Below are 57,671 nucleotides of genomic sequence, written 5' to 3'. Positions count from 1 at the left end.
CGACCGCGTTTTGGCGCTGGACGGCCGGCCCGTCGCTAACTGGCGCGACCTTGGCGCGGCGGCGGGCGAATTGCCCTCGCGTCCCAGCCACGACTGGACCGTGCTGCGCGACGGCACCGAAATCACCGTGCCGGGCCCCGACCCGATGCCGCCGCTGGTCACCGGCATCGCGCCGCGCAGCCCGGCGGCCACGGCGGGGCTGAAGCCGGGCGACGTGATCCTGGCCATCGACGGCGAGCCTGTCTCGCGCTTCGACGAATTGCGTCGGCATGTGGCCGAGGCCGAGGGCCGGCCGGTGCTGCTGAAGGTTTGGCGCGAGGGCGAGGGCGAAGCCGACTACACCCTGGCTGCGCGCGAACAGGACCTGCCCACCGGCGACGGCTATGCAAGGCGCTGGCTGATCGGCGTGACCGGCGGCGGCACCTATTTCGAGCCTGCGACCCGCCCGGCTGCCATGGGCGAGGCGCTGGGGATCGGCGCCGCGCGCACCTGGGACATCATCGCCTCGTCTGTCTCGGGGCTCTGGGCGATGATCACCGGCCAGATCGGCAGCTGCAACCTGGGCGGCGCGATCTCGATCGCCGAGACCACGGGGCAGGCGGCCTCGGCGGGGGGCGGAAACTTCATCTGGTGGATCGCCGTGCTGTCCGCGGCCATCGGTTTTCTGAACCTGCTGCCGGTGCCGGTGCTCGATGGCGGGCACCTGATGTTCTATCTCTACGAGGCCGTGGCGGGCCGGCGGCCGTCGGACCGGGTGATGGATATCCTGTCGGCGCTGGGGCTGGCGGCGGTGCTGTCGCTGATGGTTCTGGGCCTCACCAACGATCTTTTCTGCCCCTGAGCGGCGCTAGGCTTTTGACAGTGTAGGCCGCTTCGCTGTATCCATCGGGGCAAATATGGCGGGACCAACCCGCCGGGCAACGCATTATTCGCGAGGGGCGGCGATGACGGACAGGAAACTCGGCAAGGGCGCGCTGGCGCTGATCTCGGCGCTGGCAGTGGCCGCGCCGGTCGCGATGGTGGCGACCCCCGCCTCGGCCTATGTCTTCAGCAACGTGCGGATCGAGGGTAACCAGCGCATCGAACCCGCGACGATCCTGTCCTATCTGGATCTGCCGCGCGGCCAGGACGTCTCGGCCGGGGCGCTGAACGACGCCATGCAGCGGCTTCAGAACTCGGGCCTGTTCGAGACGGTCGAACTGGTGCCCTCGGGCGGGACGCTGGTGGTTCGGGTGGCGGAATATCCCACCATCAACACCGTCGCATTCGAGGGCAACAGGCGGCTCAAGAACGAGAACCTGGCCGAGATCGTCAAGTCGCAGTCGCGCCGGGTCTATTCCCCCGCCCAGGCCGAGGCCGATGCCGCCGCGATCAGCCAGGTCTATGCCTCGCAGGGGCGCCTGGCCGCCCGCGTCGATCCGCGCATCATCCGCCGCGGCAGCAACCAGGTCGATCTGGTCTTCGAGATCCGCGAAGGCGACGTGACCGAGATCGAGCGCATCGGTTTCGTCGGCAACCGCGCCTTTTCCGACCGCCGGTTGCGCAACGTGCTGCAAACCAAGCAGGCCGGCATCCTGCGCACCTTCATCCGCCGCGACACCTTCGCCCCCGAGCGGGTGCCGCTGGACGAGAAGCTGCTGACCGATTTCTACCGCTCGCGCGGCTATGCCGATTTCCGCGTGCAGGCGGTGGCGCCGGAACTGGCTCGGGAACGCGACGCCTTCTACATCACCTTCCAGATCCATGAAGGCCCGCGCTATACCTTCGGCACCATCAACACCGTCAGCGAAATCCCGGGCGTCGATGCGACGGAATTCGCCGCCCAGAACCGGGTCAAGCGCGGCGCGGTCTACAACCCGACCGACATCGACACCACCATCCGCCGGATGGAGGCGCTGGCGCTGCGCAAGGGGCTGAACTTCGTCAATATCGAGCCGCGCGTCACCCGCAACGAGCGCAGCCAGACCCTGGACCTGACCTTTGCCCTGACGCGCGGGCCGCGCGTCTTCGTCGAACGCATCGACATCGAGGGCAACACCACCACGCTGGACGAGGTGATCCGCCGCCAGTTCGCCACGGTCGAGGGCGACCCCTTCAACCCGCGCGAGATCCGCAATTCGGCCGAACGGCTGCGCGCGCTTGGCTTTTTCTCGGATGTGCAGGCGGAAAGCCGTCCGGGCTCGTCGCCCGAGCAGGTCATCGTCGACGTGAACGTCGAGGAGCAGCCGACCGGCAGCCTGAACTTCGGCGTCAGCTACGGCGCCGCGACCGGCGTCGGCTTCAACATCTCGCTGTCGGAAAAGAACTTCCTGGGCCGCGGGCAGCAGGTGGACCTGGCCTTTTCGACCGGCACGGATACGCAAAGCTCGGGCCTGACCTTCGTCGAGCCCTATTTCCTGGGACGCAACCTGCGCGCCCGGGCCCAGGCTTGGTACAACACCACCGACCGGCTGAATTCGGACTACAACACCCGCACCGTCGGCTTCCTGACCGGGATCGAGTTCCCGGTCTCGGAAAACGGCCGGGTGGAACTGCGCTACAAGCTCAGCAAGGACACGCTGTTCGACGTCGAAGAGATCCACATGGATTCGGAAAGCAGCCGGCTGGTCGGCTCGTCGCCGATCCTCTTCGACGAGCAGGGCGGCTTCTTCACCTCGGCGGTCGGCTATACCTACAGCTATGACAGCCGCATCGCCGGGCTGGACCCGGTGACCAGCTACCGGCTGCGCGCCGGCCAGGATTTCGCCGGGCTGGGCGGTGACGTGAAGTCTGTCACCAGCACGCTTTACGCCGGCGTCGAAAGCCGCGCATGGCGCGAAAACGTGACCATGCTGGCCGAGCTGGAGTTTGGCGCGGTGCATATGCTGGACGACCAGAACAGCCGCTTCCTGAACCGCTTTACCGGCAACGGCAAGATTCGCGGCTTTGAGCCGAACGGGCTGGGACCGCGCGACCTGAACGCGCCGAACCAGGACGCGCTTGGCGGCAACTACTTCTGGGCGCTGCGCACCGAGTTGCAGTTCCCGCTGGGCCTGCCCGAGGAATATGGCATCACCGGCGGGCTTTTCGCCGATGCCGGTTCTGTCTGGGGGCTGGACAACACCACCGGCGCGACGCCCGGCGACTATCCGCAAGAGGTCGACGACGGCATGAAGGTCCGTGCCGCGGTCGGCGCCTCGATCTTCTGGACCACGCCGATCGGCCCGTTGCGCTTCAACTTCGCCAAGGCCCTCAAGAAAGAGGACTATGACGAGGAGCAGACCTTCGACCTGACCATCTCGACCCGGTTCTGATGGGCCGGGGGCGCGGCATCGCGGCGCTGGCGCTGGCGACCCTGCTGGCGCTGCCTTCGGGCGCGCTGGCCCAGCAGGCCGCCCCCGTGCCGGTGCCCTCGGAACCGGATGCCGGGCCGGCTAATGATGTGCCGCCCATCGTGGTCGAGACGCCGCCGTCCAATGGCGAGGCGGTGCTGCCGGTGCTGACCCTGGATCAGGAGATGCTTTACCTGCACTCGAAATGGGGACAGCGGGTGCAGGCGGACCTGGAGCAGCGCGGGCGCGAGATCGCGGCCGAGAACGACCGGCTCGCCGACCAGTTCGCCACCGAGGAGCAGGAGCTGACCGCATTGCGCCAGACCCTGCCGCCCGACGAGTTCCGCAAGCGCGCCGACGAGTTCGACAAGCGCGTGGTCGAGGTGCGCCGCGCCCGCGACGCGGCCGCCCGCAGCCTGCAGACCGAGGCCGACGAGGAGCGCCAGGCCTTCTTTCGCGCCGTGCTGCCCGTGCTGGCGGCGCTGATGCGCGAACGGGGCGCGGTGGTGGTGCTGGATCAGCGCGCGATCTTCGTCGCCTCGCAATCCATCGACGTCACCGATGTGCTGATCGAACGCATAGACCGCGAGGTCGGCACCGGCCCGTTGGCCGAACAGCCCGGGACGGATGCGCCGGGACAGGACGCCTCTGACGCTGCGACAGGGGACGAGCCGGAGCAGGGGGGGGACGAGCCACCCGTGTCGCCGGCCGACGCCGCGCCGGAGGCGCCGGCCACCGTGCCCGGACCTGTCGACGAATAGCACCGTAACCGCGATCCGGCGTCAGCCGACCCGGCGGTCCAGATCGCCGATCCGTTCCGTGAGCAGCGCGAAGAAGGCATCTGCCTTAACATCGCGGATGAAGGTGGCGTTGGGCGTCCGCCCGCTGACCCGCCACCAGTCGGCGACGGTCATGCCCAGCGTATATTCGCCCCGGGTCTCGATCTCGACATTGATGTAGCGGCCGGTGAACAGTTCGGGCCGAAGCAGCCAGGCGATGGTGCAGGGATCGTGCAGGGGGGCGCCGTGGCTGCCGTATTTCTCGCGGTCGTAGCGTTCGAAGAAATCGGTCCAGCTGGCCACCGCCTGTCCGACCCGGCCCATGGCGCGCATGCCCTCGACCCAGGCGCGGCTGGTCAGCGCGCGATGCGTCACGTCCAGCGGCATCACGGTCAGCGGCGCGCCGCTGGCAAAGACCAGTTCCGCCGCCTCGGGATCGACATAGATGTTGAACTCGGCGGTGGGGGTGATGTTGCCGACCTCGAAATAGGCGCCGCCCATCAGCACGATCTCCTGCACGCGCGGGATGATGTCCGGGGCGCGCTGGAAGGCGGTGGCGATATTGGTCAGCGGGCCGATGGGCACCAGCGTGACGCTGCCCGGTTTCTCGCGGCGCAAGGTCTCGATCAGGAAATCCACGGCATGGCCGGGGGCGAGCGCCATGGCCGGCTCGGGCAGGGTGACGCCGTCGAGCCCGGTCTTGCCATGCACATGCTCGGCCGTGACCAGCTTGCGTTGCAGCGGCGCCTCGCAGCCAGCATGGACCGGCAGGTCCGGGCGGCCGGCCAGTTCACAGATCATCCGGGCATTGCGCTGGGTGTGGTGCAGCGGCACGTTGCCGGCGACCACGCTGAGGCCCAGCACCTCGATCTCGGGACTGGCCAGCGCCAGCAGGATGGCGACGGCGTCGTCCTGGCCGGGGTCGGTGTCGATGATGATCTTGCGCGCCATGGGCTTCCCTTTGCTGCGTTTCGGGGCAGGGAAGCCCGGCCGGGCGCCGGATGCAAGCTTCTAGTCGCCGGCCGGCCTCAGATGGGTGATACCCGCCGCCGCGGCGCGGGCCAGCGCCGGGTCCAGCGACATCACCACATATTCCCCGCGCCGCCACAGCCCGGCCATGTCGTCGTAATGGCGCGAGAACGGATGGCCCGACTGGCCGGTCGAGATGATGAAGACCGAGCTGTCGGGATCGGCAAGGTCGTAGACCCCGCGATAGGCGGCGCCGGTCACGTTCAGCCAGGGATTGCGGCCATGGCCCAGGAAACCGGCATGGGCGACGGTCATTTCGCCGCCCGAGGTCGGCTGGATCAGGTTCACGATATACGAGATGCCGCGCATGTCCCCCAGCGCCGGGTGGACATGGCGGGCGCGATGCAGATCGCCCCAGCGCCAGCTGGCAAGGTCCGGTCCGAAACGCGCGCCCAGGTCCAGCAGCGCCGCGTCCAGCGCCTGCCGGGCGATCTGGGTGCAGGTCTCGGCCGGCGCGGATTGCCGGATGTCGCACCAGGCCGAGGCCCCCCCCGTGTCGCGAAAGACGCGGTCGATGAAATCGGGGAAAAGCTCGGTCAACTCGTCGGCGAGCGGGCCGAGGTCGTCGCGCACCAGCCGGTCCTGCAAGGCGCGCATCCAGGCGGCATAGATCAGCGGCTCGGGCAGGTGCTCGCTCATCGAGCCGTCCCAGTTGGCCAGAAGCGCCAGCGCGTCCTGGCGCTGCCGCTCGGGCGTGCCCCGGGCGGCGGGCTCGCCGGTGAACCACAGCTCGGCGCCAACCAGCGGCAGCAGCGCGCGGGCGACCGGGCTGACGATGTCGTTCTGCGCGGCGATGAAACTGTCGCGCGAATGCACCTCGCGCGAGTCGACCAGGTGGCGCAGCCGGTTCTGGCGATAGGCGTCGCCCCAGTCATGGCCAAGCCCGCCCGAACCCGGCAGCGCCGCGCCGGTCGCGGCCACGATGCCGCTTTCGGGGTCCAGCTCGGCCAGTTCGGCGGGGGCGGGGCTGAGCCCCTGCCAGCGGTTCTGCGCCAGCCAGCCCGGCGCAGGCATGCGGCCCGCCGTCTGGTGGCCCGAGGGGCGGTGCGGCACGGCGCCGGCCAGGACCTGGCCCACGCCTTGCGCATCGGCCAGCGTCACCACCATGGCCGGGGCGATCATCTCGCGCAGCGTCCCGGCCGCCGCCTGCCGGTCCTGCGCGCGCATCAGCCCGATCAGCGCCGTCATGCTGCGGTCGTTGCCGTAGCCGCCGGTCCAGGACAGCGCCGCGACATGGCCGGCGGGCAGGATGGTCGCAAGGTCCAGATGTGCGGCCGGGACGACCGGGCCGTTCTCGGTCTCGCGCAGGGTGATGGTCTGCGGATCGGCGCCGCGGATGCGCAGGGTCTCGCGCCGGGTGGTGAACTCGGTCCAGCCGTTCGCGCCGCGATAGCGGTTGGGATCGCCGGGCTGGACCTCTTCGATGTAAAGGTCCTGGTCGTCGATCCGGGCCGGGGTGATGCCCCAGGCCAGGCCGGTGTTGCGGCCCGACAGCACGGCCGGAATGCCGGGGATGGTGCCGCCGATCACCCCGCCCGAGCCAAGCTCGATCCGGGCCAGATACCACAGGCCCGGCGCGGTCAGGGCGAATTGCGGGTCGTTGGCCAGCAGCGCGCCGCCCGCCGCCGTGCGCCCGGCCGCGGCAGCGAAACCGTTGGCCGAGGCCCCCGCCGCCGGTGCCAGATAGCCGGCCAGCGTCGCCGTCCAGTCCCGCGGCCCGGCGCCGCGTTCCGGCGCGGCGAAACGGGCGCCCGGAAACAGGCCGGCATAGGCGGGCAAGGGCGGCTCGCCGCGCATGGCGACCAGGTCCTGCCCGCGTTCGGGGGCGGCCAGCGACAGCCGGGCCCGCAGCACCTCGCGGCGCAGTTGCACGGTGGTCGATGCCGCCAGCAGCTTCAGGATCGCCAGCGAATCCGCCGGCTCCCAATAGGCGATATCCTCGGGGTAGAGAAAGAATTCCGGCGCCCCGCGCCCGCGCGCGCCCAGATTGATCTGCTCGATCCAGGCGTTCACGCCCTCGGCATAGGCTTGCAGCGCCTCGATCACCTCGGGGTCCTGGGCCTGCAGCGAGGCGCGGGCATTGCGGTAAAGCCCCAGCCGGCGCGCCAGATCGTCGGCGGGCAGGGCACCGATGCCATAGATCTCGGCCAGCCGGCCCTGGGCTGCGCGGCGCAGCACGGTCATCTGGAACAGCCGGTCCTGGGCATGGGCAAGGCCCAGCGCAAAGAACACGTCGCGGTCGCTTTCGCCGAAGATATGCGGCACGTCCTCGGTCGTGCGCACGATCTCGACCGGGGCCGAGATGCCGCGCACCGCATAGCTGCCGTCGTAGTCGGGCAGCGAGCGGATGGCGAAATACCAGGCCAGCGTCACCAGCGCCACGGTCAGCAGGATCAGCCCGACCGTCAGGCGCACAAGCCAGCGGAATAGTGTCACCATGAAACGCCACGGTCCCGAGCTTGGGCACGAGAGGTTGACCCCCGCGCCGGGTGATGAAATTCATCGGGGTGAATAGGGCAGGGCGCGGGCCGGATCAACGCGCCTTTACGACATGAGGGAGAGAATCTGATGGCGCGCGTGGCATTTCTGGGACTTGGGGTGATGGGCTTTCCCATGGCGGGGCACCTGGCCGCGGCCGGGCATGAGGTGACGGTCTGGAACCGCAGCCCCGCCAAGGCCGAGGCCTGGGCCGCCCGTCACAAGGGCCGCGTGGCCGCCACCGCGCGCGAAGCGGCCGAGGGTGCCGAGTTCGTCATGGCCTGCGTCGGCAATGACGACGACCTGTGCCAGGTCTGCCTGGGCGAGGCGGGTGCCTTTGCCGGCATGGGCAAGGGCGCGGTCTTCGTCGACCACACCACCGTTTCGGCGGCAGTGACGCGCGAGCTTTCTGCGCTGGCGGCCGAGGCCGGGCTGGGCTTTGTCGATGCCCCGGTCTCGGGCGGGCAGGCGGGGGCCGAGAGCGGCCAGCTTTCCGTGATGTGCGGCGGCACGCAGGACGATTACGCCCGGGCCGAGCCGGTGATCGCCGCCTATGCCAAGATCTGCAAGCTCATGGGGCCCTCGGGTGCCGGGCAACTGGCCAAGATGTGCAACCAGATCGCCATCGCCGGGCTGGTGCAGGGCCTGTCGGAATCGCTGCATTTCGCCGAAAAGGCCGGGCTGTCGATCCCCGAGGTGGTCGAGGTGATCAGCCAGGGCGCCGCCGGCAGCTGGCAGATGCAGAACCGTCACCAGACCATGGCCGAGAACCGCTTCGACTTCGGCTTTGCGGTGGACTGGATGCGCAAGGACCTGGGCATCTGCCTGGCCACCGCCGACGAAACCGGCGCCAGCCTGCCGGTGACGGCGCTGGTCGACCAGTTCTACAAGGAAGTGCAGGCCATGGGCGGCGGGCGCTGGGACACCTCCTCGCTGATCGCAAGGCTGCGCCGGTGACGCCCATGCTTGCCAAGGGTGCGGCGATCGCGCTATCAGCCGGCATGGGGGCGGTAGCTCAGCGGTAGAGCGACACGTTTACACCGTGTTGGTCGGGGGTTCGATCCCCTCCCGCCCCACCAGGCTTCACGCTCCATTCGAATCGACGATCCGGGGCAGCGCCCTGGCGCATGGTGTTTGCCAAAAATGCCACGCCCTGCGGTCAGGGGGCGGCGACGCCGCGCGCGCCGGAACCACGTCCAACATTCCGCCAACAGGCAACCGATGCCCCCCCAGCCGGGCAAGGTCGATTGTCCGATGCCGTCTCATGGCTCGGCACCGGGCAGGCCGGGATAGACGACGGTTCTGTCGGGCCGGATGACGGCACCGGCGGTCAAGCGGGCGGGTTCGACGCGGCCCGGACCCATGATGTGAAAAACCGCGTGCCCATTCGCAATGAGGTAATCCGCGACGATGCGGCGGTGGCATCGCCACCAGACCGCCTCCGAGCACATGATCGCCGAGCGCCGCTCGCGCCCCATCTCGATCAGGCGGCCAAGGCCCTCGCGGAACCGTTCCGTAAGCGCATAATCCGCGTAGTTGCGAAAGCTCCGGTTCTTCCACAGCCCGTTAACCCCGGGGGCCGATGCCGCGACCTTGCCCCGAAGGCCGCCAAGCGCGGCGATATGCTCGTAGCCGATCCTAAGATTGGACAAGACGGTGGGCAGCACATCCTTGTTGAACTGCGGGTTGGCCCTCGACATCGGGATTTTCCGGATATCGACGACGAGTTCCACCTGCGCCTCATGCAGAAGCCCGGCGAAGGTCGCGATACTCCGGTTGGAATGGCCTATGGTGAAAAACGGCAGTTCCACGCGTCACCTTTGTCAGGCAAGGTCGAGGGCGCTACCCTTATGTGCGGCGATATGGTCGGTCTTGTCGCTCTTGATCTCATATTGAGGGTCGTCTTCGGTCGCGCGATGGGTGTGGCCCTTGTAATCGAAATCGCTGGTATGGACCGCGATGATGGTGCCCGAGACCCGGCCAGCTTCGGAATTCCATCTGACGTGATCTCCGACCTTGAACCGCGTTGCCATCTTGGGACTCCTCTCCCGGGAAGGATCGCACAACGCCATCGCCCGGCTTTCCGCCGTCGGTTGCGACCGGCACGCGGATCGGGTCGCGCCCCCGGTTCGGCATGGGGCCTGAACCGGCCGCAACGAAATGAAGGCATCCGGCTTACCTTCACCGCATGAAGTCTGGTTTTGGCGAAGACGGTTTGCAACGGTCTTTTTTGCCGGTGCCGGCAAGGACGGCCCGATGCCCGCCGCAGCAATCGAAAAGCCCGGCCGGTCCGTCCGCGGCGGGATGGGCAAGTCGCCCTGTCGATGGCCCCAATGGACAAGCTGTCCCGCCAGAAAGACAGATTGTCCATTGAAATCAATATCCTGAATTCTACAGACTGCCGCCACGACCCGAGAGGACGGGTCGTCCGACAAGCGTCCATGTCCGGCAAAGGGCAGGGCGGCGCGGATTTCGCGACCAGCTTTGCAGGTCGCGTGCGCATCCATTTCAGGGGAGGGGAATGATGACGGCCATAGAAGACGTTCCAGAATTTCGGACACCGTTGCTGTCTCGCGAACGCACGATAGCCCGGCCGGGCTTCAACCGATGGCTGGTGCCGCCTGCCGCCCTGGCGATTCACCTGTGCATCGGCATGGCCTATGGCTTCTCGGTGTTCTGGCTGCCGCTGTCGCGCGCCATCGGCATCGCCGATCCGGTCGCCTGCGAGGGGATGAGCCTGCTTTCGGCCCTGTTCACGACCAGCTGCGACTGGCGCATCGCCGATCTGGGCTGGATCTATACGCTGTTCTTCGTGCTGCTGGGATCCTCGGCCGCGATGTGGGGAGGCTGGCTGGAGGTCGCAGGACCACGCAAGGCAGGCGTCGTCGCCGCCTTGTGCTGGTGCGGTGGCATGGTCGTCTCGGGGATCGGGGTGATGACCCATCAGCTGTGGCTGATGTGGATCGGCTCCGGGTTCATCGGGGGCGTCGGCCTGGGCCTTGGCTACATCTCGCCCGTCTCGACCCTGATCAAGTGGTTCCCCGACCGGCGCGGCCTGGCGACGGGCATGGCGATCATGGGCTTTGGCGGCGGCGCGATGATCGGAGCCCCGCTGGCGGATCGGCTGATGAACCACTTCCAGTCGATGAGCGGCGTCGGCGTCTGGCAGACCTTCTTCGTCATGGCCGCGATCTATTTCGTCTTCATGATGGCCGGCGCCTTCGGCTATCGCGTTCCGCCGGCAGGCTGGAAGCCCGGAGGCTGGCAGCCCAAGGTTTCCGCCAGGCAGGCCGCGATGATCACCCAGCATCACGTCCATCTGCGGGACGCGCACAAGACCCGGCAGTTCTGGCTGATCTGGCTGGTGCTTTGCCTGAACGTCTCGGCCGGGATCGGGGTGATCGGTATGGCGTCGCCCATGCTGCAGGAGATCTTTGCCGGCCGGCTGGTCGGGCGGCCGGAGTTGAGCTTTACCGAGCTGGACCCCAGCCAGAAGGCAGCCATCGCGGCCATTGCAGCCGGCTTCGCGGGGCTTTTGTCGCTGTTCAACATCGCGGGACGGCTGTGCTGGGCGTCGGCCTCGGACCGGCTGGGGCGCAAGACCACCTATTTCATCTTTTTCGGCCTGGGAATCGTGCTTTACACCCTGGCGCCCAGTGCGGCGCATACGGGCAACCAGGTCCTGTTCGTGGCGATGATCTGCGTCATCATCTCGATGTATGGCGGCGGATTCTCGACCGTGCCGGCCTATCTGGCGGATGTCTTCGGCACGCAGTTCGTGGGCGCGATCCATGGCAGGCTGCTGACCGCATGGGCGACGGCGGGGATCGTCGGCCCGGTCGTGGTCAACTATCTGCGCGAGGCGCAGATCGCGGCGGGCGTGCCACGGGCGCAGGCATACGACTACACGATGTACATCCTTGCGGGCTTTCTTGCCGTCGGCCTGATCTGCAATGCCCTGGTGCGGCCGCTGGATGAGAAATGGTTCATGAAACCCGAGCAGGTCGCGGCCTTGCAGGCCAGCGATGCGACGGCGGGGCAGGTCCAGAGCGGTTCGTTCGGCATCGACCGCGGCCGGTTCGACTTGCCGGCGATGCTGGCCTGGGCTGCGGTCGGCATCCCGCTGGCATGGGGCGTGTGGACGACCGTGATGAAGACGGCGGCATTGTTCGGGTAAGGTGGCGATCCCCCATCGGCGGCCATGTCGGATGCGTGGCCGCACGAGCTTCTGCCCGTCATGCGGCCGGAAGCCAGATGCGGAAGGTGCTGCCCCCGTTGTCGCTGCTGACGGCGATGGTGCCGCCTTGCCGCTCGATCAGCCTGCGGCAGATCGACAGGCCCAGGCCGGTGCCGCCGCTGCCGGCGCGGCTGGTGACGAAGGGTTCGAACAGGTTCTTCAGGATCGCGGCGGGTATCCCTTCGCCATCGTCGGCGACCTCCAGCAGCACGCCTGCCGCGCCGGCGCGATCCTCGTCCTGCCCGGCAATGCGGATCTCGCCGCCTTTCGGCATGGCGTGGACCGCGTTGACGATCAGGTTGACCAGCACCTGCTGCACGGCGATGCGACTGATGCGGACCGGACGATCCGAGCGGATGTCCTGGCGCAGCGAGACCGAGGAGCGCGCCAGCATATGCCCCACCATCGGCACGCATTCGGCCACCGCCTGCGCAAGATCGGTGGCGGGATGGTCCTCGCCCGCCTGATCCGCCCGCGCAAAGTCCAGCAGTTGCGTCACGATCAGCGAGATGCGCCGGATCTGATCGTCGATCAGCCGCAATTCGGTATCGGCGGGCGTGGCGGCATCGCCCAGCACTTCGCGCAGCACGTCCAGATTGCCCTGGATCACGGCCAGCGGGTTGTTGATCTCATGCGCGATGCCGGCCGATATTTCGCCAAGAGCGGCCAGTTTTTCGGACTGGACCAGCTGATAGGTCGCGGCCTCAAGCTCTTGCGCGGCCCGCCGCAGCGCCGCGGTGCGGTCTTCCACCTTCTGGTTCAGCTCTTCGTTCCAGGCCCGCATCTGCCGGTCGTGGTCCTGGAGCTGCGCCAGCACGCCATCAAGGGCCAGGGCCAGTCCGGCGATTTCGTCGTCGCCGCGGCTGATGCCGGTGCGGGCCGCAAGATCGCCCGCGCCGACCTTTTCGAAGGTCGCCCCGATACGCTCCAGCGGACGAAAGATGCTGCGTGCCCAACGCAGGAACAACGGCACTGTCACCAGCGTCACCGACAGGAAGCCGATCAACACCCATCCCACCGTGCGGCGCTTCACAGCGGCGAACGGATGTTCGAGGATACCGACGTAAATCATCCCGACCGGCCTGCCGGCGCCGTCGCGAAGCGGGGCATAGGCCGAGACATACCAGTCGTCCAGAACCTGCGCGCGGTCCAGCCAGACCTGGCCCTGTCCGATCACGCGGTCGCGCACCGCGGTCGAGGCACGGGTGCCCAGGGCGCGGGCACCGCCGGGCACGGTCACGTTGGTGGCGATGCGAAGGTCGTCGAGAAACAGCGAGGTGGTTCCGTGACTGCCTTCGGGCAGGCTGTCGGAGCGATAGATCAGGGCGTTGATGCTGTCGACGACCGACAGGTTGCGGTTCAGCAGGATGCCTCCGACCATGGATGCGGCGGCATCCTCGCCGGGCAGTTTCGCCGCGACGATCGATTGCGCCACGATGCCCCGGGTCTCGATCGAGGACCGGCTTGCCGCCGCGCTGCCCGGCCGCTCCATTTCGGCGCGGACGGCAAGGGCCGGAGCGATGGCGTAAAGCTGGTCGCGGTCGAAAACCTCCAGCGTGTTCCACGCGCCTTGTGCGGGCGCCGGGTTCCGGGGCGGGACGGGATGGGCATCTTCCGGGCTCGATGCCACGATCCGGCCATCCGGGGCGGCCAGATACAGGTAGTCCAGCCCCAGCCTGTCGCGATATGTTTCCAGCAGCGCGCCCGGATCGGTCGTGCGGGCGAATTCCTCGGAGCGGGCCAGCATCTCTATCCGCTCGCCGGTCGTATCGAGGATGCGGCCCAGATATTGCCGGGCCACGGTCAGGTCGCTGTTGACCTTGACCAGCAGCAGCCGGTCCAGCTTGTGCGACCATTGATACAGGGTGACGCCAAGGAACAGGGGCAGGATCACCAGGACGGGTATCAGGGCGATTGCCAGCAGCTTGTGGCGCACCGAGCGGCGAAGCAGGGGCGCCGCTTCAGGCATTCCAGTCCGCCAGCCTGCGGTCGATGGTCTTGCGCGAGATGCCCAGCCGGGCGGCCGCCGCCTCGCGGTCGCCGTCGAAGGCCGCCACGGCGCCAAGGATTGCGCGGCGTTCGATCTCGGCAAGGGTCTGCCCGTCATTGTTGCCCACGGTGGCCGTCAGCGGGGTGAAGCGGCCCAGAATCAACGCGCGCTCGATGGCGTTGCGCAACTCGCGCACATTGCCCGGCCAGTCATAGGTCGCCATGGTTGCGCGCACCTCGGGGGTGATCGGGATCTTGGGCATGGCCAGGTTCCGGGACAGGCTGTCCATGAACATCGCCGCCAGGTCGAACATGTCGGCGCCGCGCTCTTTCAGCGCCGGCATGTGGATATGCAGCACGTTGATGCGATAAAGCAGGTCCGCGCGCAGCCGGCCCTCGGCCACGGCCCGGTCCAGATCGGTATTTGCGGCAAAGATCAGGCGCAGGTCGACCGTCGTTTCGCGTTCCGATCCCAAGGGCCGGATGCGGCGATCGTCGATCGCGCGCAAGAGCTTGGCTTGCAGGGCGACGGGCAATCCGGCGATCTCGTCCAGAAACAGCGTCCCGCCGCGCGCAGAGGTGAACAGCCCCTCGCGATTCCTGTCGGCGCCGGGAAACGCGCCCTTGATATGGCCGAAAAGTTCGTCCTCCAGCATATCGTGCGGGATGGCGGCGCAGTTCACCGCGACAAACGGCATCTGCGCGCGCTCGGACAGCGTGTGGATCATCCGCGCCGCCACCTCCTTGCCCGAACCCGAAGCGCCGGTGATCAGCACCGAGGACGGCGCCGGAGCCACGCGGGCGATCACCTGCCTCACGCGCTCGATGGCGGGCGACGTGCCGATCAACTCGTTCCGCAGCCGGCCCAGATCGACGTTGTTGCGCAACTCCTGTTGCAGGATCAGGTTCTCGCGCCGCAGCCTTTCGCCCTCCAGGCAGCGGTTGATGGTGTTCAGCAACTGATTGGCGCGAAAGGGCTTCAGCAGGAAATCCGAGGCGCCGGCCTGCAACGCCTGGATGGCGGTTTCCAGATCGGCATAGGCGGTCATCAGGATCGCGGGCGGGAAAAAGCCCTGCGGGCGCTGTTCGCGCAGCCAGTCCACGCCGCGCTGGCCCTCCATCAGGTTGTCGAGGATGACGAGGTCGAAAGCCGTCTCGGCGATCAGGGCGCTGGCTTCCGCCGTATTCGCGGCCAGCCGGATGCCGCGGCATTTCGAGGCCAGCATCCGTTCCAGAAAGTTCCGCATCCCCGGCTCGTCCTCGATCACGAGGATGGTGGCTTGCGCAAGTGCGTCATCGGGGGCGCCCTGGGGTGCGGACGCCGAGTCGGCTTCGGTTCGCATCGATGCTCTCCCTTGGCGGAAACAGTGGCACTCTCCCGTCTTGCTTTGCAAGCTTGGGATGGCATCGGATGCCGGGGAAGGGCCATCGGTCAATGGACAGATTGTCCAAATCGGGCGGACAAACTGTCCATTGAAATCAATGGCCTTGTCTGTTGCGATCCAGTGGCAAGGCCAATCTGACCCCTCAGGAGAAACGCGCCGATGTCCGATCGCAAACCCGTCTACAAGGCCTATCACCATCCGGCCGGCGGCTGGGGGGCGGCGGCGGCGACGGCCAAGGTTCTGATGGAGCAAAGCGTGCTGACCAAGGGGTCGCGCGCACTGCTGTCGATGAACCAGCCGGGCGGGTTCAAATGCCCCAGCTGCGCCTTTCCCGATGCCGATTGCCGCAAGAAGCTGGAGTTCTGCGAGAACGGCGCCAAGGCGCTGGCGCATGAGGCGACGAAATTCCGCGTCACCCGCGATTTCTTCGCCCAGCACAGCGTCACCGAGCTGATGCAGCAATCGGATTACTGGCTGGAGATGCAGGGCCGGCTGACCGAGCCGATGCGCTATGACCCCCGGACCGACCATTACGTCCCGATCGGTTGGGGCGATGCCTTCGCGCTGATCGGGCAGCACCTGCGCGCGCTGGAAAGCCCCCACGAGGCCGAATTCTATACCTCTGGCCGCACGCCGAACGAGGCGGCATTCCTGTATTCCGTCTTCGTGCGCGAATTCGGCACCAACAATTTCCCCGACTGCTCGAACATGTGCCACGAACCGACCAGCCGCGGCCTGCCGCCCGCCATCGGCGTCGGCAAGGGCACCGTGGTCATGGCCGATTTCGAACATGCCGAGGCGATCTTCATCATCGGCCAGAACACCGGCACCAACAGCCCGCGCATGATGACCAACCTGGTCGAGGCGCGCAAACGCGGCGTACCCATCGTCACCATCAACCCGATGCCGGAACGCGCGCTGATCCAGTTCACCGAACCGCAGGACGTGATCCAGATGGCGACCTTCGGGTCCACGAAGATCTCCAGCGAATTCGTGCATGTGAAGATCGGCGGCGACCTGGCGATCCTGAAGGGCATGATGAAGGTGATCTTCGAGCGCGACGCGGCGGGCGAAGCGGCCATCGACTGGCCCTTCGTCGAGGCCCATACCAAGGGCCTGGACGCGGTGCGGGCCGAGATCGTGGCGCTGGACTGGGCGGCGCTGGAGCAGCATTCCGGCATCGAAGAGGCGCAGATCCGGCGCCTGGCGGAAATCTACATCCGCTCGAACGCGACGATGATCTGCTACGGCATGGGGGTGACGCAACACCAGCAGGGGTCGCAACTGGTGCAGCAGATCGTCAACCTTTTGCTGCTGCGCGGCAATTTCGGCAAGCCGGGGGCGGGGATCTCGCCCATTCGGGGGCACTCGAACGTGCAGGGCGACCGCACCGTGGGCATCGACGAAAGGCCGTCGCAGGACTACCTGGACCGGCTCGCCGCCGTCTTCGGCTTCGAGCCTCCGCGCGAGTTTGGCCATCATGCCGTCGAATCCGTCGAGGCCATGCTGCGCGGCGAGGCCAAGGTCTTTATCGGCCTGGGCGGAAACTTTGCCCGGGCCATGTCGGATACCGAGCGGACCTATGCCGCGATGCGCAAGCTGAACCTGAGCGTCGGCATCGCCACCAAGCTGAACCGGGGCCACCTTGTCCACGGCAGGGACGCGCTGATCCTGCCGGTGGTGGCGCGCTCCGAGATCATCCGCACCCTGGCCGGCGAACAGTTCGTCACCATCGAGGACGCCATGTCCAACGTCACCGCCTCGCGTGGGGTGCTGGAGCCCGCCGGCCCCGACTGCCTGCCCGAGGTCGAGATCGTTTGCCGCATGGCCCAGGCGACGCTGCCGGACAGCCGCACGCCCTGGGGTGAATATATCAACGACTACGGGGCGATACGCGACAGGATCGCCGATGTCTATCCGGCGATCTACGCGGATTTCAACAGCCGCATCAAGAATCCCCACGGCTTCCATCTCGAGGTGCTGCCGCGCCGGCGCATCTGGGCGACGTCGAACGGAAAGGCGAATTTCCTGTTGCTGCCGGGACTGACGGTCAACGATCCGGTGGACGATCCGCAGATGCTCCGGCTGTCCACCATCCGCTCGCACGATCAGTTCAATACCACGATCTACAGCTACAACGATCGCTATCGCGGCATCTACAACGACCGGATGGTGCTGTTCATGAACGCGGGCGACATCGCCGCGCGCGGGTTGCGCGACGGCCAGCAGGTCGCGCTGGACACGATCAGCCCGGATGGGTTGCCGCGGCGCGTCGCGGGGTTGACGGTGGTGGAATATCCGATGCCGCGCGGGTCGGTCGCGGGATATTATCCGGAACTCAATCCGCTCCTGCCGCTTGACTACTACGACCGGATCAGCGGCACGCACGCCGCGAAATCCATTCCCGTTCGCATCGCCACCTGATCCCCCGGAGGGGCAGCCATGTTCGAACATCTGGATGCCGTCATTCTGGCCCGCGTGCAATTCGCGTTCACGGTCTCGTTCCACTTCGTCTTTCCGGCCTTCTCGATCGGGCTGGCCAGCTATCTCATGGTGCTCGAGGCGCTGTGGCTGCGCACGGGCAGGGGGGTCTATGCCAACCTGTTCCGCTACTGGCTGAAGATCTTCGCGGTGGTCTTCGGCATGGGCGTCGTCTCGGGCGTGGTGATGTCCTATCAGTTCGGCACAAACTGGTCGGTCTTCTCGGAAAAGGCGGGGCCGGTGATAGGGCCGCTGATGGCCTATGAGGTGATGACCGCCTTCTTTCTCGAGGCGGGCTTCCTGGGCGTGATGCTGTTCGGGATGAACAAGGTCGGCAAGGGGCTGCATTTCCTTGCCACCTGCATGGTGGCCCTGGGCACCATGATCTCGGCCACATGGATCCTTGCGGTGAACAGCTGGATGCAGACGCCGGCGGGGCACCTGATCAACGAACAGGGACAGTTCGTGCCGGGACCGTCCTGGTGGGCGATCGTCTTTACCGCAAGCTTTCCCTACCGGCTGGTGCATACGGTCATCGCGGCCTACCTGACCACGGCGCTGGCGGTGGGCGGGGTCGGCGCATGGCACCTGCTGCGCGACCGCGCCAATCCCGGCGCGCGCAAGATGTTCTCGATGGCGATGTGGATGGCGGCCGTCGTCGCGCCGATCCAGATCTTCGTCGGCGATGCGCATGGGCTGAACACGCTGGAACACCAGCCCGCCAAGATCCTGGCCGTCGAGGGCCATTACGAGCCCAGTCCCGACGGCGCCTCGCTGTTCCTGTTCGGCATCCCCGACAGCGAAGCGCGGCGCGTGGACTATGCCATCGAGGTGCCGAAGCTCGGCTCGCTGATCCTGAAGCACGATCCGAACGCCCCCCTGCCGGGGCTGAACGATTTCCCGCGCGAGGACTGGCCGCCCGTCGGCATCGTGTTCTGGTCCTTCCGCATCATGGTCGGGCTGGGCTTCGCCATGCTGGGGCTGGGGCTCTGGAGCCTTTGGGCGCGCTGGCGCGGCACCCTCTACGACTGGCGCTGGCTGCATCGGGCGGCGCTTGTCATGGGGCCTTCGGGCTTCGTCGCCGTGATCGCGGGCTGGATCACCACCGAGGTGGGACGCCAGCCCTTTACCGTCTACGGCCTGATGCGCACCGCGGAATCGCATTCGCCGCTGGCCGCGCCCGCCGTGGCGGCCTCGCTGATCGCCTTTGTCGTGGTCTATTTCTTCGCCTTCGGGGCGGGGATCTATTACCTGCTGCGGCTGATGGCAAAGCCGCCGCAGCCCGGCGAAACCCAGCCGCCCAGCCGACCGCAGCGCGCCGCCGGCATCACGCCCGCCGCGTCCGGCGCCGGCACGGAGCATTGACATGGAAAGCATCGATCTGACCGTCGTCTGGGCGCTGATCATCGGCTTCGCGGTCTTTGCCTATGTCGTGATGGACGGGTTCGACCTGGGTATCGGCATCCTGTTCCCGACGCTGAAGGTCGGCGAGGAACGCGACCAGGCGATGAACTCGATCGCACCTGTCTGGGACGGCAACGAGACATGGCTGGTGCTGGGCGGCGGCGGGCTGTTCGCGGCCTTTCCGCTGGCCTATGCGATCATCCTGCCGGCCACCTATCCGCTGATGATCGCCATGCTGCTGGGCCTGATCTTTCGCGGCGTCGCCTTCGAGTTCCGCTGGCGCGACCCGCGCCACCGCGCCTTCTGGGACCTGGCCTTCACGGGTGGTTCGGTCGTGGCGGCGCTGTCGCAGGGCATCGCGCTCGGCGCCATCCTCCAGGGCATCCGGGTCGAGCACGGGACCTATGCCGGGGGCTGGCTGGACTGGCTCAGCCCGTTCAGCCTGCTGACCGGGATCGCGCTGCTGACGGGCTATGCGGCGCTTGGCGCGGCCTGGCTCAACTGGAAGACCGAAGGCGGCGCGCAGAGCAACGCCCGCCGCATGGTGCATCTGCTTGCGCCCGCCATGATCGCCATGCTGATCGCGGTCAGCGTCGCGACGCCCTTTCTCAACTACGATTATTGGCGGCGCTGGTTCGACTTTCCAGGGGTGCTGCTGACGGCGCAGGTGCCGCTTCTGGTTGCGATCTGCGCCTTGGTGCTGTTCCGCAGCCTGATCGCCGGCGCCGAGCGGCTGCCCTTCCTGATGCTTCTCGCCCTGTTCCTGTTGTGCTTCATCGGGCTGGGCATCAGCATCTTTCCCTATGTCGTGCCCCGCTCGGTGACGATCTGGGATGCGGCGGCACCGCTGCGCAGCCAGTCCTTCATGCTGGCAGGCGCGATGTTCATCATCCCGATCATCCTGATCTACACGGGATGGGCCTATTGGGTGTTCCGCGGCAAGGTCGGAACACACGGCTATCATTGATGGCGGGCGAGGCACCCCTGTGGAAGCGGCTGGCCTGGATGGCCGCGATCTGGACCGCCAGCGTTCTGGCCCTCGGCCTTGTGGCCATGGCCATCCGATGGGCGCTCGCGCCGTAAGCTCCCGCACCGACACCCGGCAAGAAACCGACACGACTCGCTGAACCAACGAGGAGGAACCAATGGCGACCGAAATGTGCCAGATCTGCGGCATCCGCCCCGCAGCCTATCATGTAACCGTCATGCAGGACGGCGAACGCAAGCAGATGGATATCTGCGAATACGACTATGCCCGGCTGACCCGGCAGCAAAGGCGCGCCTCGCCGCTGGAATCGCTGTTCGGCGGCGATCCCTTCGACGGCTTCTTCGGTCGCGCCCGCGGCCTGATGGGCGACGCCAATGCCCCCGCCGGCCGGGCCGCCATGACCGATGCGCCCAGCGAGCGGCAATATGTGGACAGCTTCAGCGAGCAGACCAAGGCCATGCTGCAAAAGGCCGCCGAGCGCACGCAGGAAAGCGGCCGCCGCGACATCGATACCGAGCAGTTGCTCTATGTCCTGCCCGACAGCGAGGCGGTGCAGGCGATCCTGAAGCAGTTCAAGGTCAGCCCCGCCGACCTGCGGGCCGAGATCGACAAGCGTGCCCCCGAACTGCCCGGCGCGGGACCCGAGGGCAGGGACAAGGATGAGGTCGGCGTCTCGCCTCGCGTGAAAAGCGCGCTGAACCGCGCCTATACGGCCGCGCGCGAACTGGGGCACAGCTATGTCGGTCCCGAGCATCTGCTGATCGGGCTGTCCGAGGTGCCGGACAGCCATGCCGGCACGCTGCTCAGGAAATACGGCATGACCCCGCAGGCGATCCGCCAACAGGTGGTCAAGGTGGTCGGCAAGGGTGCCGAGGACGGCCGGGTCGAAACGCCCACGAACACGCCGAACCTGGACAAGTTCAGCCGCGACCTGACCAAGCTCGCGCGCGAGGGCAAGCTGGACCCGGTGATCGGCCGCGCGCAGGAGATCGAGACCACGATCGAGATCCTCGCCCGGCGCAAGAAGAACAACCCGGTGCTGATCGGCGAGCCCGGCGTCGGCAAGACCGCCATCATCGAGGGCCTTGCGCAGCGCATCGTCAACGGTGAGGTGCCCGAGGTCCTGCGCGACAAGCGGCTGATCGAGCTGAACATCAACTCGATGGTCGCGGGCTCCAAGTATCGGGGAGAGTTCGAGGAACGCGTCAAGCAGCTGATGGACGAGATCACCGCCCGGAAGGACGAGCTGGTGCTGTTCATCGACGAGGTCCACACCATCGTCGGCGCGGGGCAGGGCGGGGGCGAGGGCGGCCTCGACATCGCCAACACCTTCAAGCCTGCCATGGCGCGCGGCGAAATGAATCTGATCGGCGCCACCACCTTGGCCGAATACCAGAAATACATCGAAAAGGACGCCGCGCTGGAGCGCCGCTTCCAGCCGGTGCTGGTGCCCGAGCCGAGCGTCGATCAGACCATCAACATCCTGCGCGGCCTGCGCGACAGCATGGAGGCGCATCACAAGGTCACCATCCTTGACGAGGCGCTGGTGGCGGCGGCGGAACTGTCGGATCGCTACATCTCGGGGCGGTTCCTGCCCGACAAGGCCATCGACCTGATCGACCAGGCGGCGGCGCGGGTGCATCTGTCCACCACCTCGCGCCCCGCCGACCTGCAAGAGGCCGAGGCCGAGATCGCGGGCTTGAGACGCGAACAGGCCTATGCCACCTCGCGCAAGAATTTCGACAAGGCCAAGGAATTCGAGGCCCGGATCGGCGAGCGCGAGAAGGACCTGGAGGAAAGGACCGATGCCTGGAAGGCCAGGGTCGGCTCGTCCAGCGCCGAGGTGCAGGTGGGCGACATCGCCGACATCGTCTCGAAGCTGACCGGCATTCCGGTGAACGAGCTGACGCAGGAGGAAAAGGAAAAGCTGTTGCAGATGGAGGAGCGGCTGCATCAGCGCGTCATCGGCCAGGACCGCGCCATCGAGGCGGTCTCGGACGCCGTGCGCCTGGCAAGGGCCGGGCTGCGGCAAGGCAGCCGCCCCATCGCCACCTTCCTGTTCCTGGGGCCGACCGGCGTCGGCAAGACCGAGCTTGCCAAGGCGCTGGCCGAGGTGATCTTCGGCGACGAGGATGCCGTGATCCGCATCGACATGTCCGAATACATGGAGCGCCACGCCGTCGCCCGGCTGATCGGCGCGCCGCCCGGCTATGTCGGCTATGACGAGGGCGGGCAGCTGACCGAGCGGGTGCGGCGCAAGCCCTATTCGGTGATCCTGCTCGATGAGATCGAAAAGGCCCATGCCGATGTCTACAACGTGCTGTTGCAGGTCTTCGACGACGGCCGGCTGACCGACGGCAAGGGCCGGGTGGTCGACTTCAAGAACACGCTGATCATCGCCACCTCGAACCTTGGCTCGCAGGTGATCATGTCGGGCGGGGGCGAGATCACGGCGGCGGTCAGGGAGGGTGTCCAGGAGGTGCTGCGCCAGCATTTCCGGCCCGAATTCCTGAACAGGATCGACGAGATCATCATCTTCGACAGCCTCAAGAAGAACGAGATCGGCAATATCGTGCAACTGCAGCTCGACGGCATCCGGCAGACGGCGCTGGGGCAGGACATCGCCCTGCGTTTCGACGACAGCGTGGTGAACCATCTGGCCGAAGAGGGCTACCAGCCCGAATTCGGCGCGCGGGAATTGCGCAGGCTGATCCGGCGCGAGATCGAGGCGCCGCTGGCCAAGGAGATGCTGGCCGGGAAGGTGGGCGAGGGGGATACGGTGACCGCCAACTGGAGCGACGGGGACGGCATCGGATTTGCGGTCGGGAAAGCGGCGGAGGACAGGCCCGACGCGGACGCAACCACCGCCTCCGCCGGCCCGACGACGCTGGACGCCGCCACGGCGACCGATGTGGTCGAGGACGAGGAGCGCAAGTTGCAGGGCGGCGCCGGGCAGGCTGCCGAGGCGACGAAGCTGATCGAGGACAAAGAGGCGGCAGGCGACAAACCCGCCTCCTGATCCGCTTGTCACGGAAATACCCCGGCGCCCCGGTGCCCCGGTGCCGGGCCAAGGCAACAGGAGCATGCATGGCCGACGACATCCGGTTCGCCGTCAAGGTCTTCGCGGCCTTGTTCGCGATCATGAACCCGATTGCGAATGTCCCGATCTTCCTGTCCCTGACCGAAGGCGGCAGCGACGCCCAACGGCATCGCACCGCCGTCGTGGCGATCATCGCGGTCGGCATCGGCTGCGTGGTCTCGGCGCTGGCCGGGGGTGCGGTGCTGTCGGCCTTCGGCCTGACGGTGGATGATTTCCGCCTTGCGGGCGGGCTGATGGTGCTGCTGATCGCGCTGTCGATGCTGAACGGGTCCGCCAGCGCGCAGCACAAGCCCGCGGATCACGAGATCGACGGGACCGCTCCTTCGGTCGCGATCTATCCGCTTGCGGTCCCGCTGCTGGTCGGACCCGGCACCATCGCCACGCTGATCGTCTTCGGCCATGCCGCGATCTCGCAGGGGCGCGAGATCGGGCTGGCGCTTGGCCTTGGCGGTTTCCTGGCGGTTCTGGCGGCGGCGCTTCTGGCGGCGCCGTGGCTCGGCCATCATCTTTCCGCACAGGCGACGGCCGTCACCCGCCGGCTGATGGGCATGCTTCTGGCCGCCATCGCCGTCGAGATGATGACGACCAGTATCAGGGCCTTGTTCCTGTCGGGGCGATAGCGGATGCTTTCGCAAGCCGCCCGGACAGGCTTTACCGGACCCGTGCCAGCAAGGGAATGCCAATGACTCCGATCGCCAGCCAGCCCGCCGACGGGTCCCTGACCGCCAACGCCATCTTCCTGACCCTGTCGCTGCATGGGGACGATGCCGCGCTGGACGGCTTTCGGGACCTCTGCGCCGACCTGCCCTCGCTGGTCAGGGCGGTGGGGTTTCGCAGCGCCTCCGCCGGCCTGTCCTGCGTCATCGGCATCGGTTCCGCCCTGTGGGAGCGTCTGGACATGGGCGCTCGGCCGCAGGGCCTGCATCCGTTCCGCGAGTTGGCGGGCGTCCACCACGCCCCCGCCACGCCCGGCGACATCCTCTTTCACATCCGTGCCGAGCGGCCGGATTTCTGCTTCGAACTGGCCAGCCAGATCCTGCGCCGCCTGGGCCCGGTCTCTACCGTCGAGGACGAGACGCAGGGTTTCAAGTTCTTCGACAACCGCGACCTGCTGGGCTTTGTCGACGGCACCGAGAACCCGAACGGCGCCGACCGGACGGCGGCGGTGCTGATCGGTCCCGAGGATGCGGCCTTCGCCGGGGGCAGCTACGTGATCGTGCAGAAATACCTGCACGACCTTGCCAGATGGGAGGCGATGACGGTCGAGGCGCAGGAGCGGGTGATCGGTCGCCGCAAGCTGTCGGATATCGAGTTCCCGGAGGCCGAGAAGGCCAGTTTCGCCCATAACGTGCTGACCAACATCAACGACGACCGGGGCAACCAGTTGCAGATCCTGCGCGACAACATGCCCTTCGGCAGCCCGGCACGAGGGGAGTTCGGCACCTATTTCATCGGCTACGCCCGCGAGCCGGGGCGGATCGAAACGATGCTGGAGAACATGTTCGTCGGTCTGCCGCCCGGAAACTACGACCGCCTCCTCGATGTCTCGACCGCGGTGACGGGCGGCCTGTTCTTCGTGCCCGGTGCCGATGTGCTGGATGCGATCGGCGCGGGCCGGCCCGTGCAGCAACCGGCAGCGAAACCGGAACCCGCCGTGCGGACGGATGGCTCGCTCGGCCTTGGATCCTTGAAGCAGGGGAACTGACATGGACAATCTTCATCGCAAACTGGCGCCGATCAGCGATGCGGCCTGGGCCCAGATCGAGGACGAGGCGGCGCGGACGCTGAAACGCTATCTCGGCGCGCGGCGGGTGGTGGATGTGCACAGCCCGGAAGGGTTCGGCCTGTCGGCGGTGGGCACCGGCCATCTGCGTCCCGCCACGGCGCTGGCCGAGGGCGTCGAGAGCCACCGGCGCGAGGTGAACCCGCTGCTGGAATTGCGCGTGCCCTTTACCCTGACCCGCGCCGCCATCGACGACGTGGCGCGCGGCTCGAACGACAGCGACTGGCAGCCGCTGAAGGACGCAGCGCGCAAGATCGCGCTGGCCGAGGACCGGCTGGTCTTTCTGGGCCATGGCGATGCGGGCATCAGGGGCATCCTGCCGGAAACCAGCAACCCCATCGTCGCGCTGCCCGCAAATGTCGCCGATTATCCCGAGGCGGTGGCCTCGGCGGTCAGCGAACTGCGGCTGGCAGGGGTCAACGGACCCTATGCGCTGATCCTGGGAACGGCGGCCTTCACCGCCGCCAATGGCGGCGCCGAGGACGGCTATCCGGTGCTGAAGCATCTGGAGCGGCTGGTCGATGTGCCGGTGGTCTGGAGCCAGGCGCTGGAGGGCGGGGCCGTCGTCACCACCCGCGGCGGCGATTTCGACCTGTGGCTGGGGCAGGACATCTCGATCGGCTATCTGTCGCACGACGCTGCATCCGTCACGCTTTACCTGCAGGAATCCCTGACCTTCCAGATGCAGACATCCGAAGCCGTGGTGGCGCTGAAGGCCTGACCACCGATGACGCCGCGCTCGCAGCCCAACCTGCGCGATATCCTGCTTACCCTCAACGGTTCGATCATTCCGGTGATCCTGGGCCGCCTGACGGTGATCGGGGTGGTCTGCATCGTGGCCATCCTGGCGGCGCGGATGCATCCCGGCATCTTTGCCCGGATCAGCGCCATCCCCTTTACCCTGATCGGCATCGCGCTTTCGGTGTTCATGAGCTTTCGCAACAGCACCTGCTATGCGCGCTGGTGGGAGGGGCGCCAGCTTTGGGGGCAGGTGATCGTCGCTTGCCGTGGCATCGCGCGGGCCAGCGCCGGACTGGAATCCCAGACCCGCATGCGGCTGTTGCGGTCGCTTTGCGCCTTTGCGGGCGGGCTCTCCGCACGGTTGCGCCATCAGGACGAGATCGCTGCGATCGCCCGCTGGATACCGGCCGACGATATTCGCGGATGCCGCAATCCCTCGGATCGCGTCTTGCGGATTGCCGGCGAAGAACTCATCGCGGCGGTCGAGCGCGGTCGGCTGGGCGACATCCGCTGGTCGGTGCTGGAGGGCTATCTGGACCAGCTCTCGGCGGCGCAGGCGGCCTGCGAGCGGATCGCCTCGACCCCGGTGCCCTTCGCCTATTCCCTGCTTTTGCACCGCACCGCGCTGGTTTTCTGCCTGCTGCTGCCCTTTGCATTGGCCGGAGCACTGGGCTGGTGGACGCTCCTCCCCGTGCTTCTGGTGGCCTATACCTTCTTTGGCCTCGATGCCCTGAGCCATCAGCTGGAGGATCCCTTCGGCGGTTCGCCGAACGCCCTCCCGCTGGATGTCATGCGCCAGAACATCGAACGCGAGATGATGGATGCATTGTCCGGCCCAACGCCGCCCGCCGTGCCGGAAGCCGTCGACGGCCGGTAGATCCGCCGCGGCCGCATGATGCCGACCTGCCATGCCGGGAACGGGGCGGGGGGCGGACCAAGCCTTGCCGTGTTCCATCGCCGCCCGGTTCCTTGGCCCGGAAAAATTATCCGACGCGCCCCACCCACGGCGCTGCAAGTTGGTCGGGGTCTGCCTGATTTGCGGGAAATTGTCGAACGAACTGCCTGAAGTTTCGCCAGTTCATGCCGCCCGGTGATGGTCGGGGGCGCAGGAATTGGCGGCGTGCCGCCGATGTCCTCTAGTTCCCCTGAACCCGACGGCAACGACACAAGGGAAGACAGGGATGAACAGGATTATCAGCGCAGCCGCCGCTCTGGCGATTTCGACCGGGCTTGCGGGCATCGCTTGGGCGCAGGAAGGCGAGCCGATCAAGATCGGCGTGCTGCACTCGCTCTCGGGCACCATGGCGATTTCGGAAACCACGCTGAAGGACACCGTCCTGATGATGGTCGAGCGCCAGAACGCCAAGGGCGGGCTGCTGGGCCGCCCGCTGGAGGCCGTGGTGGTCGATCCGGCCTCGGACTGGCCGCTCTTCGCCGAAAAGGCGCGCGAACTGCTGACCGTCAGCGATGTGGACGTGATCTTCGGCGCGTGGACCTCGGTTTCCCGCAAGTCCGTGCTGCCGGTCCTGGAGGAGCTGAACGGGCTGATGTTCTATCCCGTTCAATACGAAGGCGAGGAAAGCTCGAAGAACGTCATCTATACCGGCGCCGCCCCGAACCAGCAGGCGATCCCGGCGGTCGATTACATGACGGAGGAACTGGGCGTCGAGAAATGGGCGCTTCTGGGCACCGATTACGTCTATCCGCGCACCACGAACAACATCCTCGACGCCTATCTGAAGGACAAGGGCGTCGCCGCAGGGGACATCTTCGTCAACTACACCCCCTTCGGGCATTCGGACTGGTCCAAGATCGTCGCGGACGTGGTGGCCCTTGGCGCGGACGGCAAGAAGGTCGGCGTCGTCTCGACCATCAACGGCGATGCCAATGTCGGCTTCTACAAGGAACTGGCGGCGGCGGGCGTCTCGGCCGAGGACATTCCGGTCATCGCCTTCTCGGTCGGCGAGGAAGAGCTTTCCGGGCTGGATACCGCGAACCTTGTCGGACATCTGGCCGCCTGGAACTATTTCCAATCCGCCGACACGCCCGAGAACGCCGCCTTCATCGAGGAATGGCACAAGTTCATCGGCGACGACAAGCGCGTGACCAACGACCCGATGGAGGCAACGATGATCGGCTTCAGCGCCTGGGTCGCGGCGGTCGAAAAGGCGGGCACCACCGATGTCGACCCGGTGCTTGACGCCATCGTGGGGATCGAGGTGCCGAACCTGACCGGCGGCACCGCGACGGTTCTGCCGAACCACCACCTGACCAAGCCGGTGCTGATCGGCGAGATCCGCGCCGACGGCCAGTTCGACATCGTCAGCCAGACCGAGCCGGTGCCGGGCGACGCCTGGACCGACTATCTGCCCGAATCCGCGGTGCTGGATGCCGACTGGCCGGGCAAGCAATGCGGCATGTTCAACACGCAGACCAACAGCTGCGTGCAGGTCCAGTCGAACTACTGACCGGCCTTTGGGGGGCGGTGCAGCCGCCCTCTTTCGCCTCAAGACGGAAATGCCCATGACCTGCCGCCTGATCGCCTTGCTGCTGAGCCTGTTCCTGGCCTTGCCCGCCGCCGCCAATCCGGCGCTGGAAGCGGTCATCGCCGACAACCTGGACCAGATCGAGCGCCCCTCGCGCCGCACGGTCGAGCCGGTGGTGGCCCGGATCGCCGCCACCGGACCCGAGGGGCTGGCGCTGCTGTCGGCATGGGCGGGCCGCTCGCTGGGCCTGGCCGACGGGCGGCTGGTGATCGTCACGGGCGACGGCGCCACGGACGCGGTGACCGGGCAGGCCGTCACGGGCGCGGACCCGAAGATGCTGCGCCCCAATGCCGGGGTGCGCGGCGTGATCGAATCGGCGCTGGTCGCGGGCGAGATTGCCAGCCCCGACCGGGCGCGCCGCGCCGCCGCGCTGGCCAGCATCGCCCGCGACGGCACTGCCGAGCATCTGGCCGCCCTGCGCGCCGCCGCGCCCGAGCCGGACCCCGCTCTGGCCGCCCGCCGCGCCCGGATCGAAAAGCTGCTGACCATCCGCTTCGACGCCGACCCCGCCGCGCGGGTGGCCGCCATCCAGGACATGGCGGGCGATGTCGGCCTTGATTTCCGCGCCGCGCTGAACCCTTTGCTCGCGACCCGGCGCGTGGCCTCGGCCGATGAGCCGCAGGGCGCCAACATCGCCCGTGAGTTGCGCGTGGGGTCGGACGATTTCCCGCGCGAGGCCGCCGTCGCCCTGCTGACGGCGCAGGGGCTGGTCCAGCCGCGCCTGACTGCTGCCGACCAGCGCAATGCGCTGGCCGCGCATATCGTCGATGGCAGGGTAGGCGGCGTTTCCGTCGCCGAACTGTCCGACCCGCAAGCCCACGACCGCGCCTATGAGGCGCTGGAGGGGGCGGGAACCGTCCCGCCCGCCGCCACCGAGGCCGAGACCGAGGCGGCGCTGGCAGGCATCCGCTTCTTCGATGTCTATGCAGAGCCTGAGGCGGCCGTGACCGACGCCGCCCGCGCCGCGCAAAGGGGCGCGGAATGGCGGCTGGGGGCGATGAAGGGGATCGACCTTGGGCTGGACGCGCTGTCTCTTGCCTCGATCTACTTCCTGGCCGCAATCGGGCTGGCGATCACCTTCGGGGTGATGCGCGTCATCAACATGGCGCATGGCGAATTCATCATGATGGGCGCCTATACCGGCTATGTCGCGCAGACCTTGATCGCGGATCGCACCCTGTCGCTGGTGGCGGCGCTGCCGCTGGCCTTCGCGGTGACCTTTGCCGCAGGCGTGGTGCTTTACCGGCTGGTGATCCGGCATCTGGCGCATCGGCCGCTGGAGACGCTGCTTGCGACCTTCGGCGTCTCGATCGCGCTGCAGCAGCTTGCCAAGAACATCTTCGGCACGCAGGCCCGGCCGCTGACCGCACCCGCATGGCTGGAAGGCGCGATCACGATGAACGACGTGGTCTCGATCTCGACCATCCGGGTGGCGATCTTCGTGCTGGCGCTGCTGTTCCTGGGCCTGTTCCTGTTCATCATGAAGCGCACGAGGCTGGGACTGGAGGTCCGCGCGGTGACGCAGAACCCCGGCATGGCCGCCAGCATGGGGATCAACCCGGACCGCATCGCCATGATGACCTTTGGCCTCGGCTCGGGCATCGCGGGGATCGCGGGCGTCGCCATCGGCCTTTTCGCCCAGGTCACCTCGGAACTGGGCCAGCAATACATCGTGCAAAGCTTCATGACGGTTGTGGTCGGCGGCGTCGGCAACATCTGGGGCACGCTGGCGGGCGCCGGGCTGATCGGGGTGCTGTCCAAGGTGATCGAATCCTTCAATCCCTCGAACACGCTGGCGGCGCAGACCTTCATGATCCTGTTCATCGTGATCTTCATCCAATTCCGGCCGCGCGGCATCATCCCGCAACGCGGCCGTGCGGCGGAGGCGTGACATGACCCGGCAACCCTTCATCCTGCGCAATCCCTCGTTCCTGGTCGTCCTGGCGCTGCTGGCCGCCTTCACCCTTGCCGTCACGCTGATGAGCACGGCCTACGGGTCGGGCGCCCTTCCGACCTCGACCGTCAAGGTGCTGGGCAAGACGCTGTGCCTGGCGCTGGCCGCCGTGGCAATGGATCTGGTCTGGGGCTATCTGGGCATCCTGTCCCTGGGGCAGATGGCCTTCTTCGCCCTGGGCGGCTACATGATCGGGCAGTGGCTGATGTATGCCCGGACCGAGGCCATCGTCGCCGCCTCGCTTTCCGGCAACCCGATCCCGCCCACCGCGCAGGAGTTGCGCGAGGCCGTGGCCAACCAGATCTTCGGCGTCGTCGGCTCGGCGGACCTGCCGCTGGTCTGGACCCTGGCCCATTCGCTGACGGCGCAATTGGTCCTGGTGGTCGCGGTGCCGGGGCTGCTGGCGCTGGTCTTCGGCTGGCTCGCGTTCCGGTCGCGGGTCAACGGCGTCTACCTGTCGATCCTGACGCAGGCGATGACGCTGGCGCTGGCGCTGTGGCTGTTCCAGAACGACAGCGGCTTTCGCGGCAATAACGGGCTGTCGGGATTGCAGAACATCCCCGGCCTGGACGGGGTGGGGCAGGCGCGGCTGTCGGTCTGGTTCCTTTGGGCCTCGGCCGCCGCCCTGGCGCTGTTCTACGTCCTGGCCGCATGGGTGGTCGGCGGCAAGTTCGGCAGCGTCATCCGCGCCATCCGCGACGACGAGACCCGCGTGCGCTTCCTGGGCTATCCGGTCGAGGGCTTCAAGCTGGCGGTCTTTACCCTGGCCGCGATGATTACCGCGATTGCGGGCGCGCTCTATTACCCGCAGGCGGGCATCATCAACCCGGCGGAACTGATGCCCATCGCCTCGATCTACCTGGCGGTCTGGGTCGCCATCGGCGGGCGCGGGCGGCTTTACGGCGCGATGATCGGCGCCATCGTGGTCTCGCTGCTGTCCAGCTGGTTCACCGGCGGGCGGGCGCCCGACCTGAACCTGCCGGGCTATGCGGTCAAATGGGTGGACTGGTGGCAGGTGGCGCTTGGCCTGTCCTTCGTGCTGGTGACGCTGTTCGCCCCCAAGGGCATCGCGGGCATCTTCGACCGGCTGGCGGGCATCCTGCCGCCGCGCCGCCATGGCCGCGACCTTGGCCCCGACCAGGGCGCATTGCAGGAACAGGAGGCCAAGGCATGACCGCGCTTCTTGAAGTGGACGGGATCTCGGTCAGCTTCGACGGGTTCCGGGCGATCAACAACCTGTCCTTCAGCATCGGCGCGGCGGAACTGCGTGCGGTGATCGGCCCCAACGGCGCGGGCAAGACCACCTTCATGGACATCGTGACCGGCAAGACCCGGCCCGATTCCGGCGATGTGAAGTTCGGCGAAAGTTCGAAATCGCTGCTGAGGATGAACGAGGCGCAGATCGCCCGCGCCGGCATCGGCCGCAAGTTCCAGCGTCCCACCGTCTTCGAGGACCAAAGCGTCGCCGCCAACCTGACCATGGCGCTGAAGGCCAGCCGCGGCCCCTTTGCGGTGCTGTTCTGGAAACCCACGGCGGCGTCGGCCGCGCGGGTGGCGGAACTGGCGGCCGAGGTCGGTCTGGCCGACCACACCCACCGCAAGGCGGGCGAGTTGAGCCACGGCCAGAAACAATGGCTGGAGATCGGCATGCTGCTGGCCTCGGCCCCGCGCCTGCTGCTGGTCGACGAACCCGCGGCCGGCATGACGCTGGCGGAACGCGAGCAGACCACGGCGCTGCTGGTCCGGCTGGCGCAGACGCGCGCCGTGGTGGTGGTCGAACACGACATGGACTTCGTGCGCCGGCTGGATTGCAAGGTGACGGTGCTGCATCAGGGATCGGTGCTGGCCGAGGGCAGCCTGGACCATGTGACCCGCAATCCCGACGTGATCGAAGTCTATCTGGGGCGCTGAGACATGCTGGAAGCCAGGAACCTGACCCTTCACCATGGCGGCAGCCAGATCCTTCACGGCATCGACATCGACGCCCGGCCCGGTCGCGTGACCTGCGTGATGGGCAACAACGGCGTGGGCAAGACCTCGCTGCTGAGCCTGCTGGCCGGGCGGCATCCCCGCTCGGGCGGCACGATCCGCCTTGACGGGCGCGAACTGGGCCGGGTGACGGCCCAGCAGATGGCGCGGATGGGCGTGGGCTATGTGCCGCAGGGCAGGGCGATCTTTCCCATGCTGACCGTGCGCGAGAACATGGAAACCGGATTCGCCTGCCTGCCCCGCAACCAGCGCAGCATCCCGGACGAGATCTTCGACAGCTTTCCCGTGCTGGCCGAGATGGCGCATCGGCGGGGCGGCGACCTTTCGGGTGGCCAGCAGCAACAGCTTGCCATCGCCCGCGCCCTGATCACCAGGCCGCGCGTCCTGCTGCTGGACGAACCGACCGAGGGCATCCAGCCCAACATCATCGCCCAGATCGGCCGGGTCATCGCCACGCTTCGCGAGCGGGGCGACATGGCCATCGTGCTGGTCGAGCAATATTTCGACTTCGCCTGGGATCTGGGCGACGACTTCCTGGTGCTGGAGCGGGGCAGGGCGGTGGCGCATGGATCGAAAGCCGATCTGCGACGCGAGGACCTGCACGCGCGCCTTGCGGGCCACGCTGCGGCATGAGGGATTTCCTTGCTCTTGGCCGGGAAAGAGAAACAGCCGGTCACAAGGGCTTTCGCTGCGGCACGCCCTGACGGCGCGTCCGCACCAACAGATCGCGGACGGAAGCACTGCCGGGTTGGATCTTCTGTTTCAGGTGGGAGCAACGATGCCCGGGGCCCGGGGTCCGGGATCCGGCCGAATGGGTGCGGATCGGCAGGTGTTGCGAGGCTGCGGTCCAGAGCGAGGCCGGCCAACAGATCCGCCCATTGCTGGACTGGTCGCGCAACCCGGCACGATGGCGATCCGCTGAAATCTTCAGAATCCGCGGTTATCCTGGCGGCCGGGGCATCTTACAGTTGGATAATACCGATAACCGGGATTATGTAATATACTGAACATCAACCGCCAACCAATCATCCCACCCGGGCGCAAGCACTTCCTTTCCTCTGTCCCACAGCATAGTCTGCGAAACGAATCCACCGCAATTTCCGCAGCCACCACCCGCAAGACCAAGCGGCAATCACGAGCAAGGAGATTTCATGGCCGTTCGTCCTCCGGTTTGCGATTTCGGCGCCAAGGCGCCGGACTTCACATTGCCAGATCCCGATGGGCGCATGTTCTCGTTCAGCGACATCGCCGGGCCGAGCGGCACGCTGGTCATGTTCATCTGCAACCATTGCCCCTATGTGCAGGCCGTCATCGACCGCATCCGGCGCGACGCCGCCGAATTGCAGGGGCTGGGCGTAGGCGTCGTGGCGATCTCGGCCAACGACGTCGCCGAATATCCGCAGGACGCGCCCGAACAGATGAAGCTCGAGGCCGAAAGGCACGGCTTCACCTTTCCCTATCTCTACGACGAAAGCCAGGATGTCGCGCGCGCCTATGGCGCCGAATGCACGCCGGATTTCTTCGGCTACAATGCCGCGGGCGAATTGCAGTATCGCGGCCGGCTGGACGCCTCGGGCCGCAATCCGGCGCCGCCGGACGCCCGGCGCGAACTGTTCGAGGCCATGGCGCAGATCGCCCAGACCGGGCAGGGCCCGCGCGAACAGGTGGCCTCGATGGGCTGCTCGATCAAATGGAAGGCGTGAATGAACATCTGCTTTGCCCCCTGCCCCGTGGTTTTCGATCTTGACGGCACGCTGATCGACAGCGTGCCCGACATCCATGCCTGCGTGAACGCGGTCTTGCGCCTGCACGGCGTGGCTCCGCTGACGCTCGATCAGGTGCGCGGCTTCGTCGGCGGCGGCGTCGATCTGCTGTGGCGGCGAGTCATCGGCACGACCGGGCTGCCGGCCGAGGCGCATCGCGACCTGGTCGCCTCGTTCATGACCCGCTATCACGACGCCACCGGCCTGACCCGGCTTTATCCCAATGTCGCCGAGGCGTTGGGGATACTGGCCGACCGCGGCTATCCGCTGGGGCTCTGCACCAACAAGCCGCTGGGGCCGACGCGGGCGATCCTGGACCATTTCGGCATCGCGCGGCTGTTCGGCGCGGTGGTGGGCGGCGATTCCCTGCCCCAGCGCAAGCCCGATCCGGCGCCGCTGCGCGCGGCCTTCGCCGGGCTGGGCGCCGATCCCCTGAAGCCGCGCGGGGTCTATGTCGGCGACAGCGAATTCGACGAGGAATGCGCCAGCAATACCGGCGTGCCCTTCCTGCTGTTCACCCACGGCTATCGCAAGACTCCGGTCGAGCAGATGGCGCATCATGGCACGTTCGACGATTTCGCCCACCTGCCCCTGCTGGTCGAGGAGACTTCGGCCGTCGGCTAGCTCCGTCCGGGCGCGGCAACGCTTGACAGCCGGGCGAAACGGAACGATCCGTCGCCCCATGCCGCCATCCCGGCGCGACCCGAAGTCCAAGGAGTTCCGCATGGACCTGCGACAACTGACCCCCGATCTGGCCGTTGCGGCCCAGATCCGTCCCGAGGATCTGCCGGCACTGGCCGAGGCCGGCTTTCGCGTGCTGATCAACAACCGCCCCGACGAGGAGGTCGGCCCGGACGAGGATCACGAGGCCATGCGCGCGGCGGCCGAGGCGGCGGGACTGGAATACCACTTCAACCCCTTCACCCCGGGCCAGATCACGCCGCAGATGATCACCGCCCAGGCCGAGGCGCTGGCCTCGCCCGGCCCCAAGCTGGCCTATTGCCGTTCGGGCAATCGCTCGACCGTGCTTTGGGCGCTGGCGCGCGCCGGGCAAGAGCCGATCGAGGAGTTGCTCCAGACCGCGGCGCGGGCCGGCTACGACCTTGCGGGGGTGCGGCCGCTGCTCGAATCGCTGGCCCGGCAGGACGGCTGACCGGCGCCGGGCCGGAACCTTGGCGGCCCTGGCGGGTTTTCCATGCGCCAGACCGCGACCGGACGGATTTCCCGCTTCGGCAGGCCCAGGGGAGGAATTGCCATGAACTCGATCATCTATCTTGTCGGCCTTGTCGTCGTGGTGCTGTTCATCCTGGGCCTTCTGGGCCTGCGCTGACGTCATTTGCGATTGACGCTGGCCTTTCGCGCCCCTCTGCGTTACCGGAGGCGCAAATTCTGAAAAAGGCCCCATATGGACATCCGCAATATCGCGATCATCGCCCACGTCGACCATGGCAAGACCACGCTGGTCGACCAGCTATTGAAGCAGTCGGGCAGTTTCCGCGAAAACCAGGCCGTGGCCGAGCGCGTGATGGACAGCAACGACATCGAGCGCGAGCGCGGCATCACCATCCTGGCCAAGGCGACCTCGGTCGAGTGGAAGGGCACCCGCATCAACATCGTGGACACCCCCGGCCACGCCGATTTCGGCGGCGAGGTCGAGCGCATCCTGAGCATGGTGGACGGAGTCTGCCTGCTGGTCGATGCGGCGGAAGGTCCCATGCCGCAGACCAAGTTCGTGACCTCCAAGGCGCTGGCCCTGGGGCTGCGGCCCATCGTGGTCCTGAACAAGGTCGACAAGCCCGCCGCCGACCCGGACAAGGCGCTGGACGAGGTGTTCGACCTGTTCGCGAACCTGGGGGCCAGCGACGAACAGCTTGATTTCCCGCATCTTTACGCCTCGGGCATCGGCGGCTGGGCCGACGAGACGCTGGAGGGACCGCGCAAGGACATGTCGGCGCTTTTCGACCTGGTGCTGCGCCATGTCGAGGCGCCCCGGCAGATCTCGCGCCAGGACGAACCCTTCCGGATGCTGGCGACCACGCTGGGCGCCGACCCCTTCATCGGCCGCATCCTGACCGGCCGGGTCGAGGCCGGCCGCGCCAAGGCCGGCGACACGATCAAGGCGCTGTCGCGCGACGGCGAGCGCATCGAGCAGTTCCGCGTCTCGAAGGTTCTGGCCTTCCGCGGCCTGACCCAGCAGCCGATCGACGAAGCGGTGGCGGGTGATATCGTCACCATCGCCGGCATGTCCAAGGCCACGGTGGCCGATACGCTCTGCGCGCTCGAGGTCGAGACCGCCCTGCCCGCCCAGCCCATCGACCCGCCGACGATCAGCGTCACCTTTGGCATCAACGACAGCCCGCTGGCCGGCCGCGACGGCAACAAGGTGCAGTCGCGGGTGATTCGCGAGCGGTTGATGAAAGAGGCCGAGACCAATGTCGCGATCAAGGTCGAGGACACGCCGGGCGGCGACGCCTTCGTCGTCTCGGGCCGCGGCGAATTGCAGATGGGCGTGCTGATCGAGAACATGCGTCGCGAGGGATTCGAGCTGTCGATCTCGCGCCCGCGGGTAATCTTCCGCGATATCGACGGCGTGCGCCACGAGCCGATCGAGGAAGCCATCATCGATGTCGACGACGAATATACCGGCGCGGTGATCGACAAGCTGACCGGGGCCCGCAAGGGCGACCTGGTCGAGATGAAGCCCGCCGGCCACGGCAAGACCCGCATCGTCGCGCATGTGCCCTCGCGCGGGTTGATCGGCTACCAGGGCGAGTTCATGACCGACACCCGCGGCAACGGCGTGCTGAACCGCATCTTCCACAGCTGGGCGCCCTACAAGGGCGCGATCCAGGGTCGGCGCCAGGGCGTGCTGATCTCGATGGAGGACGGGGTTTCCGTAGCCTATGCGCTGTGGAACCTGGAAGAGCGCGGCAAGATGTTCATCGGCGCGCAGGAGCAGGTCTACCAGGGCATGATCATCGGCGAGCATTCGCGCGACAACGACCTGGAGGTGAACCCGCTCAAGGGCAAGAAGCTGACCAACGTGCGTGCCTCGGGCACGGACGAGGCGGTGCGCCTGACGCCCCCGGTGCGCATGTCGCTGGAAGAGGCCATCGCCTATATCGACGATGACGAACTGGTCGAGGTGACGCCCAAAAGCATCCGCCTGCGCAAGCGCTATCTGGACCCGCACGAGCGCAAGCGCCAGTCCCGCAGCGAAGGCTGAACTAATTTCAACGCCGATGGATTGCAGACTTTCGCATTGGCGAAACTCTGCTAGGCTTGGGACGAATTGGCTTTGGGAGCGGCTGATGGAAGGCCGGGGAAATATTTATCAGAGCGTGATTTTTGCCGCCCAGAAGCATCTGGAGGAGACTGGGCGGCTTCCCTCTGACCCGGGCGAACTTGCCCGATACGTCGAGGCGAACGAGGATGAGATCAGAAGCATGTTCAGCTCGACCGAAGAGCTGCATGAGGGCTTGGTCTATCACGCCGTCACGCTGCTGAACGATGCGCTGCGCCAGGGCGTGATCGCCGCCAATACCAGCGACCCGATCGAGCAGATGCATTCGATCGCGCACAGCTATCTGGACTGGGCCGAAAGCAACCCGACGCTGTTCCGGTTCCTGGTCGACGGGCTGAACGGCCCGATCCGGCCCGGCGGCACGCTGCACCGCTATGCCAGTTCGATGCGCGACCTCTATCACCGCAAGCTGACCGAGGCGCAGCGGCTCGGCATCCTGTCCGAGGATACCGATATCGACATCTCGACCATGATGCTGCATTGCCTGGTCAAGGGCGGGAACATGATGTTCCTGACCCGCAGCACCGACCCGTGGTTCGACGGCGATACCCGCTCGACCCGCGAACTCGCCGAACGGATCTTCGCCAAGTTCATGGACAACCTGGTCCGGGCCAATGCGCCCACGGCCAAGGAAAAGGCCTGAGCGCGGCCCCGCTCAGATCTGGCGTTCGGGCAGGTTCACCACCAGCCCGTCGAGTTCCGGCGTCACCTTGATCTGGCAGGTCAGCCGCGAACGCACCGGATCGGGCTGCCAGGCGAAATCCAGCATGTCCTCTTCCATCGGGTCTCGGGGCGGCAGCCGGTCCACCCATTCCGGGGCCACATAGACATGGCAGGTCGAGCAGGCGCAGGCGCCGCCGCAATCCGCATCGATGCCGGGCACGCCGTTGTCGCGCGCGCCCTCCATCACGGTCATGCCGGGTTTGACGTCGATTTCGTGGACGGTGCCGTTGTGCTCGATATAAGTGATCTTGGCCATGGGTGCCTTCCTTGCGCTTCCCGTCGCAGATAGGTCATTGCGCCGCGAGAGAAAAGCCCCGGCCAAGCGGCAGTTTCGCGCAGCCCGCCCAAGCCGGCAACGCCCCGCCCTGCGGCGGGACGGCCTAGAAAAGCGATTTCTGGCCCTTGGGCTCGCGCGGCTTGCGGGCGGGCTTGGCCGGTGGCGCGTCGGGACGCGCAGCCATGCGGCCATCCAGGAACTCGATCTCGAAGCGCGGGGTCTGCGCCGCCTCGGCCGCATGGGTCAACAGGCCCGAAGGTCCGTGCACGACGGCAAAGCCCCGACGCAGGGTTTCGCGATAGCCCAGCGTCTGGCGCAATCGGTCGAGCCGTTCCAGCGCATCGCGCCGCGGTGCCAGCAAGCGCCCCCCCGCGGCGGAAAGCCTTGCCGCCAGCCGGTCCAGCGTGCCGCGGTCGCGAACGATCTGGCGCGCGGCATCTGCCAGCATCCGCGCCCGGGCGCGCTCCAGCCGGCTACCCAGGTCGGTCAGCCGCTCGGACCGGCGCTGGCCCAGCCGCGCGAGGCACAGCGGCAGCCGCTGCGCCTGCGCCTGCAGTGCATCGCGCCGGTTGCGCAGCATGGCGCGCAAGGCCGACAGCGACAGCGGCAGCGCGTTCAGCCGGTCGCGGCGGGCGCGCACGAAACCGCGCAGCGCCGGTTCCAGCCGCTCGGCGAACAGGTCGAACCGCTGCCGCGCCGGGGCGGTCAGCGCCTGCGGCCGGCCAAGCGCGCGGCCCAGATCGCTCAGCCGCTGGCGCTGGCGCTGGTTGCGGGTCTGGGCGGCACGCATCAACCGGGCCTGGATCTCGGTCAGGCGTGCGGCAAGTTCGGCGCGCACCGGAACCGCCATCTCGGCGGCGGCGGTGGGCGTGGGCGCGCGGCGATCCGAGGCAAAGTCGATCAGCGTCGTGTCGGTCTCGTGCCCCACGGCCGAGATCAGCGGGATCAGGCTGTCCGCGGCGGCACGGACCACGGCCTCCTCGTTGAAACCCCAAAGATCCTCGAGGCTGCCGCCGCCCCGCGCGACGATGATCAGGTCCGGGCGGGGCAGCGGCCCGTCGGAAGGCAGCGCGTTGAAGCCCCGGATCGCGGCAGTGACCTGCGGCGCGCAGCCCTCGCCCTGCACCGCCACCGGCCAGATCAGCACATGCGTCGGAAAACGGTCGCGCAGCCGGTGCAGGATGTCGCGGATCACCGCGCCCGAGGGCGAGGTCACCACGCCGATCACCCGCGGCAGGTAGGGCAGCGGGCGCTTGCGCGATTCGTCGAACAGCCCTTCGGCCGCCAGCGCCTTGCGGCGTTTCTCCAGCATCATCATCAGCGCGCCGGCACCGGCGGGCTCGATCTCCTCGACGATCAGCTGGTATTTCGACTGGCCGGGGAACGTGGTCAGCCGGCCGGTGGCGATGACCTCGATCCCCTCCTCGGGGCGGGTGGACAGGCGCGCGGCCTGCCCCTTCCAGGTCACGGCGGCGATCACGGCGCGGTCGTCCTTGAGATCGAAATAGAGATGCCCGGACGAGGGGCGCGAGACGCGGCCGATCTCGCCGCGCACGCGGACGCGGCCGAACTCGCCCTCGAGCACGCGCTTCACCGCCCCCGAGATCTCCGAGACGGTGAATTCATGCGCATTGCTGGCGGGCGTGTCTTCGAAAAGCTCCATGCCATCGGTTGTGGCGCGGGGGGCGGACGGGATCAAGGCCGGATTCTTGGGGATTGATCCGGGCCGGACCAGTTCCTAGAAGTCGCCAGACATTCGCAAGGGGGCCTTTTCCGCATGAACATCCTGATCCTCGGCAGCGGCGGGCGCGAACATGCGCTGGCCTGGGCGATCCGGCAGAACCCGAAATGCGACCGGCTGTTCGTCGCGCCCGGCAATGCCGGAATGGAACCCTTGGCGCGGCTGGCGGATCTGGACATCCTGTCCGGCCCCGCCGTGATCGGCTTTTGCGAGGAGAACGCCATCGACCTGGTGGTGATCGGCCCCGAGGCGCCGCTGGCCGCCGGCGTCGCCGACGAATTGCGCGCAGCGGGCATCCTGGCCTTCGGGCCGTCCAGGGCGGCGGCGATGCTGGAGGCATCGAAAAGCTTCACCAAGGAGGTCTGCGACGCCTGCGGCGCCCCGACCGCCGCCTGGGCGCGTTTCGACGCGGCCGAACCGGCGCGGGCCTATATCCGCGCACAGGGCGCACCCATCGTCGTCAAGGCGGACGGGCTGGCCGCCGGCAAGGGCGTGACCGTCGCCATGACCGAGGCCGAGGCCATCGCCGCAGTGGATGACGCTTTCGGCGGTGCCTTCGGCGAGGCCGGCGCCGAGGTGGTGATCGAGGAATTCATGGCCGGCGAGGAGGCGAGCTTCTTCGTCCTTTGCGACGGCAAGGATTGCCTGCCCATCGGCACGGCGCAGGACCACAAGCGCGCCTTTGACGGCGATACCGGGCCGAATACCGGCGGCATGGGGGCCTATTCCCCTGCCCCGGTGCTGACCCAGGCGATCCAGGACCAGGTGATGGAGCAGATCGTGCGCCCCACCGTGGCCGAGATGGCGCGGCGCGGCACGCCGTTCCAGGGCGTGCTCTATGCCGGGCTGATGATCGAACACGGCCGGGCGCGGCTGGTGGAATACAACGTCCGCTTCGGCGATCCGGAATGCCAGGTGCTGATGATGCGGCTGGGCGCGCAGGCGCTGGACCTGATCCTGGCCTGCGCCGAGGGCCGGCTGGGCGACATGACGGTCAGTTGGGCCCAGGACCATGCCCTGACCGTGGTGCTGGCCGCGAAGGGTTATCCCGGCGCCTATGAGAAGGGCAGCGCGATCCGCGGGCTCGATGCGCTGCCCGAGGACAGCTTCCGCATGGTCTTCCATGCCGGGACGGCGCGGCGGGACGGGCAGATCGTCGCCACCGGCGGGCGGGTTCTGGCGGCGACAGGGCGCGGCTCGACGCTGGCCGAGGCGCATGCGCGCGCCTATGCGCTGGTGGATGCCATCGACTGGCCCGAGGGATTCTGCCGCCGCGACATCGGCTGGCGCGCGCTTTGAGTCGCCCCGCCGCCGGCACGGTCGCATGAGTATTTGAAGAACGAAGAAATCCGGGGGGCGGTGCGGGGCGGCATCGCCCCTGCGGGCTTCGGGGCGGGAAATTGCTGCGGCAGCGTGTTTTTCGTCTTTTCAAGCCGGTGGCGCGGGTCTTATAGTCCGCGCCATGACTCGGATGCAGCAGATCATTGCCACGGCCCGGCACGCGCAAGACCGCGCGCGCCCTGCCGTGAATCCCCGCGGTCTCCTTCTTCTTACGCTGCGCTGAGCGGGTCTCCGGGCCGCCGCTCAGTCAGGTTCGTGCCCGGACCCCTGCGAGCATGAAGAAGGATTCCCGAAATGACCGATCTGAACCGCGTATTGATCTTTGACACCACCCTGCGCGACGGCGAGCAATCGCCCGGCGCCACCATGAGCCATACCGAAAAGCTGGACATCGCCGAGATGCTGGACGAGATGGGCGTCGATATCATCGAGGCCGGTTTCCCCATCGCCTCGGAAGGCGATTTCACCGCTGTCTCCGAGATCGCCAGGCGCGCCAAGAACTCGGTGATCTGCGGCCTGGCACGGGCGCAGTTTCCCGATATCGACCGCTGCTGGGAGGCGGTGAAGCATGCGCAGAAGCCGCGCATCCACACCTTCATCGGCACCTCGCCGCTGCACCGCGCCATCCCCAACCTGGACATGGACCAGATGGCCGAGCGCATCCACGACACCGTGACCCATGCCCGCAACCTGTGCGACAACGTGCAATGGTCGGCCATGGACGCCACCCGGACCGAGCACGACTATCTGTGCCGCGTGGTCGAGATCGCGATCAAATGCGGCGCGACCACCATCAACATCCCCGATACCGTCGGCTATACCGCGCCACGCGAATCCGCCGCGCTGATCCGCATGCTGCTGGAACGGGTGCCGGGCGCCGATACCGTCGTCTTCGCCACGCATTGCCACAACGACCTGGGCATGGCGACGGCGAACTCTCTGGCCGCGGTCGAGGCGGGTGCGCGCCAGGTCGAATGCACCATCAACGGCCTGGGCGAACGCGCCGGCAACACGGCGCTGGAGGAGGTGGTGATGGCGCTGAAGGTGCGCCACGACATCATGCCCTATACGACCGGCATCGACACCACCAAGATCATGGGCCTGTCGCGGCGCGTCTCGCAAGCCTCGGGCTTCCTCGTGCAACCGAACAAGGCGGTGGTCGGCAAGAACGCCTTCCTGCACGAATCCGGCATCCACCAGGACGGCGTGCTGAAGAATGTCGAGACCTTCGAGATCATGAAGCCCGCCGATATCGGCCTGAACGAGGCCAATATCGCCATGGGCAAGCATTCCGGGCGCGCCGCGCTGCGCGCCAAGCTGAAGGATCTGGGCTATGAGCTGGGCGACAACCAGCTGAAGGATGTCTTCATCCGCTTCAAGGCGCTGGCCGACCGCAAGAAGGAAGTCTATGACGACGACCTGGTCGCGCTGGTCCAGGATGCAGCCACGAATACCGAGGACGACCATCTGCAGGTCAAGCATCTGCGCGTCGTCTGCGGCAGCGACGGGCAATCGGCCGACCTGACCATGCTGGTCGGCGGCGAGGAGCAGACCGTCCATGCCGAGGGCGACGGTCCGGTCGATGCCTGCTTCAACGCCGTCAAGGCGATCTGGCCGCATCGGGCGCGTCTGCAGCTCTATCAGGTCCATGCCGTGACCGAGGGCACCGATGCCCAGGCCACCGTCAGCGTGCGCATGGAGGAAGAGGGCCGCATCGCCACCGGCCAGGCCTCGGACACCGACACCATCCTGGCCAGCGTCAAGGCCTATGTCGGGGCGCTGAACCGGCTGAAGGTGCGCCGCGACATGGTCGGCGAAGGCGCCGATGCCAAGCAGGTCAGCATGTATTCGCACTGATCTCCTGCGAAACCACGGACAAGGGGCGGCGCTCAGGCCGCCCCTTTGCGTTCCACGAAGCCAAGGTCGATGCCTTGCAGGAAGGGGAAGTCCTCGGCCAGTTCGCGCTGGAATTCGGCCGGGCCGAGCTGCTGGAACCATTTCGGGAACCTGGCGACGATGGTGGCGACGGAATCGCCCTCGTCCCAGCGGGTCTGCACATAGCCGAGGCCGTCCACATCGGTAAAAGCCGGGAAATATTTGGGCAGCTGGAAATGGTTGTAGGCATAGATGCAGCGCCCCGGCCCGCGCATGCGCACCGCCGCCCCGGCGCCCAGAAACGGCTGGTGCGCGCGCCAATAGCTGATCGGCTCGCCTTCGTAGCTGCCCATGACCAGCCCCTGCGGAAAGCTGATGGCGAAGGCCGGCAGGTCGGAAAAGCGCCGGGCATGGCGGCGGATGCGGGCGACGTGATGGCGGCTGAAGGCATCGTCGTCGTCGACGCGGAACTGGATCACCGGCCGGCCCGCGGCCTCGGCCGCCTCGCGCAGGGGCTCGCGCAGCGCGTTCACCGTCTCGCGCTTGTCCGAGACGATCAGCCGGATCTGCGCCACGCCCGCGCAAAGATCGCGCAGCCGGTCCAGCCATGGGCGCGGCATCTCGGGCGAGGTCAGCAGCCAGAAACGGAAATCCGGGTCGGTCTGCGCCCTGACCGAAGGCAGGCAAAGCGCCTCGAACGCGGCAAAGCGGCGCTCCAGCCGCTCGGGCGCGTAAAGCATGGCGCGGCGCCGTGCCATCAGATCGGCGATGTCGCCGCCCTGCGCCGCGGTTCCGGCCCAATCGCAGCGGCCCAGAAAGGAAAACCGGCAGATCCCAACGATTTCGTCCCGCAAACCCTGCACCTTTCACCACGACCAGAACCGGCGGCAGCCTAGCAAGCCGCAGCATCCGGTCAAGCGGCGGGGCCCGTGCCCCGGATCGCCGGCCCGCAGGACGGGACGCATCATTTTTCCGGTTTCCCCGCGCCCGGGCTCGGCCTATATGTCCAGCACCTTCGACGGGGCGACTCGCCGGGGCAATCGGGCAATGGCCGTTCGCAAAAGGACGGCAGAAACGGCCGTCATGGCAGGGACGGCGGAAGGGGTAGTTCACATGGCCTTTGGCGGGTTGTTTTCCACCGATATCGCGATCGACCTCGGGACCGCGAACACGCTGATCTATGTCAAGGGCAAGGGCGTCATCCTGAACGAGCCTTCGGTCGTCGCCTATCACGTCAAGGACGGCAAGAAGCAGGTGTTGGCCGTGGGCGAGGACGCCAAGCTGATGCTGGGCCGCACGCCCGGCAGCATCGAGGCGATCCGGCCGATGCGCGAGGGCGTCATCGCCGATTTCGACAGCGCCGAGGAAATGATCAAGCATTTCATCAAGAAGGTGTTCAAGCGCACCAGCTTCTCGAAGCCCAAGGTCATCGTCTGCGTGCCCCATGGCGCCACGCCGGTCGAAAAGCGCGCCATCCGCCAGTCGGTGCTGTCGGCCGGGGCGCGCCGCGCCGGGCTGATCGCCGAGCCGATCGCGGCCGCCATCGGCGCCGGCATGCCGATCACCGAGCCGACCGGCAGCATGGTCGTCGATATCGGCGGCGGCACCACCGAGGTCGCGGTGCTGTCCTTGGGCGACGTGGTCTATGCGCGTTCGGTCCGCATCGGCGGCGACCGCATGGACGATGCGCTGATCAACTACCTGCGCCGCAACCACAACCTGCTGATCGGCGAATCCACCGCCGAGCGGGTCAAGACCAGCATCGGCACCGCCCGCATGCCCGACGACGGGCGCGGCGCCACGATCATGGTGCGCGGCCGCGACCTCCTGAACGGCATTCCCAAGGAGATGGAGATCACCCAGGCCATGGTCGCCGAGGCGCTGGCCGAGCCGGTGCAGCAGATCTGCGAGGCGGTGATGGTGGCGCTGGAGGCGACGCCGCCCGACCTGGCCGCCGATATCGTCGACCGGGGCGTGATGCTGACCGGCGGCGGCGCCATGCTGGGCGAGCTGGACCTGGCGCTGCGCGAGCAGACCGGGCTGATGATCAGCCTGGCCGACCAGCCGATGAGCTGCGTGGCGCTTGGCACCGGCAAGGCGCTGGAGTTCGAAAAGCAGCTGCGCCACGTGATCGACTACGACAGCTGAGCGGGTTCGGCCCATGGCGCGCAAGGGCCCAGATTACGCGGCTCCGGTCCGCCGCATCCTGGTTTCGCTGCTGGTGCTGGTGCTGCTGGCGGTGTTCCTGTTCTGGCAGATCGACAGCCCCAGGGCCGAACGGATGCGCGCGGCCTTCATCGACCGCTTCGTGCCCAGCTTCGACTGGGTGATGGCGCCGGTGACCAAGGTCTCGCGCATGGTGGCGGGGTTCCAGTCCTATGCCCGGCTCTACGAGCAGAACCAGGAATTGCGCCGCGAGTTGCAGAAGATGTCGGCCTGGAAAGAGGCCGCGGTTCAGCTCGAGCAGGAAAACGCCAAGCTGCTGGCGCAGAACAATGTGAGGATCGACCCGGCGCTGACCTCGGTCTCGGGCGTGGTGCTGACCGACAGCGGCACGGCCTTCCGGCAATCGGTGCTGCTGAACGTGGGCGCGCGCGACGGCATCGTCGACGGCTGGGCGACCATGGACGGGCTGGGGCTGGTCGGGCGCATCTCGGGCGTGGGGCAGACCACCAGCCGGGTGATGCTGCTGACCGATCCCTCCAGTCGCATCCCGGTGACCATCCTGCCCTCGGGGCAACATGCGCTGCTGACCGGGGACAACACCACCCTGCCGGCGCTGGACTTCATCGAAAGCCCGGAAAACCTGCGTCCCGGCGACCGGGTGGTCAGTTCGGGCGACGGAGGCGTGTTCCCGCCGGGCCTGCCGGTGGGCCAGGTGGCACTGGCCAGCGACGGCCGGCTGCGGGTGCGGCTGGCCGCCGATTACGGCCGGCTGGAATTCCTGCGCGTGCTGCGCAGCCATCCGGCCGAGCAACTGGCCGATACCGGGCTGCTGATCCCGCCCCCGGCGACCGAGTTCATCGGCCCGCCCATGCCGCCGCTGGCCGATCCGCAGGCCGCCGAGGCCGGGAACGGGGACGCAGATGATTGAGCCCGCCGGCCGCCAGCGGATCCTGGGACAGGCGCTGTTCGTGGCGCTGTTCCTGGCGATCCTGTTCTGGCGGCTTCTGCCGCTGGCGCCGGGCCGCATCGGCTGGCCGGGACCGGACCTGGCGTTGTGCCTGGTGCTGGTCTGGGTGCTGCGCCGCCCCGAACAGGTGCCGGTCCTGACCATCGCCGCGCTGTTCCTGATCGAGGACATCCTGCTGATGCGCCCCATCGGCCTGGGCGCCGCGCTGGCCGTGATCGGCACCGAGGCCGCAAGAAAGCGCGAGCAGCGTTGGCGTGAACTGCCTTTCATGGTTGAATGGCTGCGGGTGGCGATGCTTCTGGCGTTGATGATGGTGGCGAACCGCGTCCTGCTGGCGATCTTTTTCCTGCCCCTGCCGCCGCTTGGGCAGGTAATCCTGCAATTCATCGCGACGGTTGCCGCCTATCCGCTGGTCGCGGGACTTGCCGGCTGGGCGCTTGGCCTGCCGCGGGGCCGCGTCGAACGAGACACGAGGCATCGCTGAGCCATGCGCAAGTCGGAACGCGAAATCGTCGAAAGCGGCCGCCTGATCACCCGCCGGGTGCTGATGCTGGGCGCGATCCAGGCGGCGGTCGTCTCGGCGCTGGGGCTGAAGCTGCGCTCGATGCAGGTCGAGCATGCCGACGAATACCGCATGCTGTCGGACGGCAACTCGATCAAGATCCGGCTGCTGCCACCGGCGCGCGGGCTGATCCTGGACCGCCACGGCACCATCATCGCGGGGAACGAGCAGAACTATCGCGTCACCCTGACCCGCGAGGAGGCGGGCGACGTCTCGGCCGTGATCGCGCGGCTGCGTCACATCATCCCGATGAGCGACCGCCAGGTCGCCGATATCCTGGAAGAGATCCGCAAGCGCAGCGCCGTCACCCCGGTTCTGGTCGCCGACCGGCTGAGCTGGGCCGAATTTTCCTCGATCGCGCTCAACGCCCCTGCCCTGCCCGGCGTCACGCCCGAGGCCGGGCTGTCGCGCAGCTATCCGCGCGCCGGCGATTTCGCGCATGTGCTGGGCTATGTCGGCCCGGTCTCGGATTACGACCTCTCGAAGATCGAGAACCCCGACCCGGTGCTGCGCCTGCCCGAGTTCCAGCTGGGCAAGGTCGGCATGGAGGCGAAGCTGGAGGAACCTCTGCGCGGCAAGGCCGGTTCGCGCCGGGTCGAGGTGAACAGCGCCGGGCGCGAGATGCGCGAGCTGTCGCGGCAAGAGGGCCAGCAGGGCGCCACGGTCCAGACCACGCTGGATGCGGGCCTGCAGAATTTCGCCACCCAGCGGCTGGGCAGCGAAAGCGCCGCCGCGGTGGTGATCGATGTCACGAATGGCGACATCCTGGCGATCTCCTCCTCGCCGGTCTTCGATCCGAACAAGTTCGTGCGCGGCATCTCGGGGCCGGATTACCGGGCGCTGATGAACCACGACCACCGGCCGCTGGCCGACAAGACCGTGCAGGGCGTCTATCCTCCCGGCTCGACCTTCAAGATGGTGACGCTTCTGGCCGGGCTGGAGGCGGGCGTGATCAATGCCGGCTCGCGCTTCTATTGCCCCGGCTATACCCAGGTCGCCGGGCGGCGTTTCCATTGCTGGAGCCGCGGCGGCCACGGCATGGTCGATGCCCTGGGCAGCCTGGAACATTCCTGCGACGTCTATTATTACGAGCTGGCGCAGCGCGTCGGCATCGACCGCATCGCTGCCATGGCGCGCAAGCTGGGCATCGGCGTGCGCCATGAGTTGCCCATGTCCGCCATCGCCGAGGGCATCGCCCCGGACCGCGCCTGGAAACGGGCCCGCTACGACCAGGAATGGCAGGTCGGCGATTCATTGAACGCCTCGATCGGCCAGGGCTACGTGCTGGCCTCGCCGCTGCAACTGGCGGTGATGACGGCGCGGGTCGCGACGGGACGCGCGGTCTCCCCGCGGCTGGTGCGCGCCATCGACGGCCAGCCCGAGCCGGTGCCGGAATGGCCCGAACTCGACATCAACCCGCTGAACCTGCGCACGGCACGGGCAGGCATGGATGCGGTGATGAACGGCAGCCGCGGCACCGCGCGGCGGGCGCGCATCATCGCGCCGGAATGGCAGATGGCGGGCAAGACCGGCACCAGCCAGGTGCGCAACATCACCGCCGCCGAACGCGCGCGCGGCGTGATCTCGAACGAACAACTGCCCTGGAACCGCCGCGACCACGCGCTTTTCGTCTGTTTCGCGCCCTATGACAGGCCGCGCTATGCGGTTTCGCTGGTGGTCGAGCATGGCGGCGGCGGCTCGGCCGTGGCTGCGCCCATCGCCCGCGACATCCTGCTTTACGCACTGGCGGACGGGCTGCCGCCGCTGACCGCCTATCCCGAGAGCGAACGCGCCAAGGTCCAGAAAATATGGTCGCGCATGAACCTGACCCCCTCGGCCCGCAAGGGCGAGGGCCGCGCGAGGGCCTGACGCATGAGCTATCTGAACTATCACGTCGCGCAGGTGCCGACGGGCTGGCGCAAGATCCTGCACCTGAACTGGCCGCTGGTGTTCCTGGTCACCGCCGTCAGCTGCATCGGCTTTCTGATGCTCTATTCCGTCTCGGGCGGCGATATCGACAGATGGGCCGGCCCCCAGATGGAGCGCTTTGCCGTCGGCATGGTGCTGATGTTCGCGCTGGCCTTCGTGCCGATCTGGTTCTGGCGCTCGATCTCGGTGGCCTCCTATGTGATCTGCGTGGGCCTGCTGGTGCTGGTCGAGGTGATCGGCCATGTCGGCATGGGCGCGCAGCGCTGGCTGGTGCTGGGGCCGGTGCGCATCCAGCCGTCCGAGCTGACCAAGGTCGCCTTCGTGATGACTCTGGCGGCCTATTACGACTGGCTGCCGGTCGAAAAGGTCTCGCGCCCGTTCTGGGTGCTGATCCCGGTCATCCTGATCCTGCTGCCGACCGGGCTGGTGCTGATGCAGCCCGACTTGGGCACCTCGATCATGCTGGTCGCCGGCGGCGGCATCGTCATGTTCGCGGCGGGCGTCAGCCTGTGGTATTTCGCCGGCGTCATCGCCATAGTCGTCGCCGGCGTCACCACGGTGATGGAAAGCCGCGGCACCGACTGGCAACTACTGCACGACTATCAGTTCCGCCGCATCGACACCTTCCTCGACCCGGGCTCGGACCCACTGGGCGCGGGATACAACATCGCGCAGGCGCAGATCGCGCTGGGATCGGGCGGCTGGTCGGGGCGCGGCTTCATGCAGGGCACGCAGTCGCGGCTGAACTTCCTGCCCGAAAAGCACACCGACTTCATCTTCACCTCGCTGGCCGAGGAATTCGGCTTCGTCGGCGCCTTCAGCCTGCTGATGCTCTATGTGCTGATCCTGGGGTTCTGCATGTATTCGGCGCTGACCAACCGCGACCGCTTCGCCAGCCTGCTGACCATCGGCATCGCCGGGACGTTCTTCCTTTACTTTTCCATCAACATGGCCACGGTGATGGGCATGCTGCCCGCCAAGGGCTCGCCCCTGCCCCTGGTCAGTTACGGAGGAACCTCGCTGATGATCCTGTTGATGGCCTTTGGCATCGTCCAATCGGCCCATGTCCATCGCCCCCGGGGCTGAGGCGCGGCGATGAAGGTCCTGTTCGCCGCCCCCGCACGGCTGTGGGATGCCTGGTCCCCCGCCCTGCGCGATGCCTGCCCCGAGATGGAGCTGTGCCGCGAGGGCGATCCCGCCGGCTTCGACGCGCTGATCTATGCGCCGGGCTATCCCGAGGACGGCACGGTGCTGGATTTCACGCCCTTCACCCGCGCCCGGCTGGTGCAAAGCCTCTGGGCCGGGGTCGAGCGCATCGTGACCAATCCGACCCTGACCCAACCGCTTTGCCGCATGGTCGATCCGGGGCTGGCGCAGGGCATGGTGGACTATTGCGCCGGCTGGGCGCTGCGGGCGCATCTGGGCATGGACCGCTATGCCCAGGACCGCATCTGGCGCAACCACCTGACCCCACCGCTGGCACGCGAGCGCGGCATGACCGTGCTGGGCATGGGCGAGTTGGGCCGGGCGGTGGCATCGGCGCTGACGGGTCTGGGCTTTCGCGTTACCGGCTGGTCGCAATCGGGGCGCCCGGTGCCGGGGATCGAGGTTCTGGCCGGCGCGGCCCTGCCCGAGGCACTGCGCCGCGCCGATGTGCTGATCTGCCTGCTGCCCGACACGCCCGAGACGCGCAACCTGCTCGACGCCGACCGGCTGGCGCTGCTGCCGCAGGGCGCGACGGTGATCAATGCCGGGCGCGGCACGCTGATCGACGAGAGGGCCTTGCTGGCCGCGCTGGACCAGGGCCGGCCGGGCCATGCCGTGCTGGACGTTTTCCGCAGCGAGCCCCTGCCGCCCGACCACCCGTTCTGGGCCCATCCCGGGGTCACCGTCACGCCCCATGTCGCGGCCGAGACCCGGCCGGTCAGCGCCGCCCCGGTCGTGGCCGAGAACCTGCGCCGCGCCATGCGGGACGAGCCGCTTCTGCATCTGGTGGACCGGGCGCGCGGCTATTGACGGCCCGGCGCGGCATATTTGCGACCGCAATCCCGGGCATCCTGACGTTTTGCGCAACTTGCGCGCGCAGGGAAGCCGCCGGATAACGAAAGCGTATGGTAACGGCCCCGTGCCGATGGAGCGATTTTCATGACGATCACCCCTGTTCTTCTGGCCGGAGGCTCGGGCACCCGGCTTTGGCCCGTCTCGCGCAAGAGTTTTCCCAAGCAGTTCGCCCCGCTGGTGGGCGATGACAGCCTGTTCCAGGCCTCCGCCCGCCGCCTGTCGGGTCCGCGCTACGGCGCGCCGCTGGTGATGACCAATGCCGATTTCCGCTTCATCGTCGCCGAACAGCTGGACCAGATCGGCATCGCGCCGGCGGCGATCCTGATCGAGCCCTCGGGCCGCAACACCGCCCCCGCGATCCTTGCCGCGGCGCTTCGCGCGGCCGAGACGGACCCCGATGCCGTGCTGCTGGTCGCGCCGTCGGATCATGTCGTGCCCGATACCGAGGCATTCGGCCGCGCCGTCGATCTGGGCCTGCCCGCGGCACGGGCCGGCCGCATCGTCACCTTCGGCATCACCCCCACCCGCCCCGAGACCGGCTATGGCTATATGGAGGCCGAGGGCGGCAACGGCGGCGAAGGCCCACTGGTGCTGAAACGCTTCGTCGAAAAGCCGGATGCCGAGAATGCGGCACGGATGATCGCTCAGGGCGATTTCCTGTGGAACGCAGGCATCTTCCTGTTCGCCGCCCGCACCATGGTCGAGGCTTTCGAAACCCATGCGCCGGAATATCTGGGCCCCGTGCAGGCGGCGCTGACCGAAGCGCGCATGGACCTGGGTTTCCTGCGGCTTGCGCCCGAGCCCTGGGACGGGCTGCCGGACCGCTCGGTGGACTACGCCGTGCTGGAAAAGGCCGGCAACCTGTCGGTAGTGCGCTATTCGGGCCATTGGTCGGATCTGGGCGGCTGGGATGCGGTCTGGCACGAGATCCAGCGGGATGAACCGGCCGAGCGCGGCGCCGTGGTGGATGGGCGCTCGACCGCGATCGACTGCGACAACGTGCTGTTGCGGGCGCAGGACGAGGGGATCGAGGTCGTCGGCATCGGCCTCAGGGACGTGATGGTCGTGGCCACCGACGACGCCGTGCTGGTGGCCAGCATGGACCGCGCGCAGGAGGTGCGCAAGGCGGTCAGCGCGCTCAAGGCCAAGGGCGCCCGCCAGGCCGAGCATTTCCTGCGCGATCATCGCCCCTGGGGCTGGTTCGAGACGCTGGCGCTGGCCGACCGCTTCCAGGTCAAGCGCATCGTCGTCAATCCCGGCGCGGCCCTGTCGCTGCAATCGCATTTCCATCGGTCCGAGCATTGGATCGTGGTGTCCGGCACTGCGCGGGTGACGGTTGACGAGACGGTGACCCTGCTGACCGAGAACCAGTCGATCTATGTGCCGCTGGGCGCGGTCCACCGGCTGGAAAACCCCGGCAAGGTGCCGATGGTGCTGATCGAGGTGCAGACCGGCGTCTATCTGGGCGAAGACGATATCGTGCGCTACGAGGATGTCTATTCGCGCGGCTGACCGCCGCTCGCGGCATCGTGCAGGGTGCGACGGCTTGCGGTGCCGACACCGGCCGTCTAACCATGGCCGGCGATGAAATGGATGACCAAATCGCTGATCCCGGCCGCAGTGCTGCTGATGCTGGGCTCGCTGGCGGCGCGCGCCGAGCAGCTGACCGTGCAGTTGCGCGGCCCGGCGCTGGCCGAATCCGCCGGATTCCTGATCGCCGAGGCGCGCGGCTATTACGCCGAGGAAGGGCTGGCCGTCCGGCTGCGCCCCGCCGACCCCGCGACCCCGCCCTTCGAGGCGCTGGCGCGGGGCGAGGCGGATCTGGCGGTGGAATGGATGCCCACCGCGCTGGTCGCGCGCGAGAACGGCCTGCCCGTGGTCAATATCGCGCAGATCTTCGCCCGGCCGGCGCTGCGGCTGACCTGTCGGCGCGAGGCGGGCGTGGCAGGCGCCGCCGATCTGCGCGGCAAGACCGTCGGCAGCTGGTTCGGCGGCACGGAATATCCGCTGCTGGCCTGGCTGAACCGGCTGGGATTGGTGGCCGATGACAGCCTGTCCGGCGTGGCATTGCTGGCGCAATGGCCGGGGACCGAGATGCTGCGCCAGAAACAGGCCGCCTGCATCAGCACGCTTGGCTATGATCCGGCCCCGGACGAGGGGCTGGTCGAACTCGACCCGCAGGACCAGGGCGCCGCAGTGCTGGAGGACGGGCTTTACGTCCTGGCCGGCACGCTTGCCGCCCCCGAGGCCGAGGAACGGCTGTCAGGGTTCCTGCGCGCCAGCATGCGCGGCTGGCGCGAGGCGGTCGCGCAGCCCGAGGACAGCGCCCGGCTGATCCTTGGTCCCGATCCCGACCCGGGCGCCTTGCAACGGCAGGCCAGGATGCTGCGTCGCATCGGCGGGCTTCTTGCCGCCGACGGTGCGCTGGATGAGGCCGGATACCGCCGCACGGTCGAGACCCTCCGCACCGGCGGGCCGCGCTCGGTGCTGCGCCGCGAACCGCGCGGCGCCTTCACCCATGCGATCAGCGACCGCGCCACCCTGCCCGAAGACGCCGCCGCGACCGCAACCGCCGACCCTACAACCACCGGACCCGACGTCGCGCCGCTGCGCTGATCTGCCCCGGGCAGCCCCCCTTGCCGGTCCCGCCCGGCGCGGGCAAGAGAGGCGCATGAGCGACATTCCTTCCAAACGCCACAGCCGGATCGAGGACGCGCAGGGGCTGGCCTATGGCAGCTTCATGGCCGCGACCGGCGTGCTGCTGCTGACCCATATGGGCTTCGTCACCGGCCAGACGGCTGGGCTGGCGATCCTGATCTCCTATGCCACGGGCTGGAGCTTCGCGCCGATCTTCTTCGTGGTGAACCTGCCCTTCTACTGGCTGGGCTATCGCCGGCTGGGGCTGGGCTTCATGCTGAAATCCTTCATCGCTGTGGCGGCCATGTCGGTGCTGGTCACCATCCTGCCGCCGGCATTGCAATTCGGCCATGTCCATCCGGCCGTGGGGGCGCTGCTGGTGGGTTTCCTGACCGGCTCGGCGCTGCTGGCGCTGTTCCGGCACGGCGCCTCGCTGGGCGGGATCGGCATCGTCGCGCTGTATTTGCAGGATGCGACAGGCTTTCGCGCCGGCTGGACGCAGCTGATCTTCGACGCCTGCATCTTTGCCTGCGCCTTCATGCTGCGGGACTGGCAGACGGTGGCCTGGTCCTTCCTGGGTGCGCTGGTGCTGAACCTGGTGATCGCGATCAACCACCGCCGCGACCGCTATGTGGTCTAGGGGCGGCGCTCAGGCCGCCACCCCCAGCGCACGTTTCACATTGGCGGTCCAGCCCAGCAGCCGCTTGTCGCCTTCGACGATCGCCGGGCGCTTCATCAGCGAGGGCTTGGCCGAAAGCATCTGCAAGGGCGTGCCGGCGCGCTCGTCCTCGGACATGCCGCGCCAGGTCAGGCTGGCCCGGTTCACCAGCTTTTCGCCGAATTCGGCAATCATGCGCCGCCATTCGTCCTGATCCAGCGGCGCCTTGGCCACGTCGCGGAAATCCACCTGCCAGCCCGCGGCCTCCAGCTCGGCCTGCGCCTTCTGGCAGGTCGAGCAATGGCCGAGGCCATACATCTCAAGCCGCCCCGCCATCAGACGAAGGGCACCAGCGGCACGCCGCAGGCCGCAAGGGCCAGAAGCGCGCAAAGGGAAAGGGTATGTCTCACGATTCGCTCCTTCTTCGGGGTTCGCGGCTTTATCGGCGAGACGCGCTGCCGGCGCTAGTGGCCGCCGTCATGCAGCCGCGCCCGGATGCGCCGCATGCCCAGCCAGACGCCAAGCACGGCGATGGGGGTCAGCGCGGCGACCAGCACCGCCTTGTCGATATGCAGCGCATGGGCCAGCGGGTATAGCGCATAGCCCAGCAGGCCGACCGCGTAATAGCTGATCGCCACCACAGACAGCCCCTCGACCGTGTGCTGCAGCCGCAATTGCAGGTCGGCACGCCGGTCCATGCGTTGCATCAGCTCCTGGTTCTGGGCGCTACGCTGGACATCGACGCGGGTGCGCAGCAGCTCGCCCGCCCGTTCGCTGCGGTCCAGCATGGCGGCCAGCCGCTTTTCGGCCGATTTTGCGGTGCGCATCGCCGGCAGATAGCGCCGGGCCATGAACTCGGTCAGCATCTGGCCACCCAGGAAGCGCGTCTCGCGCAGCGAGGCGACGCGGTCCATGACGATGGCCTCATAGGCCGCATTGGCGCCAAAGCGGAAGGCATGCTGGGTCGCCGCGCTTTCCAGCCGGGTCGAGACCGAAAGCAGGTCTTGCAGCACCGCCTCGGCCGGACGGCTTTCGTCGCTCATGCCCTGCACGATGTCGCTGAGCTGCGGATCCAGCGCATTGAGCTGCCGGGTCAGGTCGCGCGCGCGGCCAAGGCCCAGCATGGACATGGCGCGATAGGTCTCCAGGTCCAGAAGCCGCTGCACGATGCGCCCGATCCGGCCGGGCTGCGTGTCGGGCTTGACGAACAGCGCAAAGCGCATCCAGCCGGCAGGATCGATGCGGAAATCGCCGGCCACCACCGCCGCCTCCTCCAGCACCCAGACCGAGGCAAGGCTGTCGGCCGCGAACCAGTCCGACAGGCGCGGCAGGATGTCGGCCGGGTTCTCGGGCAGGAAATCGACCTGGATCATCACCGCCGCGATGCGCTTGCCGGGCGCGTCATGCTGCCAGTCCTCGGGAAAGATCGCCCCGGCCGAGGGATCGAAGGGGCGCGGCGGCAGGCCGGGCGCAAAGGCGGCATAGGTGACGAACTCGGTATGGCTTTCCCAGCGCAGCTGGTGGCGGCCAAGCTGGGCCGTGTAATGCCCGGCGCTGGTGTCGGGGCGCGGCGCGCCGTGCCGGGCGCAAAGCGCGGCAAGGTGCGCGACATCCCTGCCCCGGTCGCGGTTGGCCGCGTCGCGCGGTTCCTTGATCGCCAGGAATACCGCGGTGCAGGGCGCCTTGAGCCGCGGCGAGGGCCGGGCGTGCAGCTCATTCACCAGGCCGTAGCGCTGGGGGTGTTCGTCTTCGTCGTTCATGGGCGCATGATGAGCGGGCGGCATTTTTCCCGCAACAGGAAAACCCTGCGATGTCGCGGCTTTGGCAAATCTGCCACGCTGCGGGCATCGCATCAGGATTTCGTGAAGGCTCGCCTCATTGCCCGGCAGGCGTCGGACGGGCAGAATGGCGCAAAACACACCGTATCGAGGGGCGCGGATCAATGATGGGCTGGCTGGGACGTATCGTCGCACTTGCGGTTCTGCTGGGGCTTGCCGCCTGCGGTCCCAGCAAGTTCAAGACCTATTCCGGCCCGCCCGTGACCCAGGTCGTCGTCAACAAGGGCGCGCGGCAGATGCTGCTGCTCAACGGCAACACGGTGCTGAAGGCCTATCGCATCGGGCTGGGCAACGAGCCCCTGGGCCACAAGCAGTTCGAGGGCGACGGCAAGACCCCCGAGGGGCTCTACTACATCGACCGCCGCAACCCCGACAGCCGCTATCACCTGTCGATCGGCATTTCCTACCCCAATCCGCATGACGCGGTGCTGGCCAGCGAACTGGGGCGCAGCGCCGGCAGCGACATCTTCATCCACGGCCAGGGCCCCGAGGGGCGGGCGCTGTCCAGGCTGCGCCAGGACTGGACCGCCGGCTGCATCGCCGTCACCGATGCCGAGGTCGAGGATATCTATGCCATGGTGCGCGACGGCACGCCGATCATGATCACGCCCTAGTCGTTCAGTCCCGGTCGGTGAGCCGGTGCCACGCTGGCCGAGGGGCCGCATCGCCAGGACCCCATGATGCTGCTGGTCGATATCGGCACCAATGCCGGGACCGTGCTGGGCCATGCCGGCCGGGTCGCCGCCGCCTCCTCGCCCACCGGCCCGGCCTTCGAAGGCGCGGAAATCTCGTCCGGCAACGCGCCGGCACCGGCGCGATGATGGCGCTGCTCAACCGCGGCCATCGACGCGAGATAGAGCCGGCGGTCCGGCGCATCGAAAAGCTCGAGACCGCGCCCGAGCCGCATTTCCAGCAGCTTTTCGTCGATGCCATGGCCCTGCCGAACCGGGTCGACCCGTTCCCGAACCTCGCCGGAGAGGTGAAGCTGCCGCCGCAGCGCCCCCGGCGACGAACGCGTGGCCCGGCGCTGGCGCAGGTGAACCCGCTGCGGCAAGGACGCGAACCTTCGGCGGCGCTGGGATTTGCGGCAAAATGTCCTGCGCCGCGAAGATTCGCCTGTGGCGCATGGACAATCCTCGGCCCCGGCATGCACATTGGAACGCCGGATGACCCATCCGCGCTTTCAGACCACAGCGGCTGCCAATACCTGATGCTTCGCCATCCGATCCATGGGCTGTGGCTCGCGCCGCATCGCCCCCTGTTTCTTCTTGCGGGCCTCTGGGCGGTGCTCGTCCCGCTGGTCTGGCTGGTGCCGCCGGGAATGGGCCCGGACCCGCTGTCGTGGCACCGGCACGAATTGCTGTTCGGCATGGGCGGCGCGGCGGTCGGGGGCTATCTGCTGACCGCGCTGCCCGCATGGACGGGCCGGCCCCGGGTTGCGCCGGCAGCAACGGCGACCATGGTGGCACTTTGGTTTACCGGGCGGCTGGCCTTTCTCCTCGGCATGCCGCCGCCTTTTGCAGCGATTGGCGCGGCGGCCTATTTCCTCGCCCTGGGCGGCCTGCTTTCCCGGGAGGTCGCGAGGGCGAAAGCCTGGCGGAAGCTGCCGCTTGCACTGGCGCCGTTCGGCCTGGG

The 57,671-nt window shown here is 67.6% G+C and carries 49 protein-coding genes and 1 tRNA gene (2 of these 50 cut by a window edge); 39 read left to right on the top strand and 11 right to left on the bottom strand.

Annotated features, from left to right (window positions below; translation table 11 throughout):
* The 3 genes from rseP to QPR87_RS04945 form a co-directional block, all read left to right on the top strand.
* Positions 1–841, top strand: partial view of an RIP metalloprotease RseP gene (rseP, locus tag QPR87_RS04955; protein ID WP_285048649.1) — the 3' portion only. It extends 485 nt beyond the left edge of the window; the window shows 841 of its 1,326 coding nt (coding positions 486–1,326); its start codon lies beyond the left edge, outside the window; the stop codon is at positions 839–841.
* A 103-nt stretch (positions 842–944) separates the two neighbouring features.
* On the top strand, positions 945–3,293 hold the full coding sequence (gene bamA / locus QPR87_RS04950; RefSeq protein ID WP_011750233.1) for an outer membrane protein assembly factor BamA: 2,349 nt from the start codon (positions 945–947) through the stop codon (positions 3,291–3,293).
* Complete coding sequence (locus QPR87_RS04945; RefSeq protein WP_285048646.1) at positions 3,293–4,072, top strand: OmpH/Skp family outer membrane protein; 780 nt, start codon at positions 3,293–3,295, stop codon at positions 4,070–4,072. Before bamA ends, QPR87_RS04945 begins: the two co-directional genes overlap by 1 nt.
* Before the next feature lie 21 nt (positions 4,073–4,093).
* Here the strand turns inward: QPR87_RS04945 and QPR87_RS04940 are convergent, their stop codons facing one another.
* Entirely contained in the window at positions 4,094–5,041 is a 948-nt protein-coding gene (locus QPR87_RS04940) for a nucleoside hydrolase (protein WP_011750235.1), read from the bottom strand.
* A gap of 60 nt (positions 5,042–5,101) precedes the next feature.
* Positions 5,102–7,558 (bottom strand): penicillin acylase family protein, encoded by a 2,457-nt coding sequence (locus QPR87_RS04935; protein ID WP_011750236.1) that lies wholly within the window; start codon positions 7,556–7,558, stop codon positions 5,102–5,104.
* A 129-nt stretch (positions 7,559–7,687) separates the two neighbouring features.
* Between QPR87_RS04935 and QPR87_RS04930 the strand changes: the two genes are divergently transcribed.
* Both QPR87_RS04930 and QPR87_RS04925 read left to right on the top strand, forming a co-directional pair.
* Positions 7,688–8,554 (top strand): NAD(P)-dependent oxidoreductase, encoded by an 867-nt coding sequence (locus tag QPR87_RS04930; protein WP_285048642.1) that lies wholly within the window; start codon positions 7,688–7,690, stop codon positions 8,552–8,554.
* Between the two features lie 47 nt (positions 8,555–8,601).
* Positions 8,602–8,676, top strand: a tRNA-Val gene (locus QPR87_RS04925).
* 183 nt (positions 8,677–8,859) lie between these two features.
* Here the strand turns inward: QPR87_RS04925 and QPR87_RS04920 are convergent.
* Both QPR87_RS04920 and QPR87_RS04915 read right to left on the bottom strand, forming a co-directional pair.
* The gene (locus tag QPR87_RS04920; protein WP_285048640.1) at positions 8,860–9,408 is read right to left on the bottom strand and encodes a DUF488 domain-containing protein; all 549 of its coding nucleotides are present in this window, start codon (positions 9,406–9,408) and stop codon (positions 8,860–8,862) included.
* 12 nt (positions 9,409–9,420) lie between these two features.
* Positions 9,421–9,630: a hypervirulence associated TUDOR domain-containing protein gene (locus QPR87_RS04915; RefSeq protein WP_285048639.1), complete on the bottom strand. Its 210-nt coding sequence runs from the start codon at positions 9,628–9,630 to the stop codon at positions 9,421–9,423.
* 581 nt (positions 9,631–10,211) lie between these two features.
* Between QPR87_RS04915 and QPR87_RS04910 the strand changes: the two genes are divergently transcribed.
* Entirely contained in the window at positions 10,212–11,774 is a 1,563-nt protein-coding gene (locus QPR87_RS04910; protein ID WP_285048637.1) for an OFA family MFS transporter, read from the top strand.
* A 58-nt stretch (positions 11,775–11,832) separates the two neighbouring features.
* Here QPR87_RS04910 and QPR87_RS04905 read toward each other — a convergent pair whose 3' ends face one another.
* Together QPR87_RS04905 and QPR87_RS04900 are read right to left on the bottom strand one after the other, a co-directional pair.
* Complete coding sequence (locus tag QPR87_RS04905; protein WP_285048636.1) at positions 11,833–13,803, bottom strand: sensor histidine kinase; 1,971 nt, start codon at positions 13,801–13,803, stop codon at positions 11,833–11,835.
* Entirely contained in the window at positions 13,796–15,166 is a 1,371-nt protein-coding gene (locus tag QPR87_RS04900; protein WP_285048635.1) for a sigma-54-dependent transcriptional regulator, read from the bottom strand. The genes QPR87_RS04905 and QPR87_RS04900 overlap by 8 nt, the downstream gene beginning before the upstream one ends.
* A 201-nt stretch (positions 15,167–15,367) precedes the next feature.
* On the opposite strand from QPR87_RS04900, the gene QPR87_RS04895 reads away from it, so the two are divergent.
* The 20 genes from QPR87_RS04895 (at position 15,368) to QPR87_RS04800 (ending at position 37,904) form a co-directional block, all read left to right on the top strand.
* Positions 15,368–17,632, top strand: a complete 2,265-nt coding sequence (locus QPR87_RS04895) for an FdhF/YdeP family oxidoreductase (protein WP_285048633.1) — start codon at positions 15,368–15,370, stop codon at positions 17,630–17,632.
* Positions 17,633–17,650: 18 nt separating this feature from the next.
* Positions 17,651–19,054 (top strand): cytochrome ubiquinol oxidase subunit I, encoded by a 1,404-nt coding sequence (locus tag QPR87_RS04890; protein WP_285048632.1) that lies wholly within the window; start codon positions 17,651–17,653, stop codon positions 19,052–19,054.
* 1 nt (position 19,055) lies between these two features.
* Positions 19,056–20,060 (top strand): cytochrome d ubiquinol oxidase subunit II, encoded by a 1,005-nt coding sequence (gene cydB / locus QPR87_RS04885; protein WP_285048630.1) that lies wholly within the window; start codon positions 19,056–19,058, stop codon positions 20,058–20,060.
* On the top strand, positions 20,009–20,176 hold the full coding sequence (locus tag QPR87_RS04880; RefSeq protein WP_350310442.1) for a DUF2474 domain-containing protein: 168 nt from the start codon (positions 20,009–20,011) through the stop codon (positions 20,174–20,176). The genes cydB and QPR87_RS04880 overlap by 52 nt, the downstream gene beginning before the upstream one ends.
* 62 nt (positions 20,177–20,238) lie before the next feature.
* Positions 20,239–23,100 (top strand): ATP-dependent Clp protease ATP-binding subunit, encoded by a 2,862-nt coding sequence (locus QPR87_RS04875; protein ID WP_285048626.1) that lies wholly within the window; start codon positions 20,239–20,241, stop codon positions 23,098–23,100.
* 68 nt (positions 23,101–23,168) lie between these two features.
* On the top strand, positions 23,169–23,801 hold the full coding sequence (locus QPR87_RS04870; RefSeq protein WP_285048624.1) for a MarC family protein: 633 nt from the start codon (positions 23,169–23,171) through the stop codon (positions 23,799–23,801).
* A gap of 62 nt (positions 23,802–23,863) precedes the next feature.
* Entirely contained in the window at positions 23,864–24,886 is a 1,023-nt protein-coding gene (locus tag QPR87_RS04865; RefSeq protein WP_285048622.1) for a Dyp-type peroxidase, read from the top strand.
* A gap of 1 nt (position 24,887) precedes the next feature.
* A complete protein-coding gene (locus tag QPR87_RS04860; protein ID WP_285048620.1) occupies positions 24,888–25,685 on the top strand; it encodes a family 1 encapsulin nanocompartment shell protein in 798 nt (265 codons plus the stop codon).
* Between the two features lie 6 nt (positions 25,686–25,691).
* Positions 25,692–26,582 carry a bestrophin family protein gene (locus QPR87_RS04855; protein WP_285048618.1) on the top strand — a complete coding sequence of 297 codons (891 nt, stop codon included), beginning with the start codon at positions 25,692–25,694 and terminating at the stop codon, positions 26,580–26,582.
* A gap of 304 nt (positions 26,583–26,886) precedes the next feature.
* Positions 26,887–28,173, top strand: a complete 1,287-nt coding sequence (gene urtA, locus QPR87_RS04850; protein WP_011750251.1) for an urea ABC transporter substrate-binding protein — start codon at positions 26,887–26,889, stop codon at positions 28,171–28,173.
* Positions 28,174–28,222: 49 nt separating this feature from the next.
* Positions 28,223–30,142, top strand: coding sequence for an urea ABC transporter permease subunit UrtB (urtB, locus tag QPR87_RS04845; RefSeq protein WP_285048616.1), 1,920 nt, complete (start codon positions 28,223–28,225; stop codon positions 30,140–30,142).
* Position 30,143: 1 nt separating this feature from the next.
* Positions 30,144–31,379 carry an urea ABC transporter permease subunit UrtC gene (urtC, locus tag QPR87_RS04840; protein WP_285048615.1) on the top strand — a complete coding sequence of 412 codons (1,236 nt, stop codon included), beginning with the start codon at positions 30,144–30,146 and terminating at the stop codon, positions 31,377–31,379.
* The gene (gene urtD, locus QPR87_RS04835) at positions 31,376–32,116 is read left to right on the top strand and encodes an urea ABC transporter ATP-binding protein UrtD (RefSeq protein WP_285048614.1); all 741 of its coding nucleotides are present in this window, start codon (positions 31,376–31,378) and stop codon (positions 32,114–32,116) included. The genes urtC and urtD overlap by 4 nt, the downstream gene beginning before the upstream one ends.
* A gap of 3 nt (positions 32,117–32,119) precedes the next feature.
* Positions 32,120–32,827 (top strand): urea ABC transporter ATP-binding subunit UrtE, encoded by a 708-nt coding sequence (gene urtE / locus QPR87_RS04830; RefSeq protein ID WP_285048613.1) that lies wholly within the window; start codon positions 32,120–32,122, stop codon positions 32,825–32,827.
* A 518-nt stretch (positions 32,828–33,345) separates the two neighbouring features.
* Positions 33,346–33,897 carry a thioredoxin family protein gene (locus QPR87_RS04825; RefSeq protein WP_104491000.1) on the top strand — a complete coding sequence of 184 codons (552 nt, stop codon included), beginning with the start codon at positions 33,346–33,348 and terminating at the stop codon, positions 33,895–33,897.
* Positions 33,898–34,581, top strand: a complete 684-nt coding sequence (gene gph / locus QPR87_RS04820; RefSeq protein WP_285048611.1) for a phosphoglycolate phosphatase — start codon at positions 33,898–33,900, stop codon at positions 34,579–34,581.
* Between the two features lie 100 nt (positions 34,582–34,681).
* Positions 34,682–35,110 (top strand): protein tyrosine phosphatase family protein, encoded by a 429-nt coding sequence (locus tag QPR87_RS04815; RefSeq protein ID WP_285048610.1) that lies wholly within the window; start codon positions 34,682–34,684, stop codon positions 35,108–35,110.
* A gap of 42 nt (positions 35,111–35,152) precedes the next feature.
* Positions 35,153–35,287 (top strand): hypothetical protein, encoded by a 135-nt coding sequence (locus tag QPR87_RS04810; RefSeq protein WP_260155044.1) that lies wholly within the window; start codon positions 35,153–35,155, stop codon positions 35,285–35,287.
* 75 nt (positions 35,288–35,362) lie between these two features.
* Positions 35,363–37,183: a translational GTPase TypA gene (typA, locus tag QPR87_RS04805; protein ID WP_285048607.1), complete on the top strand. Its 1,821-nt coding sequence runs from the start codon at positions 35,363–35,365 to the stop codon at positions 37,181–37,183.
* Positions 37,184–37,403: 220 nt separating this feature from the next.
* On the top strand, positions 37,404–37,904 hold the full coding sequence (locus tag QPR87_RS04800; RefSeq protein WP_233901910.1) for a TetR/AcrR family transcriptional regulator: 501 nt from the start codon (positions 37,404–37,406) through the stop codon (positions 37,902–37,904).
* A 12-nt stretch (positions 37,905–37,916) separates the two neighbouring features.
* Here QPR87_RS04800 and QPR87_RS04795 read toward each other — a convergent pair whose 3' ends face one another.
* Positions 37,917–38,240 carry a 2Fe-2S iron-sulfur cluster-binding protein gene (locus QPR87_RS04795; RefSeq protein ID WP_024844753.1) on the bottom strand — a complete coding sequence of 108 codons (324 nt, stop codon included), beginning with the start codon at positions 38,238–38,240 and terminating at the stop codon, positions 37,917–37,919.
* Between the two features lie 124 nt (positions 38,241–38,364).
* On the bottom strand, positions 38,365–39,924 hold the full coding sequence (xseA, locus tag QPR87_RS04790) for an exodeoxyribonuclease VII large subunit (protein WP_285048683.1): 1,560 nt from the start codon (positions 39,922–39,924) through the stop codon (positions 38,365–38,367).
* A 114-nt stretch (positions 39,925–40,038) separates the two neighbouring features.
* Between xseA and purD the strand changes: the two genes are divergently transcribed.
* Together purD and QPR87_RS04780 are read left to right on the top strand one after the other, a co-directional pair.
* On the top strand, positions 40,039–41,301 hold the full coding sequence (purD, locus tag QPR87_RS04785) for a phosphoribosylamine--glycine ligase (RefSeq protein WP_285048603.1): 1,263 nt from the start codon (positions 40,039–40,041) through the stop codon (positions 41,299–41,301).
* A gap of 336 nt (positions 41,302–41,637) precedes the next feature.
* Positions 41,638–43,200, top strand: coding sequence for a 2-isopropylmalate synthase (locus tag QPR87_RS04780; protein ID WP_285048601.1), 1,563 nt, complete (start codon positions 41,638–41,640; stop codon positions 43,198–43,200).
* 32 nt (positions 43,201–43,232) lie between these two features.
* Here the strand turns inward: QPR87_RS04780 and QPR87_RS04775 are convergent, their stop codons facing one another.
* On the bottom strand, positions 43,233–44,081 hold the full coding sequence (locus QPR87_RS04775) for a putative rhamnosyl transferase (RefSeq protein WP_285048599.1): 849 nt from the start codon (positions 44,079–44,081) through the stop codon (positions 43,233–43,235).
* 250 nt (positions 44,082–44,331) lie between these two features.
* Here QPR87_RS04775 and QPR87_RS04770 point away from each other — a divergent pair, with 250 nt between their 5' ends.
* From QPR87_RS04770 to QPR87_RS04730, 9 genes are all read left to right on the top strand, one after another.
* Positions 44,332–45,366 carry a rod shape-determining protein gene (locus QPR87_RS04770; protein ID WP_041530439.1) on the top strand — a complete coding sequence of 345 codons (1,035 nt, stop codon included), beginning with the start codon at positions 44,332–44,334 and terminating at the stop codon, positions 45,364–45,366.
* 13 nt (positions 45,367–45,379) lie between these two features.
* Positions 45,380–46,312 (top strand): rod shape-determining protein MreC, encoded by a 933-nt coding sequence (gene mreC, locus QPR87_RS04765; RefSeq protein WP_285048596.1) that lies wholly within the window; start codon positions 45,380–45,382, stop codon positions 46,310–46,312.
* Positions 46,305–46,835 carry a rod shape-determining protein MreD gene (locus tag QPR87_RS04760; protein WP_285048595.1) on the top strand — a complete coding sequence of 177 codons (531 nt, stop codon included), beginning with the start codon at positions 46,305–46,307 and terminating at the stop codon, positions 46,833–46,835. The genes mreC and QPR87_RS04760 overlap by 8 nt, the downstream gene beginning before the upstream one ends.
* Before the next feature lie 3 nt (positions 46,836–46,838).
* Positions 46,839–48,782 carry a penicillin-binding protein 2 gene (mrdA, locus tag QPR87_RS04755; RefSeq protein ID WP_285048593.1) on the top strand — a complete coding sequence of 648 codons (1,944 nt, stop codon included), beginning with the start codon at positions 46,839–46,841 and terminating at the stop codon, positions 48,780–48,782.
* 3 nt (positions 48,783–48,785) lie between these two features.
* The gene (gene rodA, locus QPR87_RS04750; RefSeq protein ID WP_011750270.1) at positions 48,786–49,928 is read left to right on the top strand and encodes a rod shape-determining protein RodA; all 1,143 of its coding nucleotides are present in this window, start codon (positions 48,786–48,788) and stop codon (positions 49,926–49,928) included.
* A 9-nt stretch (positions 49,929–49,937) separates the two neighbouring features.
* Positions 49,938–50,858 carry a 2-hydroxyacid dehydrogenase gene (locus QPR87_RS04745; protein ID WP_285048590.1) on the top strand — a complete coding sequence of 307 codons (921 nt, stop codon included), beginning with the start codon at positions 49,938–49,940 and terminating at the stop codon, positions 50,856–50,858.
* A gap of 129 nt (positions 50,859–50,987) precedes the next feature.
* Entirely contained in the window at positions 50,988–52,415 is a 1,428-nt protein-coding gene (locus tag QPR87_RS04740; RefSeq protein WP_285048589.1) for a mannose-1-phosphate guanylyltransferase/mannose-6-phosphate isomerase, read from the top strand.
* An 81-nt stretch (positions 52,416–52,496) separates the two neighbouring features.
* Positions 52,497–53,519, top strand: a complete 1,023-nt coding sequence (locus tag QPR87_RS04735; RefSeq protein WP_285048588.1) for an ABC transporter substrate-binding protein — start codon at positions 52,497–52,499, stop codon at positions 53,517–53,519.
* Positions 53,520–53,574: 55 nt separating this feature from the next.
* Positions 53,575–54,180 (top strand): YitT family protein, encoded by a 606-nt coding sequence (locus QPR87_RS04730; protein ID WP_011750274.1) that lies wholly within the window; start codon positions 53,575–53,577, stop codon positions 54,178–54,180.
* Between the two features lie 9 nt (positions 54,181–54,189).
* Here QPR87_RS04730 and QPR87_RS04725 read toward each other — a convergent pair whose 3' ends face one another.
* Positions 54,190–54,534: an arsenate reductase family protein gene (locus QPR87_RS04725; RefSeq protein WP_041530440.1), complete on the bottom strand. Its 345-nt coding sequence runs from the start codon at positions 54,532–54,534 to the stop codon at positions 54,190–54,192.
* Positions 54,535–54,662: 128 nt separating this feature from the next.
* On the bottom strand, positions 54,663–55,958 hold the full coding sequence (locus QPR87_RS04720; protein WP_041530644.1) for a DUF3422 family protein: 1,296 nt from the start codon (positions 55,956–55,958) through the stop codon (positions 54,663–54,665).
* A gap of 182 nt (positions 55,959–56,140) precedes the next feature.
* On the opposite strand from QPR87_RS04720, the gene QPR87_RS04715 reads away from it, so the two are divergent.
* Positions 56,141–56,650: a L,D-transpeptidase family protein gene (locus QPR87_RS04715; RefSeq protein ID WP_011750277.1), complete on the top strand. Its 510-nt coding sequence runs from the start codon at positions 56,141–56,143 to the stop codon at positions 56,648–56,650.
* 17 nt (positions 56,651–56,667) lie between these two features.
* A protein-coding gene (locus QPR87_RS04705; RefSeq protein ID WP_502921597.1) for an NnrS family protein crosses the window boundary here: on the top strand, positions 56,668–57,671 show its 5' portion. The gene runs 733 nt beyond the window's last position; the window shows 1,004 of its 1,737 coding nt (coding positions 1–1,004); the start codon lies at positions 56,668–56,670; its stop codon lies off the right edge, out of view.

The sequence above is a fragment of the Paracoccus sp. SSJ genome (genome assembly GCF_030234105.1).
Taxonomy (GTDB): Bacteria; Pseudomonadota; Alphaproteobacteria; order Rhodobacterales; family Rhodobacteraceae; genus Paracoccus; species Paracoccus denitrificans.
The sequence above is the reverse complement of the archived record's forward strand: the minus strand, read 5'-3'. Positions and strand labels throughout refer to the sequence as shown.

Bases quoted from the DNA above. Each gene is read 5' to 3' on its own strand.
- bamA (WP_011750233.1), top strand. From the start codon at position 945: ATGACGGACAGGAAACTCGGCAAGGGCGCGCTGGCGCTGATCTCGGCG.
- QPR87_RS04945 (WP_285048646.1), top strand. From the start codon at position 3,293: ATGGGCCGGGGGCGCGGCATCGCGGCGCTGGCGCTGGCGACCCTGCTG.
- QPR87_RS04940 (WP_011750235.1), bottom strand. From the start codon at position 5,041: ATGGCGCGCAAGATCATCATCGACACCGACCCCGGCCAGGACGACGCC.
- QPR87_RS04935 (WP_011750236.1), bottom strand. From the start codon at position 7,558: ATGGTGACACTATTCCGCTGGCTTGTGCGCCTGACGGTCGGGCTGATC.
- QPR87_RS04930 (WP_285048642.1), top strand. From the start codon at position 7,688: ATGGCGCGCGTGGCATTTCTGGGACTTGGGGTGATGGGCTTTCCCATG.
- QPR87_RS04915 (WP_285048639.1), bottom strand. From the start codon at position 9,630: ATGGCAACGCGGTTCAAGGTCGGAGATCACGTCAGATGGAATTCCGAA.
- QPR87_RS04905 (WP_285048636.1), bottom strand. From the start codon at position 13,803: ATGCCTGAAGCGGCGCCCCTGCTTCGCCGCTCGGTGCGCCACAAGCTG.
- QPR87_RS04900 (WP_285048635.1), bottom strand. From the start codon at position 15,166: ATGCGAACCGAAGCCGACTCGGCGTCCGCACCCCAGGGCGCCCCCGAT.
- QPR87_RS04895 (WP_285048633.1), top strand. From the start codon at position 15,368: ATGTCCGATCGCAAACCCGTCTACAAGGCCTATCACCATCCGGCCGGC.
- QPR87_RS04890 (WP_285048632.1), top strand. From the start codon at position 17,651: ATGTTCGAACATCTGGATGCCGTCATTCTGGCCCGCGTGCAATTCGCG.
- cydB (WP_285048630.1), top strand. From the start codon at position 19,056: ATGGAAAGCATCGATCTGACCGTCGTCTGGGCGCTGATCATCGGCTTC.
- QPR87_RS04880 (WP_350310442.1), top strand. From the start codon at position 20,009: ATGGGCCTATTGGGTGTTCCGCGGCAAGGTCGGAACACACGGCTATCA.
- QPR87_RS04875 (WP_285048626.1), top strand. From the start codon at position 20,239: ATGGCGACCGAAATGTGCCAGATCTGCGGCATCCGCCCCGCAGCCTAT.
- QPR87_RS04870 (WP_285048624.1), top strand. From the start codon at position 23,169: ATGGCCGACGACATCCGGTTCGCCGTCAAGGTCTTCGCGGCCTTGTTC.
- QPR87_RS04865 (WP_285048622.1), top strand. From the start codon at position 23,864: ATGACTCCGATCGCCAGCCAGCCCGCCGACGGGTCCCTGACCGCCAAC.
- QPR87_RS04860 (WP_285048620.1), top strand. From the start codon at position 24,888: ATGGACAATCTTCATCGCAAACTGGCGCCGATCAGCGATGCGGCCTGG.
- QPR87_RS04855 (WP_285048618.1), top strand. From the start codon at position 25,692: ATGACGCCGCGCTCGCAGCCCAACCTGCGCGATATCCTGCTTACCCTC.
- urtA (WP_011750251.1), top strand. From the start codon at position 26,887: ATGAACAGGATTATCAGCGCAGCCGCCGCTCTGGCGATTTCGACCGGG.
- urtB (WP_285048616.1), top strand. From the start codon at position 28,223: ATGCCCATGACCTGCCGCCTGATCGCCTTGCTGCTGAGCCTGTTCCTG.
- urtC (WP_285048615.1), top strand. From the start codon at position 30,144: ATGACCCGGCAACCCTTCATCCTGCGCAATCCCTCGTTCCTGGTCGTC.
- urtD (WP_285048614.1), top strand. From the start codon at position 31,376: ATGACCGCGCTTCTTGAAGTGGACGGGATCTCGGTCAGCTTCGACGGG.
- urtE (WP_285048613.1), top strand. From the start codon at position 32,120: ATGCTGGAAGCCAGGAACCTGACCCTTCACCATGGCGGCAGCCAGATC.
- QPR87_RS04825 (WP_104491000.1), top strand. From the start codon at position 33,346: ATGGCCGTTCGTCCTCCGGTTTGCGATTTCGGCGCCAAGGCGCCGGAC.
- gph (WP_285048611.1), top strand. From the start codon at position 33,898: ATGAACATCTGCTTTGCCCCCTGCCCCGTGGTTTTCGATCTTGACGGC.
- QPR87_RS04815 (WP_285048610.1), top strand. From the start codon at position 34,682: ATGGACCTGCGACAACTGACCCCCGATCTGGCCGTTGCGGCCCAGATC.
- QPR87_RS04810 (WP_260155044.1), top strand. From the start codon at position 35,153: ATGCGCCAGACCGCGACCGGACGGATTTCCCGCTTCGGCAGGCCCAGG.
- typA (WP_285048607.1), top strand. From the start codon at position 35,363: ATGGACATCCGCAATATCGCGATCATCGCCCACGTCGACCATGGCAAG.
- QPR87_RS04800 (WP_233901910.1), top strand. From the start codon at position 37,404: ATGTTCAGCTCGACCGAAGAGCTGCATGAGGGCTTGGTCTATCACGCC.
- QPR87_RS04795 (WP_024844753.1), bottom strand. From the start codon at position 38,240: ATGGCCAAGATCACTTATATCGAGCACAACGGCACCGTCCACGAAATC.
- xseA (WP_285048683.1), bottom strand. From the start codon at position 39,924: ATGGAGCTTTTCGAAGACACGCCCGCCAGCAATGCGCATGAATTCACC.
- purD (WP_285048603.1), top strand. From the start codon at position 40,039: ATGAACATCCTGATCCTCGGCAGCGGCGGGCGCGAACATGCGCTGGCC.
- QPR87_RS04780 (WP_285048601.1), top strand. From the start codon at position 41,638: ATGACCGATCTGAACCGCGTATTGATCTTTGACACCACCCTGCGCGAC.
- QPR87_RS04770 (WP_041530439.1), top strand. From the start codon at position 44,332: ATGGCCTTTGGCGGGTTGTTTTCCACCGATATCGCGATCGACCTCGGG.
- mreC (WP_285048596.1), top strand. From the start codon at position 45,380: ATGGCGCGCAAGGGCCCAGATTACGCGGCTCCGGTCCGCCGCATCCTG.
- QPR87_RS04760 (WP_285048595.1), top strand. From the start codon at position 46,305: ATGATTGAGCCCGCCGGCCGCCAGCGGATCCTGGGACAGGCGCTGTTC.
- mrdA (WP_285048593.1), top strand. From the start codon at position 46,839: ATGCGCAAGTCGGAACGCGAAATCGTCGAAAGCGGCCGCCTGATCACC.
- rodA (WP_011750270.1), top strand. From the start codon at position 48,786: ATGAGCTATCTGAACTATCACGTCGCGCAGGTGCCGACGGGCTGGCGC.
- QPR87_RS04745 (WP_285048590.1), top strand. From the start codon at position 49,938: ATGAAGGTCCTGTTCGCCGCCCCCGCACGGCTGTGGGATGCCTGGTCC.
- QPR87_RS04740 (WP_285048589.1), top strand. From the start codon at position 50,988: ATGACGATCACCCCTGTTCTTCTGGCCGGAGGCTCGGGCACCCGGCTT.
- QPR87_RS04735 (WP_285048588.1), top strand. From the start codon at position 52,497: ATGACCAAATCGCTGATCCCGGCCGCAGTGCTGCTGATGCTGGGCTCG.
- QPR87_RS04730 (WP_011750274.1), top strand. From the start codon at position 53,575: ATGAGCGACATTCCTTCCAAACGCCACAGCCGGATCGAGGACGCGCAG.
- QPR87_RS04725 (WP_041530440.1), bottom strand. From the start codon at position 54,534: ATGGCGGGGCGGCTTGAGATGTATGGCCTCGGCCATTGCTCGACCTGC.
- QPR87_RS04720 (WP_041530644.1), bottom strand. From the start codon at position 55,958: ATGAACGACGAAGACGAACACCCCCAGCGCTACGGCCTGGTGAATGAG.
- QPR87_RS04715 (WP_011750277.1), top strand. From the start codon at position 56,141: ATGATGGGCTGGCTGGGACGTATCGTCGCACTTGCGGTTCTGCTGGGG.